Source organism: Vibrio thalassae, assembly GCF_900089835.1.
GTDB lineage: Bacteria > Pseudomonadota > Gammaproteobacteria > Enterobacterales > Vibrionaceae > Vibrio > Vibrio thalassae.
The window spans coordinates 1-40,975 of record NZ_OANU01000117.1 but is presented as its reverse complement, the minus strand read 5'-3'; the positions used below and the strand labels follow the sequence as shown (position 1 = coordinate 40,975).

Here is a 40,975-nt window from a genome sequence, read left to right as displayed (position 1 = left end):
GTAAAACGTAACTTTACTGGGAGAAAATTCTGGGCAAGAGGTTACTGTGTTAGCACAGTAGGACTCGATGAACAGATGATTCGTGAATACATACGTAATCAGGAGTCGGAAGAAAAACGCCAAGAGCAGTTGCGACTCTCGGGCTTATAAAACATAGCCCCTTCTAGGGGCTTTCATCATACTACCGGTTTCACCGGTAGTTTTGATTGCACCGCAACAGTTCCAACTCGCCTTAGTGGTGTCCATGATGGGATATTTGTGTGTCTGGGGAGTGGAGAAAGCAAAGTTCTCCACTACAGGGTCGATATTCCCGTCTCAATACTCAACGTTACGTAATCATTTAACTCTGGGGGTGCTTGTGTCTCATATTATCGTACTCGCAGGGAGTTAGTCCGCCTCTTCGCTTACTGGCTTTTTATTTGACTGCCACGCTTCGGGCTTTCTCGGCACTTCCTTGCGTTCATGCAATAGATGGCGAATTGACAATATAGGATGTGGCAGCAGCATTCGTGGACCAGCATAGACCATGACCGCTTTCATCTGAGCTTTCGGCTCAGGTTTGTAACAATGAATTGGGCATTTGTTGCACGTTGGTTTTGATTCACCATACGGACATCGATCAAGCTTGGTTTCAGCATAACCCAATAGCGCTTGGCAACTCTCGCACAACGTCTCACTTGAATGATGCTTTTTACAGTAGATACGCATCATCGCTTCAACGGTTCTAAACTCTGTTGCTAACGCCCCTTTAAGGATGTCACTCGCCATGTTGATGCCCTATCAACAGTTGAGAATCTATCTCAACATAATCATCAGCGGCTTGAATCAAGTTATTAGCCGTTAAAGAGCGAACCCCAACAACCGTCACTTTAGTGCCAAACCTCTGCTGAATACGTTCAACCAATACTTGGAAATCACCGTCTCCCGACACTAGCACGATCCGGTCAACACTGTTGGCGATTTCGTAGACATCCAGCGCCAAACCGACGTCCCAATCTCCTTTAGCACTGCCATCTAGTCGCTGAATAAAAGGTTTCAACAGAACATTAAAACCAATCCCTCTTAGAATATGATGAAACTGTCTTTGTTTCGGATCCACTGACGAAATCGCATAAGCTCTCGCTATTTCAATTCGGTAGTTATTGCTGAGTGTCGCCCACAGCGCGTTGTAGTCGAAACGGCGCCCAAACGCTTGTCGAGTGGTGTAGTAGACATTTTGAACATCTACAAAAATAGCTATTGATTCCATAGTAAACATCTTTATCCGTTTGTCGCCAATAATATCAGATATCGGCCTCGTTTAGTTTAGCAACAGAGAACTCAATGGCTAAACTTAACGTATGAACAGTCAGTATTGTAATTGGAAACATCGATGAAAAGCATTGGGATTATTACCTTATTCACTCTGATTGGCATTACGGCCTGCAAAGATTCGGACCACAGCTCTCGATATCCAAACGACAGCTATCACGGTATGTCTCATCGCAGCGTTATGTATTTTGCTCCAAGCCACGACGAAAAAGTAAAAGAATTTTTGTTAGGTGTCTTGACGAACGAGTGCGCTCTACAAGAGAGAGATGTGGTTACCTTGGTCATCACAGAAGATGGATTTTCCTTCCCTGGATGGGCAAAAGACATGTTCGATTATTCCGCGCTCATCAAAACGTACGGTATAAACCGAGACGAACATGCCGCAGTACTTATCGGCAAAGACGGCTCTGAAAAACTTCGTTGGGGGGCAGAGACAGATTGGAACTTGGTGACGAAAACGATTGATGCTATGCCGATGAGGCAAGCTGAAATGAAAAGAGCAGCCAGTCGCTGCTCCATCTAATCATGCGGTCAACTTGTCTCTTTTTGGGAAAGATGACTGCTTACCAAACTCGCTACCATGATAGCTAAATAGAAGCTTCCCGTTATTGATTCCAAGAACACAAAAAATTTGGGGATAGCCAGCACCGGAGAGATGTCACCATAACCAACAGTTGTCAGCGTGATAAAGCTGAAATAGATCACTTCAAACAGGTTGTCGAGCCAAGGCTTTGACTCTAATCCATTAAAAGGGGCCACAAATAACTCAAGCTGTATCAAATAGATGAACGCAAACGACAATCCAAAAAGAAGATAGACGCATATCGAACCGACAATTTGATTCAACGTTACTTTCCTTGGCATCATAACTTGCTTAAGTGCCGAAAATGTCTGAGCTAGTACGAAAAACAGCATAGCGAACATAGTAACGAGCGATAAGTCATAGTCTTCGAACACAGAAATACTGCCAGAAATCACGACCACCGTTATCATTACCGCATACCATGAGCGATAAAATGTCTGTTTACGATGAACGCCAACAATTGATGTACTCATGCAGAGTACAAGAAGCGCCAGTACGTAGTCTTGAGCGTCGTCTTTAAATTGATGAACGACAGCACTTAGGAAAAACAACACCAGCAGCGAACCCAATAAGAAAAAGAAATTGTCATCTTTGGTCATCAATTTCATGGCATCATGCCCTCTTCAAAGCAATTCTTTAGCAATTAAGTGCAGCAAGTGAGTTTCTCTCTCAATACTCATACCCTTTTTGTCACTTTCTGCGATGGTCTTCTCATTGAAGGCTATCGCTTCATGAATATTGATCCATACCGCCTTCATACCATTTTTAATTTCGTAATCTTCGTAAGAAGTGGTGCCTAACTCTCGATCAACTTTGCAGGAATAGTAGTAAGAAATCATATGCATAATATCCGCATCGTCCTTATACCAAGGGCGAAACTCTTCATAGATACCAAATGGTTTGATCGCATGGATATTTTTAGCACCCGTTTCTTCTTCCAGTTCTCTTACCATACCAGCAATGACATCTTCACCATCATCTAATCCACCACCAGGGAGTGAATAATCATGATAGCGCTCAGTAAATAGTAACAAAATATCTTCACCATCAACGGCTATAGCACGTGTAGCGTTACGCTTTATGATCTTCTTATCGTCTAGGTGTTTTATATCTGGGTGAACCGCTGTCGTAATTTGTCTCACGTTTGACCTACTAACCAAGTGAATAATGCGAGAAGTCTATCACAAAATTCAGCTTACACTTAGACACAGTTTTCTGCCTAGCAATTAAGCGACTAACATTAATGAACGCTGTATTATTGCTCCCTCGCTTAAAGGGATCTTAAGCAACTAATATTATAAATTCGTTTGCCAAGCTCCTGTTACATTATGAAATTTAAAAAATCGTTAGCCTATTTATCACTCGTTATTATGATTCCGCACAGTTATGCGAATAGTGAATCGTCACCAATCGAGCATCCTCATTCTACCGTTTCACAACAAGACTTCTTACAACAAGCGATTGCACAAGATCAGCGACTATCCAATTCCGAATTCAACACGACGCAATCGGAGCAACTAAACAGCCTTGGCTATCGGTCTATGTCTTCCAATAGCAGCTTTGAAGAATTACGGATATTAGGCGAAGCTGACAGCCCAACCAATTTTTACGATTCGCCATATCGAATTTCTCTTTTTGACCCACAAAATGGCGAAGATAGTGAAAGACTCTGGTCTCAAACCAAATCGATTTTTGCTTATGGTGTTGGTGTCGCTGGCGTGCTAGCTCTGATGCCAGAATCCATTACCAACTGGGAAAAAAGTGATATCAAGCTGATGAATAAATGGTTGGACAATGTAAGATCTGGTCCTGTATGGGACCGTGACGATCATGTTATCAACTACATTGGACACCCTTATTTTGGAGGCGTTTACTATCAAGCGGCTCGTAAATCAGGTTATCGGCAGTGGGATGCGTTTATGTACTCCACGTTGATGTCCACTTTTTATTGGGAATATGGCATTGAAGCCTTTGCTGAAATTCCATCGATTCAAGACTTAGTTGTGACCCCTACCCTTGGTTGGGTCTATGGAGAATGGGCTTTTAACAAAGAGAAGGAAATACGGTTAAGGGGCGGCACTGTATGGGGTTCTGACACACTGGGCTCGACCGCTCTGTTCTTTCTAGATCCTGTTGACAGCCTAGGTCGCGGTGTTAACAACATTGCGGGCAGAGAAATTGTCAAAGCCGGAACGGGGTTTGTTGGCGTCCATTCAAATGTATTACGAAATGGTGATATTGAAACCAAATATCAAATGCAAGTTAACTACGCATTTGGCGCAGGCGAAACCGATGACAGCCTCAAACGTAGACAAAGAAAAAGCTATCACCAATACACTGATGACCCAGTAACTTATGGAATCGTGGGTATCAGCGCTGGGTTTGCGTACCCACAATTAGACGAAGCACGCAATCTTAAAAATGGTTTTGCTCCTGCTTTCACATTGGGCTTGTATTTCACAGAGAGTTTATCGACTCGTCTTGGCTATATGCAAGGTAACTATGAATCGACAGTGAGCAATGAAAAACATGTTTACGAAAATTATAGCTTGGATGTTCAGTATTACTTTATGCCGGGCAGCGCTTTCAAACCTTATCTAAACGCTGGTGTTGGTGAAGCCATGCTTGATAAAGATAGAGAGACGAAAAAGCTGCAATGGAATATAGGAACTGGCGTTCACTACTCTTTGAATGCCAATTGGTCGTTACAAGCCGATTGGAAGTACGCTTATCATCGCAATTCAGGCGCTCGTGATCAGCTTTGGGGCACGAGGCTTATTTACCGCTTTGGTGAAGGCAACAAGTATATTTAATCAAGGGTGTATAAAAGGTGAGTCGAGGCTCAGCTTTGTAAACGCTGACGCGCTTGTAGGAATTTTGGGAGTCACAGTACAACCGAGCCATATTTCGCATAAAATGTTGAATAATTTGACCAAATCAAAACACTTTTCTTTCGAAATCTCCTACACTTAACTCAAAGCGTGAATTCCAACTAGGAGAAAGAATGAGAAAGTTACAATGGGTGATTGGCGCAATGGCAATAGGTATTTTATCTGGCTGTGCCAGTGAGCCAGATAAATACGATGTAGATGAAATTACAGTGGAAAGTGATCCTGCTTACGTTTACTGCGTTGAGCAAGGTCATAAGCTAGAAAGATTCACCGAAGGTGGCAAGCGTGTACCTTACTGTGTTCTGTCGAAAAACGAACGTTATACAGTATGGGACTACTACGAGAATCGTACTAAAGAGCAAGAACAACAGTAGTTGTTGCTTTAAGCCATTCCATAAGAAAGCCAGAGAAGCTCAATTTCTCTGGCTTTTAGATTGATGACCGGATTATTTTTCTGGCTTATTTTGACAGTGCTCAATCGCCGTTTTCATCAGATCTAGTGCCGATTTTTCACATGGAGGTAATGCCGCATCACTCGTACCGACGGGCGTAACTCTATCACCCCACTTAATATGACCAGCACCCCAAGTAAGGCCCGCTCCAAATGCAGCAAGTAGAAGATCATCACCCGGTTTAACTCGACCTTGCTCCATCGCTTCACACAACGCAATTGGCACCGTGGCTGCTGATGTGTTTCCATAGTTCTGGATATTAACGAACGCTTTGTCTTGATCGATACCAGACAAGTCACACAAGGTTTGAATAATTCGAATATTTGCTTGGTGCGGAATCACTACATCAATATCTTCTTTGGTAAGATTAGAACGAGAAAGTACGGTGTTCGCCGCTGCGCCCATACCTTTTACAGCACGCTTGAAGATCTCTTTACCAATGAAATTGAATTCAAAGTAACCGTTGTCCGCAGCAAAGCGTTGCATCGATGTGCCAAACTCAGGCACAGCGAGAATATCGCGACCTTTCGCATCACACCCAATTTGCGCATCTTGCAGACCTACTTTGCTCTCTGTACGAGACAGGACTGCGGCACCCGCGCCATCTCCAAATAAAACGGCGGTGTCACGTTCGCTCCAGTCGATGAAGAAGGATAAACGCTCTGCTCCGATTACGATGGCATTACGGTAATTACCAGATTGAATCAGCTTAGTCGCGGTTTCTAGACCATAAACGAATCCCGTACAGGCGGCATTCAAATCAAACGCAGCTGCGGATGGAACACCTAAGTTTTGTTGAACACGCGATGCAGTGTTAGGAATAAGTGAATCTGGAGAACAAGTTGCGACGATAATAAGGTCAACTTCATCCGCAGTAATACCGGCGCATGCCATAGCATGTTTAGCAGCAACCGTAGCCATTTCAGAAGTATTTACATGGCTGATGCGACGATTTTCTATGCCAGTACGGGATCTAATCCACTCATCCGATGTTTCCATAATAGTGCTAAGATCGTAATTAGATAATATCGCTGGTGGAAGGCACTTACCCCAACCAGTAATTTCGGCGTAAAATGTTGTCATTCTGTACCTATTTTTTTATAGTTTTCATCAATCGAGATAGACAAATATTATCAATAAATACGCTCTAATAAGCGTCGATAATAACTTATCTATCCCGACTCTAAGAGCTTCGAGTATACTCATAATCTAGGGCTCAAAGAAGCCTAAATTACAAATTCAATTCACGGTTGGGAGAGACCATGTCGACTATTAATACACGTTGCCCGTCATGCAATGGACTAAATCGTTTACCAGCAGCAAGAGTTACAGAATCACCAAAATGTGGTCGCTGCAAAGCATTACTTTTAGACGGAAGCCCTATTGAAGGAACTGAAGAGAATTTTTCTGTCCTCCTCAATAGTACGCAACCTATCGTTATCGATTTCTGGGCCACGTGGTGCAACCCGTGCGTAGGGTTTGCCCCCGTCTTTCAGCAAGCCGCCGAAGAGCGCACCGGTGCAGTCCGATTCGTTAAAATTGACACTGAACAGCAACAACAGCTCGCAGCACAATTCCAAATCCGGAGTATTCCGACCATTATGGTGTTCAAAAACGGCCAACGTATGGACATGATTAATGGCGCATTACCGAAAGGACAATTTGACCAATGGCTAAATCAAGCCATCAACAAATGATCAACGTAGGGCGCAAACGCGCTCTACCTTTCATCGTTTAGCTGCATGACCTGCTTACGATAGGCGCTAGGCGAACAACCCACGTGCTTTGTGAATCGATGCGTAAAGTTAAATGGGTCTCGATAGCCTAGGCGCTCAGCTATCATTACAATAGACCAGTCATTATTTCTTAGTAAGTCACACGCTTTTTCCATACGTAAATTGATTAAACGCGCTCGAGGCGAAACGTTATAGAGCTGCTTGCAGATACGCGCTAACTGCTCTTCACTCAAAAATGTCTTATTCGCCATTGTTTTTACCGTCCATGGCAAATGAAGTTGCCCTTCTATTTGACTAAATAAGGCTTGTACCCGAACCGTAGAATCTGTAGGTTGGCTTTCAAACCCGGTGATGATTCTACATACTTCACCCACCAATAACTTGCGATAGCTGGTCCTGCCACCAATCTCTAAGTACAACAGTGTCATTAGCGCCCAAATGCGTTCACAACCATGAAACGGCAACACTTTTTGGCCAAGATCAGACAAAGCCTGCCACCTCGGTCTGTCTTTAGGTAAAAACCAGATCATTCGCCAATGTTTATACTGAGGATTAATCTCAAACCTATATGGCGTGTGTGCTGGTAAAACAACAATAGAATACGGTTCAATGGCCTTAACATATTCCTCCGTAATGAGCACCCCTCCACCTTCAATAGTAAACAAAATAGTGTGAACGTCGATCCCCTTCCGCTCGACATGATAGCCATCAATCAGGTTCGCCATCCCGGCCATAAAAATATCCTCGGGGACAAACTCTGGAATATCACTTGACGAAAGAAAGCGCTCTTCGCATGCGTCCGATAAAAAGACTTCATCTATCCATTGGGACTTGATGCTAAATTCATCAATGACGGATTCGCACAGGTTTTGTCTATTTTTGAACATGGTTTTGGCGTTCCAATTTTCTTATATTAGCCCCGTTTATATGATTCCAATCACACTTTTCAGGAGGGCTGTTATGACAACGAAAACCTATATTAAGTCATCTAATCAGGCTTCTCAAAACCATCTGCTCTCTTCTGTGGTAAAGCTTGGTTTTCCGGTCGCAATTCAAAGTGCATTGGTCGCTATTTTAGCGCTCGCTGATGTTCTTATGGTTAGCGATTTTGGTAAGGAAGCAACCGCAGCGGTAGGTATTGCCTCTAAATGGCATTTTGTTGCCATTATGATCATGGCAGGTATGGCATCGGCGAACGGTGTGTTGGTTGCACAATACTGGGGTAGAAACGATAAACGAAGCGCTAAAACCATCACACAGCTTTCCATGGAGTTTGGCGCTAAACTATTGGTTCCTGTAACGCTAGGGATTACGCTGTTTTCTAGCTTCATCATGATGCTACAAACAAACGACGCGACCGTCATTGAACTAGGGGCTACCTACTTATGGTACGCTTTTCCTGTGCTTATCCTAACTCACATCGTGATCGTAGCAGAGTCAGCAATGCGCTCATCTGGTGACGCTGTCACACCTCTTCTCCTTGGTGCAATAACCATCTTTATCAATATTGCGCTTAATTTTTGGCTGATCAAAGGAGGGATGGGTGTCCCACCGATGGGCGTAGCTGGTGCGGCATTGGCGACGACGATTTCTCGACTATGCCAAGTAGTTTTCATCTGGGCCTATCTTAATTATCGCAATCACTGGCTACTGATTGAGACCAAACTAGAGAATAGCGAACGACTATGGGGCTCTTATAAAAAGCTCGCGGTCCCGACGACCTTGAATGCGATCTTGTGGGCAATGGGCACACTCATGTATCAAGTGATCTTTGGTCATATGGGCACAACTGAGCTAGCAGTCTTTAGCATGATGGGACCATTTGAGTCATTATGTTATTCGTTATTTTTCGGAATCTCGGTCGCCTGCTCTGTACTACTCGGGCAATCTTTAGGCAGAGACGAATTTGAACAGGCATTCAATATGTCTAAATTCTTTATCAAAGCAGTGTTTCTATTTGGCCTTGCCACAGGTGTCATATTGCTATTTGGACGAGAAGTTATTTTAGAGTGGTTAAACCTAACCACCGAAGAACTCTATCCTCTGGCGGCACCCGCCATGTTTATTCTGTGTTGTGCGATTTGGTTACGCATGCTGAACCTAATTATTATCAACGGGATTTTGCGCGCTGGTGGCGATAATAAGTTCTGTTTAAGAATGGACTTTATTGCTATGTGGACAGTGGGACTGCCACTAACCGCCACAGCAGCGTTTATATTCGGTCTTGAATTCCAAGTGGTTTACGCCTGCATGCTGTTTGAAGAAGTCATCAAATTTGGGCTGTGTTTCCATCGTTATTTAAAACGTTATTGGATGAACAACTTAACCGTTGTCAACGCGTAGCGTCCGTTCTTTATAAACAAAAAGGGCTTCACCTTATCGGTGAAGCCCTTTTTTGCGTTTGCGATGCCTCAACATTGTGAGCTGTTTATTCGGTGTTTTCCCCTGCCAGCTGCATCAAATACGTTGTCGTCGGCTCTATCTTAGTTACCAATTGCTCTACTTGTAAAATCTCCTCAAGAGAGGTGCTGTTCTTACGATAACTTATAAATAGCGGTCGAGACCACACCTCTGAACCCTCAACTTGATATAGCTGCCCAGATTCCAAAAACGGTTCCACTAATGAAGAAGGCAAATACGCGCTACCACCCTTCTCAAGGATAAAGTCGAGCGCAATTCGACCTGTCGATGTGCGTAAATACGGTGCCGGAATATTTGGATGACGATCGGCGTGTTCGAAAGCAAACTGAGTGCCCCAATCGACGTATACGTATTTATCTTTAAATGCTTCTTCAAGTTCACGCTTTTCAGTTGAGACCAATACCAAGGTCAGTTCCGAAATCTGATGACTCTTAAATTCTTCAACTTTAAATGGGTCAAACGAAAAAGCCAGATCTAACGTACGTTCTAGTAGCTTTCTATTAAGTTGTTCCCGCCCAAGCGATTCAGCAACGAAACCATAACCTGTCAGTGAGTCAGTAACAATACTAAGACAGTTTTGTAAATAGGCATCCCATATGTTGGGTGTGCCACCAATTGTCAATTGCAATGCCTTGTTGCTTTCTAATGACAAATCGAAAGTCGCTTGCTTAAGGGTCGAGACCATGACTTCTGCATACCCAACTAACCTTTGACCCGCTGACGTTAACTGGATATTGTTCCTGTGCCGAGTAAACAGCCTAGTATCAAAGTATTCCTCTAATTGTTTAATGCGAGCACTCACAGCGGCCTGAGTAATATAGAGATTTTCAGATGCGCGGCCAAAGTGCTTTTCCTTCGCGACTTCGAGGAAAGTTTGAAATACTTTTACGTCCATAAAATGACTCTTAAACAGATTCTAAGTAGTTGAGCTAGCGAAAAAGTTAGCCCAGTATTCTTACACAGTTATGCTTGCTTAAGCATAAATAAATTTTGTGATTTCGACAAAAAAATTTCGTTTCCTTTATTACCCTTTTCACACTATTTTCAGCATCGAACCAACACGGGATTCAACGGTTTAGTCGACATTCATTAATTGTTACGGACCCACCTGAATTACCTTGCTTTACTATCTATTTGCTTTGAGGTCTCTATGACTGAAACTCAATTTCGCCACGGCAAGAAACGCTTTTATGATGCAGTAAAGTTTCCACGCGGATTCGCTAAATCGGGAGATTTTACACTTTTAGAAGAAGACATCTTAGTAACTTTTGGTGAAACTATGCTTGCGCTTGAGCGCGGTGATATTACTCCAGAAAATGCGGAAGAAAAACACTTCACTAAAGTGATCGTTAACCCGAGCAAGGCGAAATCTAAATTGGAACACACCTGGCTTAAATACGTTCGCTTAGCACGCGGAAGACGAGCGTTTCACACTTTAAACAGCAGATCGAAGTATCATGAAGCTTCGAAAGACTATGATTATGAAGTGGATAACGACGACGTTTTAGACCCAGCATAAGTATTGTGATCTTTCATCCTAAACGTGAAAGTAGAGTCTTGTACTCTACTTTTTTTTGTTTGATGTTTAGCTTGTGAAAATAGGTATAAAAAAAACCGCCCGAAGGCGGTTTTTTTAGTCAATCAGAAACGCTTTACTTGGGTCTACATAAACTTTGTCAGCCATCGCTTCGCGTCCTAACAACATCATATATGACATATCCTGACGATTGCTTAGCGTAATTTCGATTGGCCACTCTCTATCCCCCAAACGGAATAAAGTTTGAATCACACAACGTTGCTCTGAGTCACCGTTAGATGACTTGATACGTCTTGAGTCATGAATAAGTGACTCACAATGTACGATTTCTTCTAAGTGGTAAATATCTGGGTGTAGGTCGTACTGAACATACATGCGACCATCACGCTTAAAGCGTTGAAGATTATCAACGTGCAGCGACGATGTTTTTGCGCCTGTATCAATACGAACTTCTAAGTCAAAGATACCTAACTCTGGAAGACTACAGACTTCCAAATTACCAATAATCATTCTGTCATTATATGTGTTTGGCATAGTATTACATGCTCGGTTCTACAGGAACAATCGACTCTTGCATGATTTCGATGTGTTCAAATACCTCTTCTGCGCTATCTCCAAAATACGCAATGTGATACATGGCTTCGCCTTCCTGTACTAAAGGAATGTTCTGCTTACCAATGATAATACCAGTACGATTTGATTTAACTTGACTGATATTGTTGCCCAGAGGACCGTTGATGTCAGCTAATGTTTCGCCTTTTTCAACCATTGACCCTAACTGAACGTACTCTTTTACAAAACCACTTGCATCTGCGCGAGTCCAATCACTGCGGTTGGCGATGAAAGGTTCTGTTTTGGCTTTTGATACGCGTTTACGAACCATACCAAGCGCTTTAAGTACTCGAAGAACACCTTTAACACCAGTTTGGATCGAAAGCTCATCAAAACGCAGTGCTTCGCCTGCTTCATAAAGAAGAACTCGTGCACCATGGTTTACAGCAGCTTCACGCAATGACCCATCTCGAATGTTTGCATTCAGAAGTACAGGTACTGCAAAGGCTTCCGCCAATCGCTTAGTCTCTTCATCTTCAAGGTTCGCACGAATTTGTGGTAAGTTTGAACGATGAATTGCACCAGTGTGCAGATCAATACCGTAATCACAATGTGCAACGATACTCTCAAGGAAAGTATGTGCTAATCGACCTGCTAGTGAGCCTTTCTTAGAGCCTGGGAAACAGCGGTTTAGATCTCTACGGTCAGGCATATAGCGACTTTGGTTAAGTACGCCGTACACATTCACCATAGGTACATAAATCAGAGTACCGTTCTGAAGCTTTAAGTTTTCTGCAATGAGACGACTGATAATTTCAATACCATTGAGTTCGTCACCATGCACCGCAGCACTGACAAATACCACAGGTCCTTCTTTCTTAGAACGAATGACTTGCACTGGTATTGACACTTCCGCATCGGTGTATAGCTTAGCTACCGGTATATCTATTTCTTTACGCTCTCCCGGGCGTACTTCTACGCCCGCAATGACAAGCTCTTTTGCCATTTAACCACGTCCTTTTGTTTTGTTGTTGTTAGGCTTGGCGTTTTTCTCGATAAATTCGTAAATTAGGCCCGCCACATCTTTACCTGTCGCGTTTTCAATCCCTTCTAGGCCTGGTGATGAGTTAACTTCCATCACAACTGGACCATTTTTCGATTGCAGAATATCAACACCACATAGGTTCAGTCCCATCGCTTTAGCTGCTGCTACAGCTGTCACGCGCTCTTCTTTAGACAGCTTGATAAGCTGAGCGCTACCACCGCGATGTAGATTAGAGCGAAACTCACCTTCAGCCGCTTGACGCTTCATAGCCGCAATGACTTTACCGCCGACTACGAAACAACGGATATCAGCACCGTTCGCTTCTTCAATGAACTCTTGTACAAGAATGTTAGCTTTAAGGCCCATAAATGCTTCAATAACACTTTCAGCCGCTTTGTGCGTTTCGGCAAGTACAACACCGATACCTTGCGTACCTTCTAACAGTTTAATCACAAGTGGCGCACCGCCAACATTCTTGATTAGATCTGGAATATCGTCCGGCTTGCTTGCAAAGCCAGTTCTTGGTAGACCAATCCCTTTACGAGATAGTAGCTGTAATGAGCGAAGCTTGTCACGTGAACGGCTAATTGCTACCGACTCGTTTACGCAGAAAGTACCCATCATTTCAAACTGGCGAACTACTGCTGTTCCGTAGAACGTAATAGATGAACCAATTCTTGGAATTACAGCATCGTATTGAGGTAACTCCTCACCCATATAACGGACTTTAGAGTTACTACTAGTAATATCCATATAGCAATGCAGGGTATCAATGATATCCACTTGATGTCCCCTCGCTTCCCCAGCTTCTTTTAGGCGGCGAGTTGAGTACAAGTTTTCGTTGCGAGATAGAATCGCAATGCGCATGGCAGTATCCTCTTATAGATGTTTGTTTTATGAGTGTGAAACCCCGGTATCGGACGACCGGAAAGAGCGTGCACCTTAAGAGTTTAGACGATAAAAATACAACGATTGTTTTTATTCGTGACGACAATAAATTCTTATCGTTAATTACGCAGATTTTAGACATAAAAAAACCGGCTACTGCCGGTTTTTATTAATAAATTCATTCAGATAAAAGGTTTGTAATCAAAATGTTAGAATGAATATTACTTATTAGCCATTTCTTTCTTAACCATTACTACTGCTGCTACTACGAAAGTAATGATGAGTGCTAACTCCATTGAGTTCCCCTTAGATAAAAAGTTATTTCACATGTAAAATTAAGTACTCATTCCATTTTATCAAAATCACAACAATTTCATACTTTTTATTCACTGTCGAAAGAGATCCAGATCAAAAAAGAGCGCATTACGCGCTCATTTGTGACGAATAATGACAAAATGTTAATAAAACATTATTCCGGATAGCCTTCTGGATTCAGAGATTGCCATTTCCAACCGTCGGTCGTCATATCTTGCAAAGAACGTGTAGCCGCCCAACCTAAGTCTTTATTGGCTTTACTTGGATCGGCCCAGCACTCTGCAATATCGCCCGGACGACGATCAACAATCTTGTAAGGAATTTGTTTTCCTGAAGCTAACTCAAACGCCTTAACCATATCCAATACGCTTGAGCCATTGCCCGTACCGAGGTTATAGATATGCAGCCCTTTTCGATGGTTTAGCCTCTTCAAAGCTGCAATATGTCCATCGGCAAGATCCATAACATGAATGTAGTCACGAACTCCTGTGCCATCTGGTGTTGGATAGTCGTTTCCAAATATCGACAGAAAATCACGACGGCCCACGGCTACCTGTGACACAAATGGCATTAAATTATTGGGGATCCCTTGGGGATCTTCGCCCATCTCCCCTGTCGGGTGCGACCCTACTGGGTTGAAATAACGTAGCAGGGTTATCGTCCATTCAGGGTTGGCTTTTTGAAAGTCTGTTAAACACTCTTCAACCATGAGTTTGCTGCGACCATAAGGGTTAGTAGCACTTGTAGGAAAACTTTCCGTGATCGGAACGGAGGCGGGATCACCATAAACCGTTGCTGATGAACTAAACACAAGGTGCTTAACGCCCACCGCTCTCATAGCATCGACTAATACCAAGGTTCCGTTTACGTTATTATCGTAATACTCAAGTGGTTTTTCTACTGACTCGCCAACCGCTTTTAGCCCTGCAAAATGAATAACCGAATGAATATCATGTGTTTTCAGAGCTGCTACTAATGCTGATTTATCACGCACATCACCTTGAATAAATTCAGGTCGCTTCCCTGCCACTTTTTCGATTCTATCAAGCACCGCGGCTTTTGCATTGTATAGGTTGTCGAAGATGACAGGCGTCATCCCTGCCTCTATTAACTGTACACAGGTGTGGCTACCTATGTAACCTGCACCACCCGTCACTAAAACGTTCATTTGCCAACTCCATGTTTACTTTACCAAGGATTATATGCAATCAAGATAGAATTACGACTATCAATGATGAGACTGACTGAAACTTGTCGTCACTCGCATGATTAATAGGCAATTGCAAGCTCTTCGGGATACCCACGGCTCACTGCAATCTGTTTTGCAAGCGATTCAATAGCACGGACTTCTTCTTTAGTTGACTCTGTTTGGTTAAGTGTAGAATCTTTGAGATCAAACCATTGCTTAGCTATTTTCTTTCCTGCCAGTAATGCAGAGGATGCTTTGACAATTTCTAGCCGAGCGTAATGCTCTCCCTCAAAGCTCACATCAGCTGCACGAAGACTCGGGTCGTTGCCGGGGATTTGCTGCGCACCATACAAAGGGGTTCCGGCAGGCTCGGCAGTTTCAAAACAGGGAATGAATTGGCTGAGGTGTTGTATCGCATTGCAAGCTCGTTGAGTTTGCACTTCCAACGACCACCCCTTATCGACCTTGGCGATTAAGTTTGAGGGCAATTGAGGCTGGGCACTTTTTGATGTGGACTGAACCAAACCTTCATCAAATAACGTAATGTTCATAGTCATTCCATGAAGTTGAAAGTACCCTCCGGGGTAAGGCGTTAACTGAGCCATACCTTGCGGAGTACCACGTTTGCCATGAAAGATAACTTCTGGCCATTTCTCATTTTTATAACTTTGCCATTGAGTCACATAAGCAGCTTTGAACTCCACAAGTCGTTCTCTTGCTAAGTGCAATTGATCATCAATGACGCCCGTTCTAAAACCACAGGCATTAATAACAAAATCAAAATTGTCCTCGTGGCCATTTTCAAATTGTAATGTGTACCCTTCACCTACTCGAGAAACATGCTTGATGCAATGGCCAGTTTTTATGTCCAAATTTGCTAGTTTTAGAGCCGCGAGTTCAACCGATGCGGCCACACGAAATAAACTTAACCCATATTCCTGAACGACATAGACTGGATATTTGAGCTTGCTCAAATCCGTGTGTTTCGCAAAAGGGATTAACCATTCATCAATTGATGAAGGTTTTCTTGGTACCTCTAATAACGCCAACGTTTTCAGCTGTTCGTAATAGTATTCATGGAAGTAGTCGGCTGGATCGCCCAGAACTTCGTTAGCAGAATCCGCCTCTACTAGGCTCTGATAACTTTTTTGAAGTAGCTCTAAACGAGGCAATAATGATTCGGGCGTACCATTATCATTGTTCGGTATGGCAATAACGGTTGGGCGCTTATTGACAGTCGCAGGAAAGAACTTCACAAAATCTATCGACTGTACAAGTAAGTCGAGACATTGCTGCTGGGAAAGTTCGCGATACAGATTTCCACCAGCATGTAAATGGCAGATAGGCGGCCCACTAACCAAACTGCTGTTTTTTTCAAACAGTGCAACGTTTAGCCCTTGTTTTGCCAAATACAGTGCGACAGTAGAACCGGCCACTCCACCACCAATGATTGCAACTCTTTTACCGCTGGTTGCCACCGCTAAATCTTTTTTCATCGCTTATTTATTGGCGTTATAAAGGAGATCAATTTTAGCCACTTAGACTATTAAAAAAAATCACTATTTTTGTGATGTTTTTCTTGACAGTAACTAAGTGCATAACTCAACCCCCTCGTAATCAGAGCTTGGAATACGCGCCATTACTGATAAATCAATGGTTACCGTTTTCTGCCTGTCATTTTACTCTTGAGTTATCCAAAACTTTATCCACCGATTTTGTGGATAACTCCTAAAAATCGGTGGCTAACTATTAAGCAAACTGCTTTTGACTTGTAGTAAGCATCTGTCGTATCAGAGAAAATAACACTAGAGCTAAGGTAACGAAAGCGATTGCGGGGACCACCATCCACGTGGATAAATGCCAACTCCACGGCAGCTCGAAGCCAAATTTCATGATCGAGCCTACAACGACCTCTGCGCCCAGTGTGGCGACTAACCCCGATATTATCGCCATAATCCCGTATTCAGCCCATATCGTTCTGACAATCCGCCTACGACTTGCGCCCAAAGTTCGGTACAAGCGAATTTCAGCTTGACGTTGAGATAAACTTAGACGCAACAAGGTAAAGATAAGTAGGACACCGGATAGCACGCCAAGTGCTGCTAAAACGGTGATCGACCAAACTATTTGGCTCAGTAGACCTTGTATCTTCTCTCCCATCAATCGTATGTCCATCAGACTGACGGTTGGATGATTACGTGACAGCTCCCCAATCAATTGATTATCTTTGTCTTCAAGCCTAAAGCTCACTAGCCAGGCACTTGGGATGTTGGCCAATACATCCGGAGTAAAGATAAAATAGAAGTTTGGCTTCATGTCACGCCACTCTACAAATCGAATGGAGTTAACGTTTGCGCTGATTTTCTGACCATTTATAGTAAAACCCAATTTGTCACCTATTTTAAGGTTTAGGTTCTCTGCCACATCTTTTTCAACCGATACACCATTTGTCTTCGTCCATTCACCTTCAATAACATCGTTATAGCTTGGTAATGTCTCCGCGTAGGTGAAGTTAAGCTCTCTTGTTAATGCGTCTTCTTGTTCCAGTCCTTGTTTTTGACGCAGTTGAGCATCTTCTCCATTTATCTCAGTGAGTCTGCCTCTTGAAATGGGAAACGCTTCTGAACGCTGAATGTTATTGCCATCGAGTGCCTCGAGATAGCTTTGTTTTTCATGCTCACCAATATTAAGTGCAAAGGCATTCGGCGCATCAACCGGAAGTGTGCGTTGCCAATCACTGAGTAAATCGCTGCGCACCAACCATATGGTCGTCAATAGCATTAAAGACAGCCCTAACGCACCGTATTGAAGTCCGGTATGACGTTTACTTCTATTGATTCGACTGACCGCAAGTTTCATCGAAACCGGTAGTGATACCTTCGACAGCAACCACGTAAAAATGACACTGATCGCCCCTAAAACCACAAATAACCCAATAATACCTGCAAGGACGATCCAGACTAGGTTGTTATCACGATAAACAACAAGCAAAGGAGTCAGCGGGACAAGAATCAGAAAATAGATAAAACCACCACGATTTTCATCGGCGCTTTGGAGTACCTCTACCGATGATACCGAAATGAGCTTATAAAGTGGAATACCCAAAGCAGGTACGCCGATACACAAACTCGATACGACGGCAATCACGGCAGGCGTCAGGCCATACCCGGGTAGTGGGTCTGGCAATAAATCCGTGAGCGGTAACCGTAATAACGTTTCAAGTAGCACGCCTAGCACTAAACCTGCAACGATGGCCAATACAACCAAAAGCAAGGTTTGAATACTCAACCATCGAACCAACCAAGATTTGCTCGCCCCTAAGCTTTTCAGCATGGCGACTGTCTGTCTTCGGCTTTGAACGTAGTTTTGACAAGTTAGAACAAGCGTTGTCGCCGCCATAATAATAATGATGGCGACCGTCAACGATAGGTATTGGGTCGTCCGATCGAATATTTCATTGGTTCGACTACCCGAACTTTGGTCTCGCCAGCGATCGCTCGGCGTTAACTCAATCTGTTGTTTAAGTTGAGTGATGGCAGCCTCTTCTCCAGTAAGATAGGCTCGAAACTGAACTCGACTACCTAATTGAATCGCACCAGTTTCGTCCACCGATTCCTGGTGAATGTAAGCCGTTGGCATTTGCTGAAACGGGTTGAAACTGATACCCGGCTCTTCGAGGATAACGCCACTCACCGTCAAGTCAGCGTCGCCCACAGTGACAACGTCACCCTGAGTGACACCAAGTTGTTCTGCTATTCTGCTATCAAGCCACAACTCACCGGGTTTAACGTGATGTTGTGTCCCAGTATCTGTCGCTAATGTTAAAGTGCCTCTAAGAGGAAAATGATCATCGACCGCTTTGACCGTAATCAGCTGCATCCCATTGTCGCTAAACGACATCGTCGCAAAGCGCGTATAAAAGGACGAGTTGAGCCCTGAAGCCTCGATATATTGTAGGTTAGTGTCTGTTATTGGATTTGCGGTGATATACACCGTATCGGCAGTCAGTGCATCTTTGCCCTGCTTAACAATAACCTGCTCCATTCGCTCAGCGAGAGCGGATAAGCCAAAAATGCACGCTATGATCAACGAGAGAGAGATAGCAATAGGCCAAAGCTGCCCTTGCCTGATCTCGTCGATACTCCAACTGATCAGTCGCTTGTTGAGTCCTCCTTGAGCCATCTCTTATTCCTCTTCTAGCTTTCCGGCATTCATATGGAAAATACGGTCACAACGTTTCGCTAACGATAGATCGTGAGTCACTAACACCAGTGTTGTTCCATGTTCCTTGTTGAGATTGAACAGCAGTTCAACGATCTTATGTGCGGTGTTTTGGTCCAAGTTTCCGGTAGGCTCATCAGCAAACAAAATTTTCGGGCTGGTCATAAAGGCTCTTGCGATGGCAACTCGTTGCTGCTCACCTCCCGATAATTGAGAAGGTAAATGATCGATTCTGTGGCCCAAACCTACCGACTCTAGCAGCGCTTTAGCTTTGTCTGTGTCTTCATTTTCTCCTTTAAGCAGACATGGTAACGTCACATTTCCCAGTGCCGATAAACTTGGGATCAATAAAAAACTTTGAAATACGAAACCTACATGATCACTGCGTATCTTTGCGCGTGCTTCATCATCAAGGTCTGAAATTTGCTGTTCTAGTAGTTGGATTGAACCTTGAGAAGGAACGTCCAAACCGGCCAGTAAAGTCATCAATGTCGATTTTCCTGCACCTGATGTTCCTACGATAGCAATACTTTCACCCTCCTCGATTGACAGATTTACACCCTCGAGGATTGTTAAATGTTCCGTTTTCGTAGACACTACTTTGGACACTGATTCAGCTTTGATTATGGAAGAACTCATGATTCGGCAACTTTCCTTTTTCGTTTTAATTGTTTTATCCTTGGCCTCTTTAAATGCAAAAGCGGCGACGTTACTTATTCTTGGAGACAGCTTAAGTGCAGGCTACAACATGCGTGTAGAGCAGAGCTGGCCATCCATGCTATCTGACAAATTGTCATCAGACACAACCCCGATTGAGGTCGTTAACGGCAGTGTTTCCGGTGATACAACAAGTAATGGCCTTGCCAAGCTCCCTGGCCTTCTCAAGCAGCACTCCCCAGATTATCTACTGATTGAGTTGGGGGCTAACGACGGTTTGAGAGGATTCCAGCCTAACATCATTAAAAAAAATTTGGCGTCGTTAATCGAAATGGGACAAAAAGCCGGTTCAAAAGTGCTGCTGATGCAGATTCGAATCCCACCCAATTACGGAAAACGTTATGCTTCTATGTTTGAGGGAATCTACCCTGCACTAGCAAAAGAAACCAACGTACCGTTGCTGCCATTCTTCTTGGAGCAGATCATCATCAAGCCAGAATGGATGATGGAAGACGGATTACATCCAAAGCCAGAAGCTCAACCTTTTATTGCTCAATTCATTGCTGACAGTATGCAACCTCACCTTTAGCCCTTACTACAACTTTTTTAAAGTTTCCACGAATTTAGAGCATCAGATTCACCTTTTTGATGCCCTAGCTCAATATAATTTACAACACTTTACGTTATTCTGTGTCTTTATCATCGTCTTAGATAGGTTGTATAAATGATAATTGAACCGATTATCAGCGGTGTCGTCGCACGGTCAGCCCACCCAGAGGGCTGTAAAAAGGCGGTCGATAACCAAATTGATTACGTAAAGTCGGCAAATCCGATCAAGAATGGTCCAAAACGTGTGCTTATTATCGGCGCCTCTTCCGGTTTTGGACTTGCAGCACGCATCGCTCTCACTTTTGGCGGTGCCGAAGCTGACACCATAGGCGTTTCGTTCGAGCGAGGACCATCAGACAAGGGCATTGGTTCGGCAGGATGGTACAACAATATTTTCTTCAAAAAACGCGCTGAACAGGCGGGTCGTCGCGCTATCAATATTGTTGGCGACGCTTTTTCCAAGGATGTCAGAGAACAAGTCATTGAAGCTATTGAGACCTACTTCGAAGGTGAAGTGGATTTGGTCATCTATAGTCTAGCGACTGGTTTAAGACCTGATGGCAACGGTGGTTTCTGGCGCTCTGCAATTAAACCAATTGGAGAATCAGTCTCTGGCGCTACGATCAATCTGGAAACTGAACAATGGGAAGAAGCCACGCTTAGCCCAGCAACCGACGAAGAAATTCAAGGCACGCTAAAAGTGATGGGCGGTGAAGATTGGGAAAGCTGGATAGATACCCTCATCAACTCTGATTCCGTTGCAGACGGTTTTAAAACCATTGCTTTTTCGTATATCGGTCCAGCGGTCACCCACCCAATCTACCTTGATGGTACATTAGGGCGTGCAAAAGTTGATTTGCACCAAACTAGCCATGCCTTGAATCTTGAACTCTCAAACTTTAATGGCAATGCGTATGCGACAGTGTGTAAAGCTCTTGTTACCAAAGCAAGTGTGTTTATTCCTGGTCTAAGTCCCTACTTACTCGCACTATATAAAACTATGAAAGCGCAAGGCACTCACGAAGAATGTATTGAGCAAATGCAGCGCCTGTTTTCAACCAAACTATACGGTCAAGACAAGATCCCGCTCGATGGCGAACGATTAATTCGTATGGATGATTGGGAACTCAACCCTGATACTCAAAACCAAGTAGGCAAACTGCTCGAGCAAATGAATGCGGAGAACTTTAAAACCATCGGTGATTTTGAAGGGTTCCAAAACACATTCTTAAACCTTAATGGCTTTGCCCTCGATGATGTTGATTACACTAAAGAAATTGATGTAGAACGATTACAGAAATTAAGACCTTAGTGTATAACGCGATGTAGTCGTAGTTTCTTTGTTGAGACTGCGACTATTTTTCCTCTTTCTCCTACGATGAACTATTGCGCTAAGCTAGTGATGCTTGCATTAGAATCCCTCCTCTTTTAAGCGATGTGTTTAAACCGGATAACCATTGATTTTATAGGTTAGCGCTTTACCCACAGCAGAGAGGCTCCTATAATCGCGCACCAACCTCAAGAAATTCGAGACATTCGACATGGATCTATTAATCGCTAAACTTAAAAAAATCGAAAAGCAAAATTATCTTGCTTACCAACAAATAAAAGGTAGTTACGATTTCTCTGATTTTGATTTTCATATAGACCATGTTCAATCTGACCCATACGCAGCAGCCTCACGTGTCCGCGCTTTTAGACAGTGGGCACCAAGTGGACTTGAGTGGTTAAAAGATCAATCCCCTGCTTATCAAATAGCTGCTCGCGACTATATTGCTCGCCAATTTGCAGCCTTTGCAAAACAAGAGAACAACATCTCGATATCGCTGACGGGGCAAACCGTCATGGACTCAACGGCTGTCATCTTCACTGATGAAGGTATCGAACTTCGCTTTCGCGTCAACCTACCTGCAGAGGGTCGCAGCATCTTGGCAAAAAAAGCCATCAATATGCTAACTTTCCATCTTCCTAAGTATATTCGCAAAGCCACCTTAGAGCGCGAATTGAATCTGCAAGAACTTAAACAGCATTGTGAAGTCGTCGAAGATCAAGTAGCCCTGCGTGAGCAGCTTGCTGCCAATAACTTAATCGCTTTTGTTGCTAACGGCAGTATTTTACCGCGTATCGCTGGTAACTGTGATCTACCGATGAAGGACGCCATTCCATTTATCTCACCAGAATCATTGGAAGTGACTCTTCATCGTCCAAATCAAGGCTATATCAAAGGTATGGGTATCAACAAAGGGGTTACTCTTATCGTTGGTGGTGGTTTCCATGGAAAATCTACCCTTCTCAATGCTCTAGAGCGTTCGATTTATGATCATATACCAGGAGATGGACGCGAAGGAATCGTGACAGACGTAGACTGCTGTAAAATCAAAGCTGAAGATGGTCGTTCGATTCATAACTTGAATTTAAGTAATTACATCAATCACTTGCCATTTGGAAAGCAAACCACTGACTTCAGCTCACAAGATGCTTCCGGTTCGACTTCTCAAGCCGCATGGTTACAAGAGTCCATTGAAGCTGGCGCGAGTGCAATTATGATCGATGAAGACACCTCCGCAACAAACTTCATGATTCGTGATGAACGTATGCAAGCGTTAGTGTCAAAAGGTGATGAACCTATCACCCCTTTTGTTGACCGCGTTGGGCAACTAAGAGATGAACTCGATATCTCTACAATCATTGTTATGGGTGGTTCCGGGGATTACCTAGACGTTGCTGACACCGTCATTCAAATGCATGATTATCAGGCGCTCGACGTTACCGAAAAAGCGCAACAAGTCATTGCGATGCATCCGACCGAGCGACAAAACGAAAGTGAGAAAGCTCTAGAGCTCATTCCACCTCGCCACGTTGATTGCGCTCATTTACAACAACTGTTAATTGACGGCAAGTTCAAAGTTTCTGGTAAAGGAGCAAACAGCTTGCGTTTTGGTAAAGAGTCTATTGACCTGCAAGCGCTTGAGCAGTTGGAGTCAAACGCAGAATTGAATGCGATTGGTTGGCTATTGTTCCAACTCGCACAACAACCAGGTTGGTCGACACACCCACCAAAAGCGCTCGCAGCACTTCTTGAAGGCGATTGGAGCGCCACAATGCCAAATTCAGGAGACCTAGCAAAACCAAGATTAGTTGATACATTAGCCACACTCAATCGTCTCAGAGCGGCAAAAATGCGTCAACCTCGATAAGACCATCATACCCGCAGTAGTGAGTCATCAGACTCACTACTCTTTCAATAGTGACCATGCTTCACAGCAATTTCTAAACTTTTCAGCATCACCCCCTTCACGATCTGGATGCCACCGAAGAGCCAGTCTTCGCCAAGCTTGTCGAATCTCCTTTTGTGTCGCCCACTCATTTAATCCAAAACTTTTTAGCGCAGTGGTACGTGACACTGTCACCTTAGAAGCGCCGACAAAATATGCGTAGCGCTGCCAAAAGTCTTCCAGCAGCCGTCTTACCTCTCCGACTTCGGCTTCATAATGTGACCAGTCTAGGTAGTATTCTCGCAAAGGATCACTGTCGATTATCTGGTGTTCGCGAGGGTTGTAAGGCAAGAGTTGAATATCCATTGCTTCGACTTGTAACCATTGCTCAGGTAATAGCAGCTCTTGCAGTTGAAACAATGCGTTCATTAGAAGGAAGTTTCGTTTAAACAAGTCTTTTTCTGGAGAGTCATCAAATGAAGGCATGAGATCTGCCTCGATAAGCCGAGCAGCCAAAGTGTGGATTTTAAATCCATCAGCACGATGCTGTAACACATGCAGTACTGACCAGAGAAGCGGATTGTCAGCCTGGCGAGTGGATTGAATTATATCATTTGTCGATTCTGTCAATCATCCTCTCCCGTTGACGGTCATGACTGTCTATGAGCTTAGCAGTTGTCAATAATAACTACAAAAAGGTCAGCACTAGGCTGACCTTAAAATCGTCGCTTAGATAACGCCCAACTCTCTGAGTCTTTCCATCAGATAACTGTCCGCAGTGTATTTTTCTGATAACACAACTTCAGGGTTTGGGTGCAAAAACAGGGGTAAAGAAATACGTGATTTTTCCTGTTTCTCACCCGATGGATTGATAACACGATGCGTCGTTGACGGGAAATAACCACCACTCGCCTCTTGAAGCATGTCACCAATGTTGATTATTAGATTCCCAAAATCACAAGGGACATCCAACCACGTGTCATCTTTAGTCATTACCTGAAGGCCAGGCTCATTCGCAGCAGGTAGTATCGTTAACAGGTTAATGTCCTCGTGAGCGGCGGCACGAATGGCCCCCGGCTCTTCATCCCCTGTCATTGGTGGGTAATGTAACACGCGCAACAATGTTTTTTCACTGTTGTTAATCATCTCAGACAACATGATAGAAAACTTGTCACTGACTTCCTTTGGAGCATGCATTTCTACCCAGCCTAGTAGCTCAGCAGCAAAGTCATTGGCTCTTTGGTAGTAGTCCAAGATTTCCTCTTTAAGCTCTTCGGGAATTTGTCCCCACGGATAAACATGGAAATACTCTTTAATGTCTTTAACCGTATGTCCTTTGGCAACTTCAGAGACACTAGGCGGAAAGTAGCCGTCTTGAGTCTGCACATTGAAATGAAACTCATTCTTTCTTTCCGAGGTAAAAAACGTGTACCAATTAGAATATATAGATTCTACAAGCTCTTGAGGAATTGGATGGTTTTTTAGAACACCAAATCCTGTTTCTCTCAACGAACGTACAAATTGCTCCGCAGCATCTGGTGCTAAATAATCAACCGTTTCTAGTTTCATGGCTTTACTTTCTTGTCGTTATGATTTGACGCAGATGTTAGAAAAAAGTTGGTATATTTTCAAAGTATCTATTGTATTGCTGTGTAAACCTTGCTGAATTTTGTGCGTTTGGTCACCAAATAGAGTCATCACATAATTGAACGGTGTTTTATTGTGGTTATACTACGTTTATTAAAAAGACACGAATTCACTATGATTATGAATGACTGCAAATCAAAGCGTTACTGCCCAGTTTTAATCGGCCTCACCGGTTTCTATTGTCTAGTGTTTGTTTTCTCTGCTATTGCACCAAGCTCTCGTGCCGTTTGGGTGGCAGAAATTATTCCAGCATTAGCCATTTTACTGATCATATGGCTCGTTTCGTCGAAGTTTCAATTTTCCAGAACAGCTTATGTACTAATGTTTATGTGGCTGATATTGCACACTATCGGCGCGAAATACACCTTCGCAAACGTCCCTTTCGATTGGTTTAATCAGTTGATTGGCTCGCAACGAAATAATTTTGACCGAGTCGCGCACTTCTCTATCGGTCTTTATGCTTTCTCGATCGCAGAGTATGTCTATCGAAACTACATGATGGATAAGCGATCAGCTATGATGTTTGCTCTATTTGCAATCATGAGCCTTGCCGCTGCATATGAAATTATCGAGTGGTGGTATGCTGCTGTAGCGGGCGGGGATGAGGGTATCGCGTTTTTGGGCTCTCAAGGTGACATATGGGACGCACAAAAGGATATGTTGTGCGATACCGTTGGAGCCCTCACCGCATTAACACTTTTCGTGTTAAATACTCCGTCTAGGGAGTAACGTTTTGTTTTAACCAATTGAGGTAAGGCCGATATCCTGCCTCAATGGGCAGCGCGACGATTTGCGGTACCTCATACTCATGATTAGCAATGATAGTGCGTTCTAGACGTGAGTACGCTTCATTCGTCGATTTGATGATGAGCAGTACTTCTTCATCATGACAAATTGCACCGTCCCAAACATAATGACTACCGATATTCTGTGTTTGTATACATGCAGCAAGACGACTTTCAAAGAGCAACTTGATAAGGGCGTTCGCCTGTTGTTCGTTTGCTACCGTGGTGAGCACGGCGATGGCATTAGACTTCATCCGCTGCGTTCCTATTTCATGCGGACTTTACCACCAGCAATTTTTATTGCTGGCGTGCCGCGAATTAATGTCTCTCTGCCAAATAGACTTGAACAGTCGGGACAGAGACCTAATTGTTGTGTCAGATCTTCAACAATTCTTTCCTTAAAACACTTTACCAACGCACCTTTGCCACCTTTTCGATATCGGTAAAGCTTGGCACCACACTTTGAGCAAAAAATGTCGACGGTCTTCACTGGGCCTTTTTTATTGGGTTTTGCCATTGTATTACTTGCTTATCTCTAGATTATCTGGCTTAACCCACACTTTACTGAAATCAAACCAACCTAATGCGTTACATTTAGCATTTTGTAAGCTGCCGCAATGATCTTTACTAATCCCCAGCCAACAATGAAACATCGGAATGATTTGATAGCTCTGAACCAGTTTTTTCCCTAAATCCTGTGCCGGAAACTTTTCATTTGCCTTGCTACGCCAGTCTTCGACAAGTTTTGACCAAATGCGAAAATCTTCAGGTTTTGACATGTTCTCGATATCACTATGACCCAATAGCCACCCCGCCAACGCATCTTCTCGTTTACTCGCAATACCCATAGGACGGATCCAAATATCAATATCTTCAAAGTCAGGAGAATCAATACCGTAACGCACGAGTTTCGTTCTAATGCCGTCTTGTCTCAACAGCTCTTCGATTCCTTTTGCGATCTCAGGAAACGTAGGATGTTCGGCGTAATAGGCAATGCGAATTTCTTTGTCCGCTAGAAAGTCACGCTCTTGTTGTCGCAATGTTTCGGGCTCTGAAGAAGGATGATGATACCAACCTGGTTTGAGTCCATGAGCGGGGATCATACCCAGCTCTTCTATGGTCTTTTCAGGGATTTTACGAAATATAGCAAGTGAATTGATTTTCCGACTTAAATAACGCGCCCAAAGATCATCTTTTGCTATACCACTTACTCGATTCAGCAACAAATAAGTACACCCAGGATCCAGTTCAATATCATCTTGTACTTCAGAGCGAGCACCCGCGATTGGGTCTGCCAGCGTGGGGAATACTAACGTAGAGTGTGTTTCGTCAATAACCCATACCTCTACTGTATCCAGTAGCGGTCGATAGCCAAAATAGCCATCAAAAGCGGACAGGATTAGGCGTTTATCATTGTTGGTGGTAACGCAATATGGGCCTGTTCCTATTGGGTAACGGTCGAAGTCTTCACCGCGCATATTTTCAGGTGGTAATACTTTGGCCATATTCTCGGCAAAAAGCATCGGGGCTTGAAAATCAGGTTGGGTAAAATAGACATCGATAACCCAATCCGAAGGCGAAGTCACTTTATCGAGATGTTTATAGAGATTGGCACCTCTTAAGGTTTCTATACTTTGAATCACATGCTCAAGTTTGAGAAGTTCACCATTGTGAAACCGTATTCCGGGACGGATATAGAAGCGCCATTGGGTATCAGAGATTTGCTGCCAATGATGAGCAATATCAGGTTGCAACACGTCATTCTCATCGAACTTAGTCAAGCCGCTGAATACTTGTCGAGCAATATGGATTTCCGAGCGACGCATTGGCTTAGTAGGATTAAGCATTGATAGCGCTCGGTAGTAAGGGAGTCGAATAACTTGTTTGCCATCAGACTGTGTTACTCCCAAGTAGCTTTGAATAACGTTTGATAAGCGACTGGCATCTTTATCGAGCACGTTCAGAGCATGCCCAATGCGCCCTTCTTCCAAATAGCGCCGAGCGAGTGATTCACTGACATCATTACGGTTTTGTTTGAAAATCAATTGAGACAGCTTCCCACGTCCGGCCGCAGGATGCCATTCAATCCAGCCCTCTTCTTCCAATTTATTCAGTACAATACGAGCATTTCGTCGAGTACAAAACAAAATGCCCGTTACATCTTCTAATTGCGTTTCCGCATCTTGGCCTGAAAAGTGCTCAAATAAAATCTCAAATTGCTTTCTAAGGCGGGGACTGCTCATAAAGAGGAAATACCATTCGTTAAGTTAGAAATAAGTTTCCTCTTTATCGACATATTTAGCAAGTCACAGTGACAAGATCGCTATCCCTGTCTCATCAGAAATAGTCCGAACTTGTTCTTCGTTATCCAACTTAATAGACCATTTGCATTCTGCGCCATTAGCCGACAACACACACGCAGGTAAAATGAGTTGTAACGCATCGACCTGTACTTGCAGCGTGGCACTGCTGGAAGATAGCCTCACTAGTATTTCATGGGGAGTAACAATGACTTTTCCATCTGAAAAATGAACGATCATCGATTAACCTTTTTGTGTTTTTTCACCGCAATGGTCAAACGACTCGTGCACACCAATCGTTGTTTCTCATCAGTAATGTCGATTTGCCAAACTTGAGTTGATACGCCTAGATGTAAAGGTTTGGCTGTACCAATAACGTGGCCAGAGCGCATTGCTCGAACATGGTTGGCATTAATATCTAAGCCGACACAATAATGAGCATCATCAACACAGTAATTCGCAGCCAATGAACCTAGCGTCTCAGCCAACACCACAGAGGCTCCCCCATGGAGCATGCCTAGCGGTTGATGAGTAATATGAGTTACTGGCATTGTTGCACTCAACGAGTCGTCAGTGAATGCCGTGTATTCGATCTGCAAGTGTTCAATTAAGGTGTTTTTAGACGTGCGATTTAACGCCTCCAATGAGAGATTCTTCTTCCAAATACTCATCGATAAATCCTATACTTAGGTGAAGTAATTATAAGAATGATGCCTGTCGTTAACGCGAATGGCAAATATCAAAATGTCGGTAACACGTTTACCCATCCTCGAACTAACGGGATGGATAACATTGAAAGGAGTCTCCCATATGAAGACTTGGACAAAGGCTTGCTGCATAGCAGTGATCACTTCTGCTATTGCAGCATGTTCATCGTCTCCTACTGGACGAAATCAACTGATTCTGTTTTCAGATGCACAAATGAGTCAACTAGGTGCTCAATCTTTTGAACAAATGAAGAAAGAGCAGAAAGTCAGCACAGATAAAGCGGTAAACGCTTATGTTCAATGTGTGGCAAAAGCGATTACAGATCACGTGCCACCCCAGCCTGAATTCAGCGAATGGGAAGTGGTTGTATTCGATTCCGATCAGGTCAATGCTTTCGCACTACCCGGTGGAAAAATCGGGGTTTATACCGGTTTATTGAATGTCGCCGTAACACCAGACCAGCTCGCTACGGTGATAGGCCATGAAGTGGCTCACGTTTTGGCTGACCACAGCAACGAACGTTTATCCCAATCACAATTAGCCAACACGGGACTGCAAATTACTAATGCCGCACTAGGTGGCTATCAGTATCGAGATGTAACAATGGCAGCGTTGGGCGTTGGGGTTCAATATGGCGTGATATTGCCTTATGGCCGAACTCAAGAATCAGAAGCAGATATCGTTGGTTTGGAATTAATGGCGAGAAGTGGGTTTGATCCTAATCAGAGTGTTGAACTATGGAAGAACATGGCAAAAGCTTCTGGGGGAAATCAACCACCTGAACTTCTCTCCACTCACCCGTCTCATGATACTCGTATTTCAGACTTACGTGCAAAAACTGCCACGCTAACCAAGTACGATACGTTTAAACCTGACTGTAAGTGATCCCGTTTCGCCACCTCTAACAAATAAATACTGTAGAGGTGGCTTGCTTCGCTTTGCCCATGTGAATGCCGCCCCATCTCTCTCAAAATACCAAGTGAGGGTGTGAAGAATCATATTACCCTCGTACAAATACATGTCGCGAAACTAAATCCGTTCAAAATCACAACTCACCTCGAAGACCTGACCCTATACACAAGTTAATAAATTTTAACTTGCCTTAACACCTTGTTTACATAAAGCTAACAGTCGGTCTACTGAGACCACTATGCCGATACAACTATAAAAATGAACTTCTAGCTTTCCGAAAGGACATAAAGATATGAAACAAAAAGCTCTCCTAATCCCACTTGTCTGGGGAATAACCCCTGCTGTCTTGGCCGCAGGATTTCAAGTGAACGAACACTCTGCGTCAGGCTTAGGTCGCGCATTTTCTGGAGAAGGTGCCGTTACCGATAATGCATCTGTGCTTGCACGCAACCCTGCAGCCATGACTATGTTTAGCCACGCCCAATTTTCTGGTGCCATTTCCGTCGTCGATCCTGACATTAACATCACCGATACAACTAATAACCAAGAGATGAAAGACGTCGCACCGATGCAGTTCGTTCCCGGCGCTTATTATCTCTCTCCCATTAATGATCAGTGGGCATGGGGAATCGGACTATTTAGTAATTACGGCGTAGCTACAGATTATCCAGATGCGAGTTACTCAGGTGACCTTGCTGGTGACACATCTTTAGTCTCAGTGTCATTGAACCCTAATGTTGCCTACCGTATTAACGATTCATTCTCAATTGGGGTTGGGGTCAATGCTGTCTATGCCCACGCCAAGCTGAATCGTCACAAAGGGATATTAGCGGATGCGGTATTTGGTGGTTCTCCAAGTGATAAGCTTGTCTCTATGGAAGGTACCACCTACGCATTTGGCTGGAACCTTGGTGCGATGTATGAAATCAATGAAAACAACCGTTTTGGTTTTTCTTATCGAAGTGCGATAGATCTGGCATTTAAAGATGGTGACTTCTCTAGCTATGACACGGGAATCTCTACCCCTGCCGATACCAAAGCCGACTTAGATGTCACACTGCCTGCCATTTGGGAGTTCTCGGGCTATCATCAATTTGCTAGCCGCTGGGCGGTACATTATGGCATTCAACGCACTGAATGGAGTGATTTTAAAGAACTTAAAGCCACATCATCAACATGTACTGGAGGTACGCCTCCGGGAGTATGTTTCTATAAACAGGAAGACTACCAAGACAGCAACCGCTATTCACTTGGGTTTACTCACTTCTTAAATTCAGATTGGACTCTGCGTGCTGGTTTTGCCTACGACGAACAGGCCGGAAAAGCGACGTTAAGTATTCCGGATTCAGACCGTTACTGGTACTCAGCGGGTTTGACTTATCGCATCAATGACAAGATGACATTGGATGCAGGTTTTACCTACATCGATGCTAAATCGGGATCTTTTACTGAGAAGAACAAGTTGGATGAAGAACTCGTGTTCACTGGTAAATCAGCCGCTTATATAAGCGCGATTCAGTTCAACTACCAGTTTAATTAATTCCAGGAGAATAACGATGAAAAAGCTACCACTGGCACTGATCATTTCAGCTTCATTACTCCTCTCTGCTTGCGGAGATGAAGGTGAACTCGTTGGCACTCCGACGACACCAAACTATGAGTCTTACATCCAACAATCACTTGCACAACCAACTAAATTAGTCTTTACGTTACAAGGCAGCAATGCAGACGTTCCGTTTCCTACATTTGCGTTAATGAACCAAACTGATGGAACATTAGAATTACCCACTGGCGGAGATGAGTCACTTACCAACCCAATAGCTGCCATGGGCCAGATGGATGGTTGGTCGACGACTTCCCCTATTTCGATTAAATTTGCAGCCCCACTAACGCCGTCACCTGATCCTTCATCTGTCACTCTCATCAAGTTGACCGAAGGTTTAACATCAGCATCGCCAGCACCAGAAACTGTACTAACTTATGGTACCGACTATGTGGTTAGTACTTCAGGTAATAACCTCGTCATTGCTTTACTCAAAGCCCTCGAACCATCAAGTGAATATATCATCGCAGTAAACGACAAGCTTCTTGATATGAATGGTGAAGCGGTCGGTACATCACAGGGCTATGCCGCTCTGAAATCAAGTGCGAAAATCTACACCGAAGGCACGTTAGCAAGTGCACAAAAAGTAGTACAAGGGACTGAACAGCTCATCGCTGCCGGCACTTCTAACACAGTAAATACCACGAATATTGTCTATTCCACTTGGTTTTCTACTCAATCTGTTGGACAAACTTTGTTTGCGACTAAGTCTATGATTGCGGCTACTTTGCTGCCAGAGTATTCACCAAGTGATATTTGGAAAGGTGTCGCAAACCCCAACAATGTGGCGATTGATGACTTGGGTGAAATGACATTTGGAGTACCTGAAGATTATGCACAGGCTCTCGCAAACGATAGTAACTTTATTCGTTACATCAACACCGAGGACGCACGCAACACGCTCTTAAGTGTCTATGCAAATGCGGGTACTGTTAACGTGACAAAAGGTTCTGTCAAACTGCCTTATTACTTAGAAACTGGTACGAACTGGAACACCCAACCGTTTGAATCAGGCTCACCTAGCTTAGCCGTTATTAACAGTATCATTAGTAACGATGATGAAAAGGCAAACTTTGTAGCGCAGTTGGTTGCCAAGGGGATTGACCCTAGTGCTTTTGAGTCTGACCCGGCATCGCAACTACCCAAGCTAATGGGTACTACATTTACTAAGTTAGATGGTTCAAGGTATGACGAAGAGCGTATCATCACTCGCTATGCACCAGTGCCAGCGGTAAAATCGTTACCGGACGTCAACTTTTTATTATTTACTCCGACATCCGGTAGTATTTCTGGTTTGGTAATTTACCAACACGGTATTACTTCTGCTAAAGAGAACGCGTATGCTTTTGCCAAGAATTTTACTGATGCAGGTTTAGCTCTCATTGCTATTGATGCTCCTATTCATGGTGAACGTAGCCTTGATGCCCAACGTTCGGCCAATGAAAGTGTATTAGCTTACATGAACTTGAGCGTCTTACCCGTCGCTAGAGACAACATCCGCCAATCCATACTGGACTTGATGACATTACGATATGCTATATCAGCCAATCAAGCCGCTGGGGCATTGGCAACAACCCCCTTGGCTACCTTACCAAATACCACGACTACGCAACCTAGTTTCTTAGGACACTCCTTAGGTGGCGTTTTGGGCGTCCCCGCCGTAGCTCAAGCTAACGCGCCAATGGGTAACGCAGCAGATGCTATGTTTGGTTTTTCAAGAGCAGCGTTCGTTAACTCAGGGGGGCAAATAGCGAATTTACTCTTCGGCTCTGACTTTTACGGCCCGTACATCACACACAATATTGCACTTCAGGGTAGTACTGGCTACGGTTCTTACGCGAGTGCTAATTGCGGTGGAGAATCAGAGGCACAATGTTTAACAGAGTTTGAAAGTACATCAGCCAGCAACTTACCTGCTCTACTAGCGGAGAACTTACAGTTTATTTACGCGACTCAAACCGTTGTAGACACTGCTGATCCCTATACCAATGCTGATGCATTGATTGCAGAGGGAACGCCCGTCTATATGGCGCAAGTCAAAGATGATAACACTGTGCCCAACAACGTTCTCAGTGCTAAATATGTCACGCCATCACCAATGGCAGGCACTGAACCTCTTGCGACAAAATTTAACTTAGCCGTTTTTGATAGTGCAACAGGGAGTGGTAACAGTGCTTCACCATTTGTACGTTTTAGTGATATTGGCAAGCACTCTACCTTCATTTCGGTTCAAGACACCGATAATTTCAGTGATTTGGCGTCTCATGAAGAGATGCAGTCGGAAGTTGTTAGCTTTTTAGCCACTGGAAGTAGTGCAGTTTCTAACGCTAATTCAGTGTTAGAATAGACGTTAATTAAGAGATATAAAGCGAGTTGTAAACTCGCTTTTTTCATTTTATTACGTCAAGAGACACTAACGCCCCTGGTACCATCATCGTCTTGGTAACATGTTCATTTCTCCTCAAGCGTTTCTATGTCGAGACTCATCGCCACTCTTTGAGAAAGCAGCTCTTTGTAGGCCTCCATGCGTAAGCCCAACGCAACACAAATGGCTTTATCGATGAGTTATCGATTAGTTGTAAAACAGCAGCTACAAGGAATGTTGCTTGTCCAAACTTGACCATTTAGTCATAAAAGGTAAGACCATTAACTTTGGCTGTTGCAACGATGCTGCAAAGTCGAACTTTTTGCAAATGTTAGATTTAGTTAACACTTTTGTTACTTCGCTCTTTTAGTATGAGGGTATTTTCTATAACTTACTCACCCACTATTAATAGATTTGTCATTTATGAGTATTTCTATGTCTGAAAGTAGCTTCACTTCAAATACTAGGTATCGTTTTATTTCAAAGAGTAATTCATCGTTTAAAGTCCGCATTCAAACCTTGGAAGGTAAGGTATTGCACCGCTCGCTAGGATTCATTCGGCTTGGAGAGGAAAAAGCCCTTGAGAAAGCAGTCCAGCTACGTGATGAGCTTGGGGTAGAAATTTGGGGACAATTTTGGTTTCGCTTGTTGAGTGAGCCATACATATTGAAAAGACTTCCCAAAAGTGTCGAGCCTAAAATTATCCATAAACCAAAACCAACGAAGGACGACCCAAATAACCGATACTCTTGTTATATTGCTAAATGGCGTGAGTACAACATGACTGGGGAGTATAAAAACAAAACGATGGTTCGCTCCATTAACAAGTACGGCAAACTTACAGCTTACTTAGAGACAAAAAAAGCATTGCTCGATGCCTACCAAGATAGACTCGATTTATTATCTTTTAAAGGACGCTTAGAATAGCTCGGAGGCGCGCTATTCGGTGTAGATGAGCTTGATGACCAACGATGGGAAATGGAGGGTGGTCATAGAGAAATAAAGTCATCACTGCTTAAGAAAAAAATCCTCTAGCCCACTACAAAGGCAGAGATGCCCGTCAGAGTTACGGGGAGAGCTTGAGCTACTATACCATCTGTTATCACACGATAAATATGGCGAAACAAAAACGGAGTTACATCCAAATCCATGGAGCCTCTGACAACCTACAGCCAGTTTTGATTCCAATCGCTATCGCTTCTTCATCAATCCAAGAGGTCAGAGAGCCGCGGTTGTTCAAGGGCTTCATTATACTGCTTCCAGTTAGTTGTTTTGTAACGAGGTTTAGGCATGAGGTTACGACGATTGATGAGGATGGCCGATCAGATCGTAGCTTCTTGATTTAGTGCCATCGATTTAAGCAACAAAGCCCACCAGCATCTAAAACTTCTCGCTCGAGTTGGCTGACACACGATACAGAAAATAATAAATCCTTAGCTTGAAGACGACGCTCCCAACCATATTCTCTCTGTTAAGCAGGAGACAGGATCTACCTTAGAACTATAAAGAAGCAGAGCTCAAAAGTACACCCAATAATGAGAATGCCAGTCAGCTAAGCTAACTGGCACTCTCTATATTGGGGTCGCTTTTCAGTATTTAGTAGCAGGTTAAATTACAAAAGTTCTACCGACTGCTGAGCGATAACAAACTCTTCGTTAGTTGGAAATATATTAGTACAACACATGCGCATTTTAAAGATCATCTTCGCAATCGCTACTTATGATTGTGACCAAACAGCAGCCCGCCTGGGCTGCATTGGATTTGATATGACAGAAGAAGCAAAGCTTGAGCTCGTTAAGTCTCGTTTTGAAAATATTGACGACGATGATCTGATGGATGGAGACGAGTTCTTTGATTCTCTCGACAATAGTGAAAGCAACTGGTCACACTGCCGCGAAGCGGGCCAGTCTCAATGCTAATCCGTGGCAGCCCATATACGTTTTTACTCATCCGCGGGGTGGCAGTGACAAAGTCGCTTGGTAATTAAGGTACGACAGAATCGCTTGATGATCACACATTTGTTACATGCCCCGTCAGCACACCTTTGGACAGAACCTTGTCAGTGACTTTCCTAATTTAGCAACTAATGGATAACTACAGGTATAGAAAGTCGTTAGCTTTAAATCCGATATCAATAGTGCTGTCCAGTCGGTTGTAATCCATCAACAGTGCAACGAAAAAAGCAACCAAACTCAAATAATTAAGTAATGCTATTTCGTTGATCAACAGATAGAAACTACAATGCTTCCATATTCATTGGAGGTCATATGACAGTAAGATTAGAAAAATTATTAGTGAGCAATTTTCGCTCAATTGGCTCCACACCTGTCGAGATTGAATTAGACGATATAGTCATTTTGGTTGGTGGGAATAATTTTGGCAAAAGTACAATACTAAAGGCTTATCATTCAGCAGTTAACAGCGAAAAACTTGGTTTAGATGATTTTCATAATCGAGTTTTTGATAAAAATACCTTACCAACGGTAGAGATACACACACGTTGCTCAGGAACTGATAAACCGAGTGAGCATTTCTACACACCAGAAGAGAATGAAACCGAAGAAACTTCTTATCTAATTAAAGAACGCTTCATTTGGAAACAGAAAGACAAAGCGCCTACTAGATATGGGTACTTAGTGAAGGAAGGCCGTTTTGCAGAAGATACTGATAAACCAAGAATGCCATGGTCTAATGATGGCGCTTCTAAAAAGAATAGACCTAAGGCACATTTAGTAGGCACATTTAGCAATCCAGAAGAACAATCTGAAGCGATTCAAAGCATTTTAGTTGATGTGTTCTTAGAAGAACAAGTTAGGAACTTCAAACCAAAAGAGCAAGATGCAGATTACTCTTCTCTGTATGATCAAATGTCGTCCTTAAAAAAAGAGTTCGTAGAACAAAGTACCGAAACTCTGGAAACCTTGGCTGAAGAAATCTCTCAATATGCTTCCAAAATCATCCCTAGCCATAAACTAAAAATAAGCATTAGTGAAAAAGATATTGCCAGTTCTAACCTGAAGATTTTTGATTCATCAGAAGTAGATGTGCGATTTGGTAAAGGAGAACAAGTGTTCCCAATTAGCCATCATGGTAGCGGTGCTAGAAGAACGTTACTCTGGTCTGTTCTGAAACAAATTGCTGAAATGGGATACGAATCCTCTGGAAAGAAAACAAGTAAATATAATAAGTTAGAGGATTTCAAGTCACACTTACTACTACTAGATGAACCTGAATTAAGTTTACATCCTTCAGCCTGTAGAGAGACAAGGGACATGCTATATAACCTTGCCGAAAATAATGAAAACTGGCAAGTAATGATAACAACTCACTCCCCAAGTTTTATCGACTTAACCCGTGATCATACTAAGATTATTCGAGTAGAAAATAACTCGAATGATGAAGTTGAAGCGACAACAATTTTTCGACCAGATCAAATCAACTTTACTGAAGATGAAACAGAATCATTGAAATTATTTAACCTACTAAACCCAGATGTAATGGAGTTTTTCTTTGGTGGTAAGGTTTTCTTAGTTGAAGGCGATACTGAATACACTGCATTTGGTAAAGTAATCAAAGATTACAAAGAAAAAGATGATACAACTTTTGATGACTTATTCATTCTTCGCTGTGGAGGAAAAGTGCAAGTTTCAATGTTCATGAAAATTCTCAATCACTTCAAAAAAAGTTACTTCGTACTTCATGATATTGACACTAAGGAAATCCTTAAATACCGACAAATGAAAGACGATGTGACAGGTAAAAAGGAAAGAAGACCTAATATCGAAAAAAATCCTGCATGGACTAACAACAGTAAAATTCTTGAACAAATGTCAGAATACAGCCAAGTGTTTGGCTCAATTATTGATTTCGAAACGGCTTATTTCAATGAGCCAGTTTCAGCAGGCAAACCTGAGAATGCTGTTGCTAAAATGAAAGATAAAAAGATTTACAATACGATTGAAAATTTGTTGTTAGCTATTGTTACACAAGACAAAACTAAACTTCCTTCAGGAGCCATTGAATGGGATGCAATAGAACAGATAAGCGATAAGTTTGACTCATTCGCAAACTCATTCCCAGATGTTATCCCCCTCTGGCAGGATAGTTGTCACTGTTAAAATTTAGCCAGTTTGGGTGGTAATGAGTGAGTTTTGAATCGCATTCCAACAGAAAGAAAAGAAGCCATATTGAAGAAGCTACTGCCTCCTTATTCAATGTCTGTAAGCCAAGTAGCAAAAGAGGAAGGTATTAGCACAGCAACCCTGTATCATTGGCGGCAGCAACTTAGACGTTCAGGAGCCGCTGTGCCAAATAGTAATACTTCATCAGAGCAGTGGTCTGCTCAAACTAAACTCGCCATTGTCGCTGAAACTTACTCGATGACGGAGAATGAACTCAGTCAGTATTGTCGCGAGAAAGGCTTGTTCCCTGAACAAGTGCAAGGTTGGCGAAGTGAGTGTATGCAAGGGTTTATGTCTGCTAAAGAGCGTGAGGCTGAAGCCAAGAAACAAGCTAAAGCTGACAAGCTTGAAATTAAAGAGCTGAAAAAAGAGTTACGCTTTAAAGAAAAAGCGTTAGCGGAAACCGCAGCACTCTTGGTTCTGCGAAAAAAGCTGAGAGCCTTTTACGGGGAAGAGCCAGAGGACGACTAACCTCAACCGATGAAAGGCACTACTTGGTTACTCTTATCCACGATGCTAAGCGAAGTGGCTGCCGTCTAGAGTACGCCTGCAATGAAGTTCAAATCGACTTGAGAACGTATCGACGCTGGTATCAGCGAGGTGAAATACAGACAGACAAAAGACCGACCTGCGTTAGGCCTGTGCCTGCTAACAAGCTATCACCGCAAGAGCGCAATGCGATTATTGAGGTGTGCAACCGCCCTGAATACGCAAGTTTACCACCAACTCAAATTGTCCCGACGTTGCTTGATAACGGTGAGTATATTGCTTCAGAGTCGAGCTACTATCGGGTTTTGAAAGCAGAAGGTCAGCTTCATACCCGAGGTCGTCAGCGAAGTCGACAAAGGCAGGCTAAACCAACAAGTTATACGGCAACAGGTCCCAATCAAGTGTACACATGGGACATAACTTACTTGCCATCTAGGGTTCGCGGTCAGCACTACTATCTCTACGTGATTGAAGATATTTATAGCCGAAAAATCGTTGGTTACGATGTTTATGAATGTGAATGCGGTGAGTTAGCATCACAGCTATTACAGCGGACGCTGATGCGTGAGCAATGCTTTAATCAGCCACTGGTACTTCACTCGGACAATGGTGCGCCAATGAAGTCACTGACGTTCAGAGCGAAAATGGATGAGCTTGGTATTACTTCATCATACAGTCGCCCGAGAGTCAGTGATGATAACCCGTATGTTGAGTCGCTGTTCCGCACAGTGAAGTACATGCCTAGCTGGCCAACAAAAGGCTTTAAACAACTCGATGCTAGTCGTAGTTGGGTTGAGGCGTTCGTGCGTTGGTACAACACCGAGCATAAGCACAGTAAGTTAAATTACGTTACGCCATCAGAGCGTCACAGTGGTAAAGATAGTGAGATTTTAAGACGTCGTTCTGATGTGTTGTCGGTAGCAAGAGAGCGACACCCAGAGCGTTGGTCAAGCAAGATTAGGAACTGTGAACCCGTTGGTGAGGTTCATCTAAATCCAGAAAGAAAAGCCGCTTAATAACTAAGCGAATGATGACAACTACCTTGAAAAACGCCGTTATTCCTAAACTGCCAAACTAACTTCAGGAGGCTATACCGCCTCCTTTAAAATACGAATTCTAACGTATTCACATTCTAAATGAGTGATATCTGCCCCAATTAAATCAGATTAGATTTAATTGGGGAAATGCACGTCCCTAAATTTTGTAGAGTATTTAGTTTAACGCATAACGGGGCAAAGGTGTGTTTTCCGCGATCGGCTTCAGCACACCTTTGGACAAAAGCGTACTAGACCTGATGCTTTAGAACGGCGGTGTCTACTTAGAAAAAGTATGTTGAGACTTTGATCATTTGTTAGCAATATTTAGAATGGCGGCCTGCTTATAGGGCGGTCTCTGTATAAGAAATACCTTAATTGGTCAGCATTTAGTCTTCTAAAATTATAATACCTTACCTGAGGATCGTAATTATTTAGTTTTTCAGGGTCATAAAACGAAACGTTTTTCTCTGACAAAAATGAAAAACCAATGGACTCATCTAGGTAATTCTGACCTCCAACTGGAGCAAGCCACCCTTTCTTAAGGGCTTCGTAAGCTAGCAGCCAATTGTTACCTTTTAGCTCTTGTGGGGTCATTAGACTTCCCCATAATTCAAACGTTTCTTCGCCTAAAATCAAACCACGCTGCTGTGCATCCAAAGTTAAGAGAGCTACGAATGAATTTTCAATACTCTTTATTGTTGCGACCACTTCTGAAGTAAACTCAATGTTGAGTAGCATCATTCCCCATATAGCCCAGCAAATTTCGCTAGTGTGGTTCTGTCTAGAGTTTTCAGTAATAATAAATTCTAGAGTTTCTTTAATCTCTTCAATATCGACTTGGATACCCGCATTTTTATAGAACGCAATAAAATCAATCACGATTGGTAATGTTGATGGTTCTGCGGTAGCCCATTGTAAAAGTATTCTCTGGTACAGTGCATAATTTGAACTTTGAACGATATGGGAAGATGTTCGAACTACTGCATACTTTAAAATAGGCTCAAAAGGTTCTTTTGAAAGGTAATCCATTGTCATATCGAAAAATGACAACAACGTTCTTCTTTGAACGCCAGCAGTTGCCATACTAATATCAAATTTTTGAAGTTCATGTAACCACTCAGGGCGGGATTCCACTTTGAATAAATATTAGCCAAATATTATTTTTGAGCGATATTCACCAGACCAACCTGACTTTCTACGTTTGGCAGCCAAGCTATCTTTGTCACTCTCATCCTGCTTTATCGTGTTCAACGCAGCACGATTAAATGCCGCTAAGTGAGCAGCTCCATCTGGGTCTTTTACTTTTAGTTCATCTTCTCTGAATAC

General features: G+C 43.2%; 40 protein-coding genes and 2 pseudogenes. 18 read left to right on the top strand and 24 right to left on the bottom strand.

Going from position 1 to position 40,975, the window contains the following annotated elements; all coding sequences use genetic code 11:
* Positions 1–150 (top strand): transposase (locus tag VTH8203_RS20215; RefSeq protein ID WP_208617716.1); only part of this gene is annotated, 150 nt, incomplete at its 5' end.
* Positions 151–387: 237 nt separating this feature from the next.
* Here VTH8203_RS20215 and VTH8203_RS20210 read toward each other — a convergent pair.
* Together VTH8203_RS20210 and VTH8203_RS20205 are read right to left on the bottom strand one after the other, a co-directional pair.
* Positions 388–768 carry a nitrous oxide-stimulated promoter family protein gene (locus VTH8203_RS20210; RefSeq protein WP_096995275.1) on the bottom strand — a complete coding sequence of 127 codons (381 nt, stop codon included), beginning with the start codon at positions 766–768 and terminating at the stop codon, positions 388–390.
* Positions 758–1,249 (bottom strand): LabA-like NYN domain-containing protein, encoded by a 492-nt coding sequence (locus VTH8203_RS20205; protein WP_096995274.1) that lies wholly within the window; start codon positions 1,247–1,249, stop codon positions 758–760. The genes VTH8203_RS20210 and VTH8203_RS20205 overlap by 11 nt, the downstream gene beginning before the upstream one ends.
* A 123-nt stretch (positions 1,250–1,372) precedes the next feature.
* Here VTH8203_RS20205 and VTH8203_RS20200 point away from each other — a divergent pair, with 123 nt between their 5' ends.
* Positions 1,373–1,834, top strand: a complete 462-nt coding sequence (locus tag VTH8203_RS20200; protein ID WP_096995273.1) for a DUF4174 domain-containing protein — start codon at positions 1,373–1,375, stop codon at positions 1,832–1,834.
* Positions 1,835–1,842: 8 nt separating this feature from the next.
* Here the strand turns inward: VTH8203_RS20200 and VTH8203_RS20195 are convergent, their stop codons facing one another.
* Together VTH8203_RS20195 and VTH8203_RS20190 are read right to left on the bottom strand one after the other, a co-directional pair.
* Positions 1,843–2,502 (bottom strand): potassium channel family protein, encoded by a 660-nt coding sequence (locus tag VTH8203_RS20195; protein ID WP_096995272.1) that lies wholly within the window; start codon positions 2,500–2,502, stop codon positions 1,843–1,845.
* A 15-nt stretch (positions 2,503–2,517) separates the two neighbouring features.
* A complete protein-coding gene (locus VTH8203_RS20190; protein WP_096995271.1) occupies positions 2,518–3,036 on the bottom strand; it encodes an NUDIX hydrolase in 519 nt (172 codons plus the stop codon).
* A 186-nt stretch (positions 3,037–3,222) separates the two neighbouring features.
* On the opposite strand from VTH8203_RS20190, the gene VTH8203_RS20185 reads away from it, so the two are divergent.
* Positions 3,223–4,707: a DUF3943 domain-containing protein gene (locus tag VTH8203_RS20185; RefSeq protein WP_096995270.1), complete on the top strand. Its 1,485-nt coding sequence runs from the start codon at positions 3,223–3,225 to the stop codon at positions 4,705–4,707.
* Between the two features lie 191 nt (positions 4,708–4,898).
* Positions 4,899–5,159: a putative hemolysin gene (locus VTH8203_RS20180; protein ID WP_096995269.1), complete on the top strand. Its 261-nt coding sequence runs from the start codon at positions 4,899–4,901 to the stop codon at positions 5,157–5,159.
* Between the two features lie 72 nt (positions 5,160–5,231).
* On the opposite strand, the gene VTH8203_RS20175 is transcribed toward VTH8203_RS20180, so the two are convergent.
* Complete coding sequence (locus tag VTH8203_RS20175; RefSeq protein ID WP_096995268.1) at positions 5,232–6,320, bottom strand: ketoacyl-ACP synthase III; 1,089 nt, start codon at positions 6,318–6,320, stop codon at positions 5,232–5,234.
* A 179-nt stretch (positions 6,321–6,499) separates the two neighbouring features.
* Between VTH8203_RS20175 and trxC the strand changes: the two genes are divergently transcribed.
* Positions 6,500–6,934, top strand: coding sequence for a thioredoxin TrxC (gene trxC, locus VTH8203_RS20170; RefSeq protein WP_096995267.1), 435 nt, complete (start codon positions 6,500–6,502; stop codon positions 6,932–6,934).
* Positions 6,935–6,957: 23 nt separating this feature from the next.
* On the opposite strand, the gene VTH8203_RS20165 is transcribed toward trxC, so the two are convergent.
* The gene (locus VTH8203_RS20165; protein WP_096995266.1) at positions 6,958–7,860 is read right to left on the bottom strand and encodes a helix-turn-helix transcriptional regulator; all 903 of its coding nucleotides are present in this window, start codon (positions 7,858–7,860) and stop codon (positions 6,958–6,960) included.
* 73 nt (positions 7,861–7,933) lie between these two features.
* On the opposite strand from VTH8203_RS20165, the gene VTH8203_RS20160 reads away from it, so the two are divergent.
* Complete coding sequence (locus VTH8203_RS20160) at positions 7,934–9,316, top strand: MATE family efflux transporter (protein ID WP_096995265.1); 1,383 nt, start codon at positions 7,934–7,936, stop codon at positions 9,314–9,316.
* An 85-nt stretch (positions 9,317–9,401) separates the two neighbouring features.
* Here VTH8203_RS20160 and VTH8203_RS20155 read toward each other — a convergent pair whose 3' ends face one another.
* On the bottom strand, positions 9,402–10,289 hold the full coding sequence (locus tag VTH8203_RS20155) for a LysR family transcriptional regulator (protein WP_096995264.1): 888 nt from the start codon (positions 10,287–10,289) through the stop codon (positions 9,402–9,404).
* A gap of 255 nt (positions 10,290–10,544) precedes the next feature.
* Here VTH8203_RS20155 and VTH8203_RS20150 point away from each other — a divergent pair, with 255 nt between their 5' ends.
* On the top strand, positions 10,545–10,913 hold the full coding sequence (locus tag VTH8203_RS20150) for a MaoP family protein (protein WP_096995263.1): 369 nt from the start codon (positions 10,545–10,547) through the stop codon (positions 10,911–10,913).
* Between the two features lie 114 nt (positions 10,914–11,027).
* Here VTH8203_RS20150 and VTH8203_RS20145 read toward each other — a convergent pair whose 3' ends face one another.
* The 7 genes from VTH8203_RS20145 to VTH8203_RS20115 all read right to left on the bottom strand — a co-directional run bounded on the left by VTH8203_RS20145 (position 11,028) and on the right by VTH8203_RS20115 (position 19,780).
* Positions 11,028–11,465, bottom strand: coding sequence for an ATP-dependent zinc protease family protein (locus VTH8203_RS20145; protein WP_096995262.1), 438 nt, complete (start codon positions 11,463–11,465; stop codon positions 11,028–11,030).
* A 4-nt stretch (positions 11,466–11,469) separates the two neighbouring features.
* Positions 11,470–12,489 (bottom strand): succinylglutamate desuccinylase/aspartoacylase family protein, encoded by a 1,020-nt coding sequence (locus VTH8203_RS20140; protein ID WP_096995261.1) that lies wholly within the window; start codon positions 12,487–12,489, stop codon positions 11,470–11,472.
* Positions 12,490–13,395, bottom strand: coding sequence for a 30S ribosomal protein S6--L-glutamate ligase (rimK, locus tag VTH8203_RS20135; protein ID WP_096995260.1), 906 nt, complete (start codon positions 13,393–13,395; stop codon positions 12,490–12,492).
* Between the two features lie 490 nt (positions 13,396–13,885).
* Positions 13,886–14,899: a UDP-glucose 4-epimerase GalE gene (gene galE / locus VTH8203_RS20130; RefSeq protein WP_096995259.1), complete on the bottom strand. Its 1,014-nt coding sequence runs from the start codon at positions 14,897–14,899 to the stop codon at positions 13,886–13,888.
* Positions 14,900–15,000: 101 nt separating this feature from the next.
* Positions 15,001–16,416 (bottom strand): FAD-dependent oxidoreductase, encoded by a 1,416-nt coding sequence (locus VTH8203_RS20125; RefSeq protein WP_096995258.1) that lies wholly within the window; start codon positions 16,414–16,416, stop codon positions 15,001–15,003.
* A 253-nt stretch (positions 16,417–16,669) separates the two neighbouring features.
* Positions 16,670–19,102 carry an ABC transporter permease gene (locus VTH8203_RS20120; protein ID WP_096995257.1) on the bottom strand — a complete coding sequence of 811 codons (2,433 nt, stop codon included), beginning with the start codon at positions 19,100–19,102 and terminating at the stop codon, positions 16,670–16,672.
* A gap of 3 nt (positions 19,103–19,105) precedes the next feature.
* Positions 19,106–19,780, bottom strand: coding sequence for an ABC transporter ATP-binding protein (locus VTH8203_RS20115; protein WP_096995256.1), 675 nt, complete (start codon positions 19,778–19,780; stop codon positions 19,106–19,108).
* Here VTH8203_RS20115 and tesA point away from each other — a divergent pair.
* The 3 genes from tesA (at position 19,779) to VTH8203_RS20100 (ending at position 23,604) form a co-directional block, all read left to right on the top strand.
* Positions 19,779–20,387 carry a multifunctional acyl-CoA thioesterase I/protease I/lysophospholipase L1 gene (tesA, locus tag VTH8203_RS20110; protein WP_096995255.1) on the top strand — a complete coding sequence of 203 codons (609 nt, stop codon included), beginning with the start codon at positions 19,779–19,781 and terminating at the stop codon, positions 20,385–20,387. The genes VTH8203_RS20115 and tesA overlap by 2 nt on opposite strands.
* A 135-nt stretch (positions 20,388–20,522) precedes the next feature.
* Complete coding sequence (gene fabV, locus VTH8203_RS20105) at positions 20,523–21,719, top strand: enoyl-ACP reductase FabV (protein ID WP_096995254.1); 1,197 nt, start codon at positions 20,523–20,525, stop codon at positions 21,717–21,719.
* A 229-nt stretch (positions 21,720–21,948) separates the two neighbouring features.
* Positions 21,949–23,604, top strand: a complete 1,656-nt coding sequence (locus VTH8203_RS20100) for an ABC-ATPase domain-containing protein (RefSeq protein WP_096995253.1) — start codon at positions 21,949–21,951, stop codon at positions 23,602–23,604.
* Positions 23,605–23,640: 36 nt separating this feature from the next.
* Here VTH8203_RS20100 and VTH8203_RS20095 read toward each other — a convergent pair whose 3' ends face one another.
* Both VTH8203_RS20095 and VTH8203_RS20090 read right to left on the bottom strand, forming a co-directional pair.
* Positions 23,641–24,252, bottom strand: a complete 612-nt coding sequence (locus tag VTH8203_RS20095; RefSeq protein ID WP_096995252.1) for a DNA-J related domain-containing protein — start codon at positions 24,250–24,252, stop codon at positions 23,641–23,643.
* A 99-nt stretch (positions 24,253–24,351) separates the two neighbouring features.
* On the bottom strand, positions 24,352–25,191 hold the full coding sequence (locus tag VTH8203_RS20090; protein ID WP_096995251.1) for an isopenicillin N synthase family dioxygenase: 840 nt from the start codon (positions 25,189–25,191) through the stop codon (positions 24,352–24,354).
* A gap of 198 nt (positions 25,192–25,389) precedes the next feature.
* Between VTH8203_RS20090 and VTH8203_RS20085 the strand changes: the two genes are divergently transcribed.
* Positions 25,390–25,998 (top strand): DUF2238 domain-containing protein, encoded by a 609-nt coding sequence (locus VTH8203_RS20085; RefSeq protein ID WP_096995276.1) that lies wholly within the window; start codon positions 25,390–25,392, stop codon positions 25,996–25,998.
* Here the strand turns inward: VTH8203_RS20085 and cutA are convergent.
* The 5 genes from cutA to VTH8203_RS20060 form a co-directional block, all read right to left on the bottom strand.
* On the bottom strand, positions 25,988–26,308 hold the full coding sequence (gene cutA, locus VTH8203_RS20080; protein WP_096995250.1) for a divalent-cation tolerance protein CutA: 321 nt from the start codon (positions 26,306–26,308) through the stop codon (positions 25,988–25,990). The genes VTH8203_RS20085 and cutA overlap by 11 nt on opposite strands.
* Positions 26,309–26,319: 11 nt before the next feature.
* The gene (locus VTH8203_RS20075; protein WP_096995249.1) at positions 26,320–26,571 is read right to left on the bottom strand and encodes a hypothetical protein; all 252 of its coding nucleotides are present in this window, start codon (positions 26,569–26,571) and stop codon (positions 26,320–26,322) included.
* A gap of 4 nt (positions 26,572–26,575) precedes the next feature.
* Positions 26,576–28,297, bottom strand: a complete 1,722-nt coding sequence (locus tag VTH8203_RS20070; protein WP_096995248.1) for an SgrR family transcriptional regulator — start codon at positions 28,295–28,297, stop codon at positions 26,576–26,578.
* Positions 28,298–28,360: 63 nt separating this feature from the next.
* Complete coding sequence (locus VTH8203_RS20065; RefSeq protein WP_096995247.1) at positions 28,361–28,594, bottom strand: DUF3389 family protein; 234 nt, start codon at positions 28,592–28,594, stop codon at positions 28,361–28,363.
* Positions 28,591–29,025, bottom strand: a complete 435-nt coding sequence (locus tag VTH8203_RS20060) for a hotdog fold thioesterase (RefSeq protein ID WP_096995246.1) — start codon at positions 29,023–29,025, stop codon at positions 28,591–28,593. Before VTH8203_RS20060 ends, VTH8203_RS20065 begins: the two co-directional genes overlap by 4 nt.
* 139 nt (positions 29,026–29,164) lie before the next feature.
* Here VTH8203_RS20060 and VTH8203_RS20055 point away from each other — a divergent pair, with 139 nt between their 5' ends.
* From VTH8203_RS20055 to VTH8203_RS20040, 4 genes are all read left to right on the top strand, one after another.
* Positions 29,165–29,947 (top strand): M48 family metallopeptidase, encoded by a 783-nt coding sequence (locus VTH8203_RS20055; RefSeq protein WP_096995245.1) that lies wholly within the window; start codon positions 29,165–29,167, stop codon positions 29,945–29,947.
* 319 nt (positions 29,948–30,266) lie between these two features.
* Positions 30,267–31,514: an outer membrane protein transport protein gene (locus VTH8203_RS20050; protein WP_096995244.1), complete on the top strand. Its 1,248-nt coding sequence runs from the start codon at positions 30,267–30,269 to the stop codon at positions 31,512–31,514.
* A gap of 16 nt (positions 31,515–31,530) precedes the next feature.
* The gene (locus VTH8203_RS20045; protein ID WP_096995243.1) at positions 31,531–33,924 is read left to right on the top strand and encodes a VolA/Pla-1 family phospholipase; all 2,394 of its coding nucleotides are present in this window, start codon (positions 31,531–31,533) and stop codon (positions 33,922–33,924) included.
* Between the two features lie 453 nt (positions 33,925–34,377).
* Positions 34,378–34,869, top strand: a complete 492-nt coding sequence (locus tag VTH8203_RS20040) for a Fe3+-citrate ABC transporter substrate-binding protein (RefSeq protein ID WP_096995242.1) — start codon at positions 34,378–34,380, stop codon at positions 34,867–34,869.
* Positions 34,870–35,131: 262 nt separating this feature from the next.
* Here VTH8203_RS20040 and VTH8203_RS20035 read toward each other — a convergent pair.
* Positions 35,132–35,234 (bottom strand): annotated as a pseudogene (locus VTH8203_RS20035) (IS5/IS1182 family transposase); the annotation flags it as partial.
* A 474-nt stretch (positions 35,235–35,708) separates the two neighbouring features.
* On the opposite strand from VTH8203_RS20035, the gene VTH8203_RS24640 reads away from it, so the two are divergent.
* From VTH8203_RS24640 to VTH8203_RS20020, 3 genes are all read left to right on the top strand, one after another.
* Entirely contained in the window at positions 35,709–35,861 is a 153-nt protein-coding gene (locus VTH8203_RS24640; RefSeq protein ID WP_158296207.1) for a hypothetical protein, read from the top strand.
* 348 nt (positions 35,862–36,209) lie between these two features.
* Positions 36,210–38,060 carry an ATP-dependent nuclease gene (locus tag VTH8203_RS20025; RefSeq protein ID WP_096995240.1) on the top strand — a complete coding sequence of 617 codons (1,851 nt, stop codon included), beginning with the start codon at positions 36,210–36,212 and terminating at the stop codon, positions 38,058–38,060.
* 33 nt (positions 38,061–38,093) lie between these two features.
* Positions 38,094–39,628, top strand: a protein-coding gene (locus tag VTH8203_RS20020; protein ID WP_370739262.1) for an IS3 family transposase whose coding sequence is annotated in 2 segments (ribosomal slippage) — positions 38,094–38,556 and positions 38,556–39,628 — 1,536 coding nt in all. Because the reading frame shifts where the segments join, the coding sequence is not laid out codon by codon here.
* A gap of 345 nt (positions 39,629–39,973) precedes the next feature.
* Here VTH8203_RS20020 and VTH8203_RS20015 read toward each other — a convergent pair.
* Positions 39,974–40,732 (bottom strand): hypothetical protein, encoded by a 759-nt coding sequence (locus tag VTH8203_RS20015; protein WP_096995238.1) that lies wholly within the window; start codon positions 40,730–40,732, stop codon positions 39,974–39,976.
* Between the two features lie 63 nt (positions 40,733–40,795).
* Positions 40,796–40,975, bottom strand: a pseudogene (locus VTH8203_RS20010) (ISAs1 family transposase); the annotation flags it as partial.

Bases quoted from the DNA above. Each gene is read 5' to 3' on its own strand.
- VTH8203_RS20210 (WP_096995275.1), bottom strand. From the start codon at position 768: ATGGCGAGTGACATCCTTAAAGGGGCGTTAGCAACAGAGTTTAGAACC.
- VTH8203_RS20205 (WP_096995274.1), bottom strand. From the start codon at position 1,249: ATGGAATCAATAGCTATTTTTGTAGATGTTCAAAATGTCTACTACACC.
- VTH8203_RS20200 (WP_096995273.1), top strand. From the start codon at position 1,373: ATGAAAAGCATTGGGATTATTACCTTATTCACTCTGATTGGCATTACG.
- VTH8203_RS20195 (WP_096995272.1), bottom strand. From the start codon at position 2,502: ATGAAATTGATGACCAAAGATGACAATTTCTTTTTCTTATTGGGTTCG.
- VTH8203_RS20185 (WP_096995270.1), top strand. From the start codon at position 3,223: ATGAAATTTAAAAAATCGTTAGCCTATTTATCACTCGTTATTATGATT.
- VTH8203_RS20180 (WP_096995269.1), top strand. From the start codon at position 4,899: ATGAGAAAGTTACAATGGGTGATTGGCGCAATGGCAATAGGTATTTTA.
- VTH8203_RS20175 (WP_096995268.1), bottom strand. From the start codon at position 6,320: ATGACAACATTTTACGCCGAAATTACTGGTTGGGGTAAGTGCCTTCCA.
- trxC (WP_096995267.1), top strand. From the start codon at position 6,500: ATGTCGACTATTAATACACGTTGCCCGTCATGCAATGGACTAAATCGT.
- VTH8203_RS20165 (WP_096995266.1), bottom strand. From the start codon at position 7,860: ATGTTCAAAAATAGACAAAACCTGTGCGAATCCGTCATTGATGAATTT.
- VTH8203_RS20160 (WP_096995265.1), top strand. From the start codon at position 7,934: ATGACAACGAAAACCTATATTAAGTCATCTAATCAGGCTTCTCAAAAC.
- VTH8203_RS20155 (WP_096995264.1), bottom strand. From the start codon at position 10,289: ATGGACGTAAAAGTATTTCAAACTTTCCTCGAAGTCGCGAAGGAAAAG.
- VTH8203_RS20150 (WP_096995263.1), top strand. From the start codon at position 10,545: ATGACTGAAACTCAATTTCGCCACGGCAAGAAACGCTTTTATGATGCA.
- VTH8203_RS20145 (WP_096995262.1), bottom strand. From the start codon at position 11,465: ATGCCAAACACATATAATGACAGAATGATTATTGGTAATTTGGAAGTC.
- VTH8203_RS20140 (WP_096995261.1), bottom strand. From the start codon at position 12,489: ATGGCAAAAGAGCTTGTCATTGCGGGCGTAGAAGTACGCCCGGGAGAG.
- rimK (WP_096995260.1), bottom strand. From the start codon at position 13,395: ATGCGCATTGCGATTCTATCTCGCAACGAAAACTTGTACTCAACTCGC.
- galE (WP_096995259.1), bottom strand. From the start codon at position 14,899: ATGAACGTTTTAGTGACGGGTGGTGCAGGTTACATAGGTAGCCACACC.
- VTH8203_RS20125 (WP_096995258.1), bottom strand. From the start codon at position 16,416: ATGAAAAAAGATTTAGCGGTGGCAACCAGCGGTAAAAGAGTTGCAATC.
- VTH8203_RS20120 (WP_096995257.1), bottom strand. From the start codon at position 19,102: ATGGCTCAAGGAGGACTCAACAAGCGACTGATCAGTTGGAGTATCGAC.
- tesA (WP_096995255.1), top strand. From the start codon at position 19,779: ATGATTCGGCAACTTTCCTTTTTCGTTTTAATTGTTTTATCCTTGGCC.
- VTH8203_RS20115 (WP_096995256.1), bottom strand. From the start codon at position 19,780: ATGAGTTCTTCCATAATCAAAGCTGAATCAGTGTCCAAAGTAGTGTCT.
- fabV (WP_096995254.1), top strand. From the start codon at position 20,523: ATGATAATTGAACCGATTATCAGCGGTGTCGTCGCACGGTCAGCCCAC.
- VTH8203_RS20100 (WP_096995253.1), top strand. From the start codon at position 21,949: ATGGATCTATTAATCGCTAAACTTAAAAAAATCGAAAAGCAAAATTAT.
- VTH8203_RS20090 (WP_096995251.1), bottom strand. From the start codon at position 25,191: ATGAAACTAGAAACGGTTGATTATTTAGCACCAGATGCTGCGGAGCAA.
- VTH8203_RS20085 (WP_096995276.1), top strand. From the start codon at position 25,390: ATGAATGACTGCAAATCAAAGCGTTACTGCCCAGTTTTAATCGGCCTC.
- cutA (WP_096995250.1), bottom strand. From the start codon at position 26,308: ATGAAGTCTAATGCCATCGCCGTGCTCACCACGGTAGCAAACGAACAA.
- VTH8203_RS20075 (WP_096995249.1), bottom strand. From the start codon at position 26,571: ATGGCAAAACCCAATAAAAAAGGCCCAGTGAAGACCGTCGACATTTTT.
- VTH8203_RS20070 (WP_096995248.1), bottom strand. From the start codon at position 28,297: ATGAGCAGTCCCCGCCTTAGAAAGCAATTTGAGATTTTATTTGAGCAC.
- VTH8203_RS20065 (WP_096995247.1), bottom strand. From the start codon at position 28,594: ATGATCGTTCATTTTTCAGATGGAAAAGTCATTGTTACTCCCCATGAA.
- VTH8203_RS20060 (WP_096995246.1), bottom strand. From the start codon at position 29,025: ATGAGTATTTGGAAGAAGAATCTCTCATTGGAGGCGTTAAATCGCACG.
- VTH8203_RS20055 (WP_096995245.1), top strand. From the start codon at position 29,165: ATGAAGACTTGGACAAAGGCTTGCTGCATAGCAGTGATCACTTCTGCT.
- VTH8203_RS20050 (WP_096995244.1), top strand. From the start codon at position 30,267: ATGAAACAAAAAGCTCTCCTAATCCCACTTGTCTGGGGAATAACCCCT.
- VTH8203_RS20045 (WP_096995243.1), top strand. From the start codon at position 31,531: ATGAAAAAGCTACCACTGGCACTGATCATTTCAGCTTCATTACTCCTC.
- VTH8203_RS20040 (WP_096995242.1), top strand. From the start codon at position 34,378: ATGTCTGAAAGTAGCTTCACTTCAAATACTAGGTATCGTTTTATTTCA.
- VTH8203_RS24640 (WP_158296207.1), top strand. From the start codon at position 35,709: ATGACAGAAGAAGCAAAGCTTGAGCTCGTTAAGTCTCGTTTTGAAAAT.
- VTH8203_RS20025 (WP_096995240.1), top strand. From the start codon at position 36,210: ATGACAGTAAGATTAGAAAAATTATTAGTGAGCAATTTTCGCTCAATT.
- VTH8203_RS20015 (WP_096995238.1), bottom strand. From the start codon at position 40,732: ATGGCAACTGCTGGCGTTCAAAGAAGAACGTTGTTGTCATTTTTCGAT.